Annotated in this window: 47 protein-coding genes and 1 tRNA gene (2 of these 48 cut by a window edge); 31 read left to right on the top strand and 17 right to left on the bottom strand. The window is 60.8% G+C overall.

The features are described 5' to 3' along the window. The 7 genes from apaG to ACTJK7_RS21705 all read left to right on the top strand — a co-directional run. Nucleotides 1-353: the 3' portion of a Co2+/Mg2+ efflux protein ApaG gene (gene apaG / locus ACTJK7_RS21735; protein WP_085654022.1), read on the top strand. Its footprint begins 28 nt before the window's first position; the window shows 353 of its 381 coding nt (coding positions 29-381); the start codon falls outside the window, past its left edge; it ends in the stop codon at nt 351-353. After that, nucleotides 353-1234, top strand: a complete 882-nt coding sequence (locus ACTJK7_RS21730) for a symmetrical bis(5'-nucleosyl)-tetraphosphatase (protein ID WP_064380339.1) — start codon at nt 353-355, stop codon at nt 1232-1234. The genes apaG and ACTJK7_RS21730 overlap by 1 nt, the downstream gene beginning before the upstream one ends. Nucleotides 1235-1267: 33 nt before the next feature. Then, a complete protein-coding gene (glpE, locus tag ACTJK7_RS21725) occupies nt 1268-1597 on the top strand; it encodes a thiosulfate sulfurtransferase GlpE (RefSeq protein ID WP_064380338.1) in 330 nt (109 codons plus the stop codon). A gap of 296 nt (nt 1598-1893) precedes the next feature. Continuing rightward, entirely contained in the window at nt 1894-3816 is a 1923-nt protein-coding gene (locus ACTJK7_RS21720; RefSeq protein ID WP_011336211.1) for a PrkA family serine protein kinase, read from the top strand. Nucleotides 3817-4021: 205 nt separating this feature from the next. Continuing rightward, the gene (locus tag ACTJK7_RS21715) at nt 4022-5293 is read left to right on the top strand and encodes a YeaH/YhbH family protein (RefSeq protein WP_440779565.1); all 1272 of its coding nucleotides are present in this window, start codon (nt 4022-4024) and stop codon (nt 5291-5293) included. Further along, entirely contained in the window at nt 5290-6861 is a 1572-nt protein-coding gene (locus ACTJK7_RS21710; RefSeq protein WP_011336213.1) for a SpoVR family protein, read from the top strand. Before ACTJK7_RS21715 ends, ACTJK7_RS21710 begins: the two co-directional genes overlap by 4 nt. 63 nt (nt 6862-6924) lie before the next feature. Continuing rightward, a complete protein-coding gene (locus tag ACTJK7_RS21705; protein WP_323150843.1) occupies nt 6925-8154 on the top strand; it encodes a multifunctional CCA addition/repair protein in 1230 nt (409 codons plus the stop codon). 39 nt (nt 8155-8193) lie between these two features. Here the strand turns inward: ACTJK7_RS21705 and folK are convergent, their stop codons facing one another. Both folK and folB read right to left on the bottom strand, forming a co-directional pair. Then, entirely contained in the window at nt 8194-8712 is a 519-nt protein-coding gene (folK, locus tag ACTJK7_RS21700; RefSeq protein WP_323150842.1) for a 2-amino-4-hydroxy-6-hydroxymethyldihydropteridine diphosphokinase, read from the bottom strand. Next, nucleotides 8703-9059 carry a dihydroneopterin aldolase gene (folB, locus tag ACTJK7_RS21695; protein WP_064380331.1) on the bottom strand — a complete coding sequence of 119 codons (357 nt, stop codon included), beginning with the start codon at nt 9057-9059 and terminating at the stop codon, nt 8703-8705. Before folB ends, folK begins: the two co-directional genes overlap by 10 nt. A gap of 74 nt (nt 9060-9133) precedes the next feature. Between folB and plsY the strand changes: the two genes are divergently transcribed. Beyond that, on the top strand, nt 9134-9703 hold the full coding sequence (gene plsY / locus ACTJK7_RS21690; protein WP_007959895.1) for a glycerol-3-phosphate 1-O-acyltransferase PlsY: 570 nt from the start codon (nt 9134-9136) through the stop codon (nt 9701-9703). 23 nt (nt 9704-9726) lie between these two features. On the opposite strand, the gene tsaD is transcribed toward plsY, so the two are convergent. Continuing rightward, nucleotides 9727-10752: a tRNA (adenosine(37)-N6)-threonylcarbamoyltransferase complex transferase subunit TsaD gene (gene tsaD, locus ACTJK7_RS21685; RefSeq protein WP_323150841.1), complete on the bottom strand. Its 1026-nt coding sequence runs from the start codon at nt 10750-10752 to the stop codon at nt 9727-9729. 199 nt (nt 10753-10951) lie between these two features. Here tsaD and rpsU point away from each other — a divergent pair, with 199 nt between their 5' ends. From rpsU to ACTJK7_RS21605, 16 genes are all read left to right on the top strand, one after another. Beyond that, complete coding sequence (gene rpsU / locus ACTJK7_RS21680) at nt 10952-11167, top strand: 30S ribosomal protein S21 (RefSeq protein ID WP_002551877.1); 216 nt, start codon at nt 10952-10954, stop codon at nt 11165-11167. Between the two features lie 480 nt (nt 11168-11647). Further along, complete coding sequence (gene dnaG / locus ACTJK7_RS21675) at nt 11648-13615, top strand: DNA primase (RefSeq protein ID WP_236195732.1); 1968 nt, start codon at nt 11648-11650, stop codon at nt 13613-13615. Between the two features lie 67 nt (nt 13616-13682). After that, nucleotides 13683-15530 (top strand): RNA polymerase sigma factor RpoD, encoded by a 1848-nt coding sequence (rpoD, locus tag ACTJK7_RS21670; RefSeq protein WP_039768067.1) that lies wholly within the window; start codon nt 13683-13685, stop codon nt 15528-15530. Nucleotides 15531-15656: 126 nt separating this feature from the next. Next, entirely contained in the window at nt 15657-19403 is a 3747-nt protein-coding gene (locus ACTJK7_RS21665) for a bifunctional diguanylate cyclase/phosphodiesterase (protein ID WP_108563395.1), read from the top strand. A gap of 15 nt (nt 19404-19418) precedes the next feature. After that, nucleotides 19419-19495, top strand: a tRNA-Ile gene (locus ACTJK7_RS21660). 203 nt (nt 19496-19698) lie between these two features. Beyond that, nucleotides 19699-20259 (top strand): PBECR2 nuclease fold domain-containing protein, encoded by a 561-nt coding sequence (locus tag ACTJK7_RS21655; RefSeq protein WP_108563396.1) that lies wholly within the window; start codon nt 19699-19701, stop codon nt 20257-20259. 309 nt (nt 20260-20568) lie between these two features. Further along, on the top strand, nt 20569-21030 hold the full coding sequence (locus ACTJK7_RS21650; RefSeq protein WP_007959884.1) for an Lrp/AsnC family transcriptional regulator: 462 nt from the start codon (nt 20569-20571) through the stop codon (nt 21028-21030). Between the two features lie 146 nt (nt 21031-21176). Beyond that, nucleotides 21177-22859, top strand: a complete 1683-nt coding sequence (locus ACTJK7_RS21645) for a flavin monoamine oxidase family protein (RefSeq protein WP_064380322.1) — start codon at nt 21177-21179, stop codon at nt 22857-22859. A gap of 12 nt (nt 22860-22871) precedes the next feature. Next, nucleotides 22872-23666, top strand: a complete 795-nt coding sequence (locus ACTJK7_RS21640) for a carbon-nitrogen hydrolase family protein (RefSeq protein WP_011336225.1) — start codon at nt 22872-22874, stop codon at nt 23664-23666. Nucleotides 23667-23704: 38 nt separating this feature from the next. Beyond that, a complete protein-coding gene (gene pqqF, locus ACTJK7_RS21635; protein WP_108563397.1) occupies nt 23705-26131 on the top strand; it encodes a pyrroloquinoline quinone biosynthesis protein PqqF in 2427 nt (808 codons plus the stop codon). Between the two features lie 159 nt (nt 26132-26290). Continuing rightward, nucleotides 26291-26365, top strand: a complete 75-nt coding sequence (pqqA, locus tag ACTJK7_RS21630; RefSeq protein WP_003444522.1) for a pyrroloquinoline quinone precursor peptide PqqA — start codon at nt 26291-26293, stop codon at nt 26363-26365. Between the two features lie 84 nt (nt 26366-26449). Continuing rightward, nucleotides 26450-27361 (top strand): pyrroloquinoline quinone biosynthesis protein PqqB, encoded by a 912-nt coding sequence (gene pqqB / locus ACTJK7_RS21625; protein WP_007959878.1) that lies wholly within the window; start codon nt 26450-26452, stop codon nt 27359-27361. A gap of 20 nt (nt 27362-27381) precedes the next feature. After that, nucleotides 27382-28134: a pyrroloquinoline-quinone synthase PqqC gene (pqqC, locus tag ACTJK7_RS21620; protein ID WP_064380316.1), complete on the top strand. Its 753-nt coding sequence runs from the start codon at nt 27382-27384 to the stop codon at nt 28132-28134. Beyond that, nucleotides 28131-28406 (top strand): pyrroloquinoline quinone biosynthesis peptide chaperone PqqD, encoded by a 276-nt coding sequence (gene pqqD / locus ACTJK7_RS21615; RefSeq protein ID WP_064380313.1) that lies wholly within the window; start codon nt 28131-28133, stop codon nt 28404-28406. The genes pqqC and pqqD overlap by 4 nt, the downstream gene beginning before the upstream one ends. Continuing rightward, the gene (gene pqqE / locus ACTJK7_RS21610; protein WP_169844049.1) at nt 28399-29538 is read left to right on the top strand and encodes a pyrroloquinoline quinone biosynthesis protein PqqE; all 1140 of its coding nucleotides are present in this window, start codon (nt 28399-28401) and stop codon (nt 29536-29538) included. The genes pqqD and pqqE overlap by 8 nt, the downstream gene beginning before the upstream one ends. After that, nucleotides 29504-31312, top strand: a complete 1809-nt coding sequence (locus ACTJK7_RS21605) for a S9 family peptidase (protein ID WP_108563398.1) — start codon at nt 29504-29506, stop codon at nt 31310-31312. Before pqqE ends, ACTJK7_RS21605 begins: the two co-directional genes overlap by 35 nt. 3 nt (nt 31313-31315) lie before the next feature. On the opposite strand, the gene ACTJK7_RS21600 is transcribed toward ACTJK7_RS21605, so the two are convergent. Both ACTJK7_RS21600 and ACTJK7_RS21595 read right to left on the bottom strand, forming a co-directional pair. Then, the gene (locus ACTJK7_RS21600) at nt 31316-31474 is read right to left on the bottom strand and encodes a YqaE/Pmp3 family membrane protein (protein WP_003228885.1); all 159 of its coding nucleotides are present in this window, start codon (nt 31472-31474) and stop codon (nt 31316-31318) included. 206 nt (nt 31475-31680) lie between these two features. Then, complete coding sequence (locus tag ACTJK7_RS21595) at nt 31681-32964, bottom strand: aspartate aminotransferase family protein (protein WP_108563399.1); 1284 nt, start codon at nt 32962-32964, stop codon at nt 31681-31683. Between the two features lie 169 nt (nt 32965-33133). Between ACTJK7_RS21595 and ACTJK7_RS21590 the strand changes: the two genes are divergently transcribed. Beyond that, nucleotides 33134-34063, top strand: a complete 930-nt coding sequence (locus ACTJK7_RS21590; protein ID WP_064380308.1) for a LysR family transcriptional regulator — start codon at nt 33134-33136, stop codon at nt 34061-34063. Between the two features lie 227 nt (nt 34064-34290). On the opposite strand, the gene ACTJK7_RS21585 is transcribed toward ACTJK7_RS21590, so the two are convergent. The 11 genes from ACTJK7_RS21585 to bioB all read right to left on the bottom strand — a co-directional run bounded on the left by ACTJK7_RS21585 (nt 34291) and on the right by bioB (nt 49105). Next, complete coding sequence (locus ACTJK7_RS21585) at nt 34291-36069, bottom strand: acyl-CoA dehydrogenase C-terminal domain-containing protein (RefSeq protein WP_108563400.1); 1779 nt, start codon at nt 36067-36069, stop codon at nt 34291-34293. Between the two features lie 184 nt (nt 36070-36253). Next, nucleotides 36254-38050, bottom strand: coding sequence for an acyl-CoA dehydrogenase C-terminal domain-containing protein (locus ACTJK7_RS21580; protein WP_440779563.1), 1797 nt, complete (start codon nt 38048-38050; stop codon nt 36254-36256). A 90-nt stretch (nt 38051-38140) separates the two neighbouring features. Continuing rightward, nucleotides 38141-39430: a GGDEF domain-containing protein gene (locus tag ACTJK7_RS21575; protein WP_064380305.1), complete on the bottom strand. Its 1290-nt coding sequence runs from the start codon at nt 39428-39430 to the stop codon at nt 38141-38143. A gap of 210 nt (nt 39431-39640) precedes the next feature. After that, nucleotides 39641-41755 carry a cytochrome-c peroxidase gene (locus ACTJK7_RS21570; RefSeq protein WP_440779561.1) on the bottom strand — a complete coding sequence of 705 codons (2115 nt, stop codon included), beginning with the start codon at nt 41753-41755 and terminating at the stop codon, nt 39641-39643. A 260-nt stretch (nt 41756-42015) separates the two neighbouring features. Then, entirely contained in the window at nt 42016-43821 is a 1806-nt protein-coding gene (locus tag ACTJK7_RS21565) for a phenylacyl-CoA dehydrogenase (RefSeq protein WP_011336238.1), read from the bottom strand. A 275-nt stretch (nt 43822-44096) separates the two neighbouring features. Beyond that, nucleotides 44097-44393 carry a pyrroloquinoline quinone biosynthesis protein PqqE gene (locus ACTJK7_RS21560; RefSeq protein ID WP_108563403.1) on the bottom strand — a complete coding sequence of 99 codons (297 nt, stop codon included), beginning with the start codon at nt 44391-44393 and terminating at the stop codon, nt 44097-44099. Between the two features lie 106 nt (nt 44394-44499). Beyond that, nucleotides 44500-45180 carry a dethiobiotin synthase gene (bioD, locus tag ACTJK7_RS21555; protein WP_011336240.1) on the bottom strand — a complete coding sequence of 227 codons (681 nt, stop codon included), beginning with the start codon at nt 45178-45180 and terminating at the stop codon, nt 44500-44502. Next, a complete protein-coding gene (gene bioC, locus ACTJK7_RS21550) occupies nt 45177-45983 on the bottom strand; it encodes a malonyl-ACP O-methyltransferase BioC (protein WP_108563404.1) in 807 nt (268 codons plus the stop codon). The genes bioD and bioC overlap by 4 nt, the downstream gene beginning before the upstream one ends. Beyond that, complete coding sequence (locus ACTJK7_RS21545) at nt 45976-46707, bottom strand: alpha/beta fold hydrolase (RefSeq protein ID WP_108563405.1); 732 nt, start codon at nt 46705-46707, stop codon at nt 45976-45978. The genes bioC and ACTJK7_RS21545 overlap by 8 nt, the downstream gene beginning before the upstream one ends. After that, nucleotides 46700-47878: an 8-amino-7-oxononanoate synthase gene (gene bioF, locus ACTJK7_RS21540; RefSeq protein ID WP_108563406.1), complete on the bottom strand. Its 1179-nt coding sequence runs from the start codon at nt 47876-47878 to the stop codon at nt 46700-46702. Before bioF ends, ACTJK7_RS21545 begins: the two co-directional genes overlap by 8 nt. 171 nt (nt 47879-48049) lie before the next feature. Next, nucleotides 48050-49105, bottom strand: a complete 1056-nt coding sequence (gene bioB, locus ACTJK7_RS21535; protein WP_011336244.1) for a biotin synthase BioB — start codon at nt 49103-49105, stop codon at nt 48050-48052. A 91-nt stretch (nt 49106-49196) separates the two neighbouring features. Here bioB and ACTJK7_RS21530 point away from each other — a divergent pair, with 91 nt between their 5' ends. The 5 genes from ACTJK7_RS21530 to rarD all read left to right on the top strand — a co-directional run bounded on the left by ACTJK7_RS21530 (nt 49197) and on the right by rarD (nt 54776). Beyond that, the gene (locus ACTJK7_RS21530; RefSeq protein WP_108563407.1) at nt 49197-49937 is read left to right on the top strand and encodes a ComF family protein; all 741 of its coding nucleotides are present in this window, start codon (nt 49197-49199) and stop codon (nt 49935-49937) included. Between the two features lie 58 nt (nt 49938-49995). Beyond that, the gene (locus tag ACTJK7_RS21525) at nt 49996-50760 is read left to right on the top strand and encodes a TOBE domain-containing protein (RefSeq protein ID WP_201817831.1); all 765 of its coding nucleotides are present in this window, start codon (nt 49996-49998) and stop codon (nt 50758-50760) included. A gap of 69 nt (nt 50761-50829) precedes the next feature. Continuing rightward, nucleotides 50830-52731, top strand: coding sequence for a PhoX family protein (locus ACTJK7_RS21520; RefSeq protein ID WP_108563409.1), 1902 nt, complete (start codon nt 50830-50832; stop codon nt 52729-52731). A 116-nt stretch (nt 52732-52847) separates the two neighbouring features. Then, entirely contained in the window at nt 52848-53822 is a 975-nt protein-coding gene (locus tag ACTJK7_RS21515; protein ID WP_440779559.1) for a serine/threonine protein kinase, read from the top strand. Between the two features lie 66 nt (nt 53823-53888). After that, nucleotides 53889-54776, top strand: coding sequence for an EamA family transporter RarD (gene rarD / locus ACTJK7_RS21510; protein ID WP_108563411.1), 888 nt, complete (start codon nt 53889-53891; stop codon nt 54774-54776). Between the two features lie 223 nt (nt 54777-54999). Here rarD and ACTJK7_RS21505 read toward each other — a convergent pair whose 3' ends face one another. Continuing rightward, entirely contained in the window at nt 55000-55518 is a 519-nt protein-coding gene (locus tag ACTJK7_RS21505) for a glycine cleavage system protein R (RefSeq protein ID WP_011336250.1), read from the bottom strand. Between the two features lie 454 nt (nt 55519-55972). On the opposite strand from ACTJK7_RS21505, the gene ACTJK7_RS21500 reads away from it, so the two are divergent. Continuing rightward, nucleotides 55973-57671: the 5' portion of a malate synthase G gene (locus ACTJK7_RS21500; RefSeq protein WP_085654017.1), read on the top strand. The gene runs 479 nt beyond the window's last position; the window shows 1699 of its 2178 coding nt (coding positions 1-1699); the start codon lies at nt 55973-55975; its stop codon lies beyond the right edge, outside the window.

The raw sequence follows: 57671 nt of genomic DNA, 5'->3' as shown, positions 1-57671 counted from the left end.
TCAGTGTCGTTACCCACTATCTGGCAGACCAATCGCAACCCGAGCACGAGCGCTTTGCCTTCGCCTACACCATCACCGTGCAGAACAATGGCGAGCAGCCGGCCCGCCTGATGTCGCGCCACTGGATCATCACCGATGGCGACGGGCATGTCGAAGAAGTGCGCGGCGCCGGCGTGGTCGGCCAGCAACCGTTGATCGGCGCTGGAAAAAGCCACACCTACAGCAGCGGCACGGTCATGACTACCAAGGTCGGCACCATGCAAGGCACTTACGAAATGGTCGCCGACGACGGCAAGCATTTCGATGCGATCATCAAGCCCTTCCGCCTCGCCGTTCCCGGAGCCCTGCACTGATGGCGACGTATGCCGTCGGCGACCTGCAAGGCTGCCTCGAACCGCTCAAGTGCCTGCTCAAGCAGGTCGCGTTCGACCCGACCCTGGATCGCCTGTGGCTGGTCGGCGATCTGGTCAACCGAGGCCCGCAGTCACTGGAAACCCTGCGCTTTCTTTATGGCATGCGCGACTCGCTGGTCTGCGTGCTCGGCAACCATGACCTGCACTTGCTGGCAGCGGCGAAGAACATCGAGCGCATGAAGAAGTCCGACACGCTGCGTGAAATTCTTGAAGCGCCCGACTGCGCCGAACTGATGGAGTGGCTGCGCCAGCAGAAACTCATGCACTACGACGAACAACGTGAAGTGGCCATGGTGCACGCGGGCATCCCGCCGCAATGGTCGCTGCGCAAAGCGCTCAAATACGCCGCCGAAGTCGAGGCCGCGTTGCGTGATGACAACCTGCTTCCACCCTTCCTCGACGGTATGTACGGCAACGAGCCGGCGAAATGGGACAGCGACCTCAAAGGCGTGACACGCCTGCGGGTAATCACCAATTATTTCACCCGCATGCGTTTCTGCACCGCCGAAGGCAAGCTCGACCTCAAGAGCAAGGAAGGCCTCGACACCGCGCCACCGGGCTACAAACCCTGGTTCCAGCACAAGGAACGCAAGACCCGTGGCCTGCGGATCATTTTCGGCCACTGGGCGGCACTGGAAGGCATCGTCCACGAGCCGGGTATTGCAGCCCTCGACACCGGTTGCGTCTGGGGCGGAAGCCTGACCCTGATGAATGTCGACAGCGGCGAACGACTTTCATGCAAATGCGACGAACATGGGGCCGTACTGCCCACCGTCGCACCACTGATCACCGAATCCTCTCCCGTCAGCGCCCCGCGCTAGACTGCGTTTTCAGCCGAGCCACAGGAGCCCGCCATGAGCGAATTCAAACGTATCCCCCCGGAACAGGCCCAGGCCCTGCGCGAGCAAGGCGCCGTGGTCGTCGACGTCCGTGACCCGGCAACATTTGCCGCACTGCACATCAGCGGCTCGAAGCATCTGGACAATCATTCCCTGCATGCTTTCATCCAGGGCGCCGACCTCGATGCCCCCACCGTCGTGGTCTGCTACCACGGCAACTCGAGCCAGGGTGCCGCCGCGTATCTCGTGAGCCAGGGCTTTTCCGACGTCTACAGCATGGACGGCGGCTTCGAACTGTGGCGTACGACTTTTCCTTCGGAAACCGCGCAAGGCACCGCCGAATAATTTTTTTGTAACGCGCAAGCCCCGGCTCCCGTGGGCTCGCGCGGTGGCAGACGAACGGTCTGCCACAACTAATTACGTATCTCGCCTTTACCTCCCGAATTCCCAACTATCCTTAAGCCCAGGCCATCCAAAACAGGGGAGAGCCGGTACACCGGCGCACGGGTCATCGGGAGTGACTTTCGCGATTGTCGATCGCGGAAGGGTTCTGGGGGGTAAACAACAGCTGCCATCGCGGCTGCTGCCAGCATCGACTGAGTGATCCGGCGTCGGCTCCACGTATCGAGCGAGGTGACGTCATGAGTATCTTTAGCCACTTCCAACAACGCTTCGAGTCCACACGCCAGGAAGAATTCTCCCTGCAGGAGTACCTGGAACTGTGCAAAAAGGATCGCAGTGCCTACGTTTCCGCCGCCGAGCGTCTGTTAATGGCCATCGGCGAACCGGAACTGCTCGACACCTCGACCAATTCGAGGCTGTCGCGCATCTTTTCCAACAAGGTGATCCGCCGCTATCCGGCCTTTGAAGACTTCCACGGGATGGAAGAATGCATCGACCAGATCGTGTCGTATTTCCGCCATGCCGCCCAAGGCCTGGAAGAAAAGAAACAGATCCTCTACTTGCTCGGCCCTGTCGGCGGCGGTAAATCGTCCCTGGCCGAGAAGCTGAAACAACTGATGGAAAAAGTGCCCTTCTATGCCATCAAGGGCTCGCCGGTATTCGAATCGCCACTGGGTCTGTTCAATGCCACCGAAGATGGCGCGATCCTCGAAGAAGACTTTGGCATTCCACGGCGCTACCTGAACACCATCATGTCGCCATGGGCCACCAAGCGCCTGGCCGAATTCGGCGGCGACATCAGCCAGTTCCGCGTGGTCAAGCTGTACCCGTCGATCCTCAACCAGATCGCTGTGGCCAAGACCGAACCGGGTGATGAAAACAACCAGGACATCTCCGCGCTGGTGGGCAAGGTCGATATCCGCAAACTCGAAGAGTTCCCGCAGAACGACGCCGACGCCTACAGCTACTCCGGTGCGCTGTGCCGGGCCAACCAGGGCCTGATGGAATTCGTCGAAATGTTCAAGGCACCGATCAAGGTGCTGCACCCATTGCTGACTGCGACCCAGGAAGGCAACTACAACAGTACCGAAGGCCTCGGTGCGATTCCGTTCACCGGGATTCTGCTGGCTCACTCCAACGAATCGGAGTGGCACACCTTCCGCAACAACAAGAACAACGAAGCCTTCATCGACCGGATCTACATCGTCAAGGTGCCGTACTGCCTGCGGGTCAGCGACGAGGTGAAGATCTACGACAAGTTGCTGTTCAACAGCTCCCTGGCCAAGGCGCATTGCGCGCCGGACACCCTGAAGATGCTGGCACAGTTCACCGTGCTGTCACGCCTGAAGGAGCCGGAAAACTCCAACATCTATTCGAAGATGCGCGTGTATGACGGCGAAAACCTCAAGGACACCGATCCGAAGGCCAAGTCGATCCAGGAATACCGCGACGCGGCGGGCGTCGACGAAGGCATGAACGGTCTGTCGACCCGGTTCGCTTTCAAGATTCTGTCCAAGGTCTTCAACTTCGATCCGCACGAAATTGCCGCCAACCCGGTACACCTGCTCTATGTGCTGGAACAGCAGATCGAACAGGAACAGTTCCAGGCCGAAACCCGCGAGCGCTATCTGCGTTACCTGAAAGAGTACCTGGCGCCGCGTTATATCGAATTCATCGGCAAGGAGATCCAGACCGCCTACCTCGAGTCTTACAGCGAGTACGGCCAGAACATCTTCGACCGCTACGTGCTGTATGCGGACTTCTGGATTCAGGATCAGGAATACCGCGATCCGGAAACCGGCGAGATCCTCAATCGCGTCGCCCTCAACGAGGAGCTGGAAAAGATCGAGAAACCGGCCGGCATCAGCAATCCGAAGGATTTCCGCAACGAAATCGTCAACTTCGTGTTGCGCGCCCGGGCCAACAACAACGGCAAGAACCCGACTTGGCTCAGCTACGAAAAACTGCGGGTGGTCATCGAGAAGAAAATGTTCTCGAACACCGAGGACCTGCTGCCAGTCATCAGCTTCAACGCCAAGGCCAGCAAAGAGGATCAGCAGAAACACAACGACTTCGTTACACGAATGGTCGAACGCGGCTATACCGACAAACAGGTACGACTGCTCTCCGAGTGGTATCTGCGGGTCAGAAAATCACAGTAAACCGCGACCGGTCAGACCGGTTGTCGTCAGCCCGAGGCCTGTGCACGCATTTTCTGCTACACAGGCCTCTGGAAGGTGTTCGAAAGGCGGTAGCGAGGTTCAGGCAGCACCCAAAGCGCTTGGGGGAGCGTGTACGTCCCTTGGCATTCGGTTCAATGCTGCATGACCGCTCGCCCCTTTGCAGGACAGCTTCTAAGGAGCAGTCATGAGCTATGTGATCGACCGACGTCTCAATGGCAAGAACAAGAGCACGGTGAACCGTCAGCGCTTCCTGCGGCGTTACCGTGACCACATCAAGAAGGCTGTCGAAGAGGCGGTCAGCCGGCGTTCCATCACCGATATGGAGCACGGCGAGCAGATCAGCATCCCCGGTCGCGATATCGACGAACCGGTGCTTCACCATGGTCGCGGCGGCAAGCAGACCGTGGTTCATCCCGGCAACAAGGAATTCACCGCTGGCGAACACATCGCGCGTCCGCCGGGAGGTGGCGGAGGCCGTGGGCCGGGCAAGGCCGGCAACTCCGGCGAAGGCATGGACGAATTCGTTTTCCAGATCACCCAGGAAGAATTCCTCGAATTCATGTTCGAGGACCTCGAACTGCCCAACCTGGTCAAGCGCAACCTGACCGGCACCGATACCTTCAAGACCGTGCGCGCCGGGATCAGCAACGAGGGCAATCCGTCGCGGATCAACATCATCCGCACCCTGCGTTCGGCTCATGCGCGACGCATTGCGTTATCGGGCAGCAGCCGCGCCAAATTGCGCGAGGTCAAAGAGAAGCTGGCGCGACTCAAACGCGAAGAACCGGACAACTTCGGCGATATTCAGGATCTTGAAGCAGAAATCGAGCGACTCAGTGCGCGTATCCATCGCGTGCCGTTTCTCGATACGTTCGATTTGAAATACAACCTGCTGGTCAAGCAACCCAATCCAAGCTCCAAAGCCGTGATGTTCTGCCTGATGGACGTTTCCGGCTCCATGACCCAGGCAACCAAGGACATCGCCAAGCGTTTCTTCATCCTGCTGTACCTGTTCCTCAAACGGAACTACGACAAGATCGATGTGGTGTTCATCCGCCACCACACCAGCGCCCGGGAAGTGGACGAAGAGGAGTTTTTCTATTCCCGCGAGACCGGCGGCACCATCGTTTCCAGTGCACTCAAGCTGATGCAGGAGATCATGGCCGAGCGCTACCCGAGCAATGAATGGAACATCTACGCCGCCCAGGCTTCCGACGGCGACAACTGGAACGACGACTCACCGATCTGCCGCGACATCCTGATCAACCAGATCATGCCGTTCGTGCAGTACTACACTTACGTGGAGATCACCCCGCGCGAACATCAGGCCTTGTGGTACGAGTACGAACGCATCGCCGAAGCTTTTTCCGACACTTTTGCCCAGCAACAACTGGTCTCGGCCGGGGATATCTATCCGGTCTTCCGTGAACTCTTCCAGCGCAGGTTAGTGACATGACCGCCAAGACCGCCAAAGAGCAGAAGCGCCAACCCATTTCCACCGGCTCGGAATGGACTTTCGAGCTGATCCAGACGTACGACCGTGAAATCGCCCGTATCGCGGCCCGTTATGCTTTGGATACCTACCCCAACCAGATCGAAGTGATTACCGCCGAGCAGATGATGGACGCCTACGCGTCGGTCGGCATGCCGCTGGGCTATCACCACTGGTCCTACGGCAAGCACTTCCTCAGCACCGAGAAATCCTACAGTCGCGGGCAGATGGGGCTGGCGTACGAGATCGTGATCAACTCGGATCCGTGCATCGCCTACCTGATGGAGGAAAACACCATCTGCATGCAGGCACTGGTGGTCGCGCATGCATGCTACGGCCACAACAGCTTCTTCAAGGGCAACTATCTGTTCCGCACCTGGACCGACGCCAGTTCGATCATCGATTACCTGGTATTCGCCAAGCAGTACATCATGCAGTGCGAGGAGCGCCACGGGATCGATGCCGTGGAGGATCTGCTCGATTCCTGCCACGCCCTGATGAACTACGGTGTCGACCGCTACAAACGTCCGTACCCGATTTCCGCCGAAGAGGAGCGGCGTCGGCAGAAGGATCGCGAAGAACACCTGCAGAAGCAGATCAACGACCTGTGGCGCACGATTCCCAAAGGCGCGGACAAGTACAGCGACAAGGACAACGCGCGCTTCCCGGCCGAGCCGCAGGAAAACATCCTGTATTTCATCGAGAAACACGCCCCGCTGCTGGAACCCTGGCAGCGCGAGATCGTGCGGATCGTGCGCAAGATCGCCCAGTATTTCTATCCGCAGCGCCAGACTCAGGTGATGAACGAAGGCTGGGCGACGTTCTGGCACTACACGCTGATGAACGACCTGTACGACGAAGGCCTGGTGACGGACGGCTTCATGATGGAGTTCCTGACGTCCCACACCAGCGTGGTGTTCCAGCCGGGGTTCGACAGCCCTTATTACAACGGTATCAACCCGTATGCGCTGGGGTTTGCGATGTATCGCGACATCCGCCGCATGTGCGAAGAGCCCACGGAAGAAGACCGCCGCTGGTTCCCGGAAATCGCCGGCAGCGACTGGCTGTCGACCATCAAGTTCGCCATGAGCAGCTTCAAGGATGAGAGCTTCATCCTGCAGTACCTGTCACCCAAGGTGATCCGTGACCTGAAGCTGTTCAGCATCCTCGATGACGATCAGAAGGACGATCTGCTGGTGCCCGCAATCCATGACGAGGGCGGTTACCGGATCATCCGCGAGACCCTGGCCGCGCAGTACAACCTGGGCAACCGCGAACCGAACGTGCAGATCTACAGCATCGACCGCCGCGGCGACCGCTCGCTGACCCTGCGCCACCAGCAACACGACCGCAAACCGCTGGGCGATTCCACCGAGGAGGTTCTTAAACACCTGCACCGGCTGTGGGGCTTCGACATTCATCTGGAAACCCTGCAGGGCGACCAGATCATGAAGACCCATCATGTTCCGCCCCGCAGCGAACACAGCGAGGGGGATTACGGTCGACTCGACCTGGCCGTCATTCATCTTTGATCCCGTTCAGGCCTCCGAAAGTCCGGCGCAAGGGTTATCCTGTCGGGCCAACGGAGGTTTTTTATGCAGATTTACAAGGTCGGCGGTGCGGTACGTGATCGCCTGCTGGGCAAACCGGTCACCGATATCGATTGGGTGGTGGTCGGCGCGACCACAGAAGAAATGCTCGCCAAGGGGTTTCGCCCGGTCGGCGCGGATTTCCCGGTATTTCTTCACCCGAAAAGTGGCGAGGAGTACGCCCTCGCCCGCACCGAGCGCAAGAGCGGTCGTGGTTATGGGGGTTTCACCTTTCACGCCAGCCCCGAGGTCACGCTTGAAGAAGACCTGATCCGCCGTGACCTTACGATCAACGCCATGGCCGAGGATGATCAGCAAAACCTGACCGATCCCTACCACGGCCAGCGCGATCTCGAAGAGCGGATTCTGCGCCACGTTTCCCCCGCGTTTGCCGAGGATCCGCTCCGGGTTCTGCGTGTTGCGCGCTTTGCCGCCCGCTACGCGGAGCTTGGTTTCAGGGTGGCGCCCGAGACCCTGGAGCTGATGCGTCAGCTCAGCGCATCGGGCGAACTGCAAGCCCTTACGGCCGAACGCAGCTGGAAAGAGATTTCCCGCGCACTGATGGAAGATCAGCCCCAAGTGTTCATTCAGGTGCTGCACGATTGCGGCGCCTTGAAGGTGCTGATGCCAGAGGTCGATGCCTTGTTCGGCGTACCGCAACCGGAAGCCCATCACCCGGAAATCGACAGCGGCCTTCACACCCTGAGCGTGCTTGAGCAGTCAGCCCTGCACAAACAACCGCTGACCGTGCGTTGGGCCTGCCTGCTGCACGACCTCGGCAAAGGCCTTACTCCAGAAGAGGAGTGGCCTCGACACATTGCCCATGAGCACAAAGGCCTGAAGTTGATCAAAGCGGTCAACGAGCGCTTCAAGGCACCGAAGGACTGTCAGGAGCTGGCCCTGCTGGTCGGCCAATATCACACCCACGGACATCGTGCTCTAGAACTGAAGGCTTCGACCTTGCTTGAGTTGCTGCAAAGCTTTGACGTTTACCGTCGGCCGCAGCGTTTCGAAGAATTCATCGTCGCGTGCGAGATGGACGCCCGAGGCCGCAAAGGGCTTGAGCAGCGCAGTTATCCACAGGCGGATTACCTGCGCGGCGCGGCCAATGTGGCCCGCAGTGTGGCCGTGCAGCCGTTGCTGGAGAAAGGATTCAAAGGCCCGGAACTGGGCGAGGCGCTCAAGCGCGAACGGCTCAAGGCGTTGAAGGCTTACAAGGAATCGGCGGTGCCTTGAAAACACCCGATCCGCCCTCGCAAGGGCGGATCAAACTGTTCAAGACAGTTCTGAAGGCGTGAGCTGAGTACCGCGCCACTCAAATCCGACCGGTGCCAGCACCTGATCGATCTGTGCTTCGGCCCACAATGTGGCAAAGCTTTTTCCTGCACCGGGATGCACCCGATCCGGCGCAATCAGCGACAGCGGCCACAATACAAAGGCATTCTTCAGGATCTCCGCGCGGGGCAGGATCAGTCCGTCGAAGTTGCCGGTCAGATCGCCATACAGCAACACGTCGATATCCAGCGGCAAGCCTTTGCGATCCGGCGCATAGCGGCCATTGTCCGCTTCAATGAACTTCAGGCGGCGATCCAGCTCGATCAACGGCAGATCCGTAAGAGCCGACACCACGAAGTTGAAGAACGGCCCGCTCTTGATCCCCACCGGCTGACTTTCGAATACAGGCGAACAGCGGATATCCACGAGAAACGTGGACAAGGCATCCAGACCGGCCTGCAAATGGGTTTCGCGCTCGATATTGCTGCCGAGCCCGAGATAGACCTGGGTCAGCGGCATCCGCGCTCGATCTCCACACCCACACCACCCTTGGCAGCCGGTACGGCACCTGGCTTGGTCAGCTTCAGGCGCACCCAGGTGATCTTGAATTCGCTCATCAGCACCTCAACCAGACGCTCGGCGAAGGTCTCGACCAGTTGATACCGGGATTGCTCCGCAAAGGCCTGGATCCGTGTGGACACACTGGCGTAATCGAGCGCCAGGGTCAGGTCGTCACCGGCAGCGGCCGGGCGATTGTCCCAGGCGAAGCTCAAATCAAGACGCAGGCACTGTCGGATGCCGCGCTCCCAGTCGTAGGCACCGATCACGGTGTCGACTTCCAGGCCCTCGATAAACACTCTGTCCAAGCACTTTTCTCCGCTGCACGACAAGGGCGCAATGCGCCGTTAGAATCAGGGCGTCCTCGCCCGGAATAGTTAGCATGTTTTGGTTACTGGCGATCCTCGCCTACCTGCTCGGCTCTCTGTCCTTCGCCATTTTGCTCAGCCGCCTGACCGGAAATCCGGATCCGCGAATGAGTGGCTCGGGTAATGCCGGCGCCACCAACATGCTGCGCCTGGCCGGACGCAAACTCGCGATCCTGACCCTGCTGGGTGATCTGTGCAAAGGCCTGCTGCCGGTGCTGATCGCTTCGGCAATGGGCCTTTCGCTACAGGATCAGGCGTGGATCGGCGTCTGCGCCGTGATCGGTCACCTGTTCCCTTTGTACTTTCGCTTTCGCGGTGGCAAGGGCGTCGCCACGGCGGCCGGCATGCTGCTGGGCCTGTATCCACCCGCTGCGCTGCTGGCCGTGTGCGCCTGGCTGCTGACGTTTTACCTGACCCGCACCAGTTCGCTGGCGGCGTTGATCGCCACTCCGCTGACCCTGCCGTTGCTGGCATGGCAGGAACCGGCGGCCCTGTTGCCGATGAGCACGCTGACACTGCTGATCGTCTGGCGCCACCGGGGCAATCTACGCGACCTGTTCGCCGGGCGCGAACGGCATTTTTAAATACCGCCCGTGAGCGCCGCTCATCACAGCGCCGACAATTGCTCCATCGGCCAGCGCGCCTGCACACTGATCGCCAGGCTCTCCTGCTGGCCGGCCTGCAACCGCTGGCAGCCGGCAAACGCGATCATTGCGCCGTTATCGGTGCAAAACTCGGGACGGGCATAAAACACATCGCCCTTCATGTCGCCGAGCATTTTCTCCAGCGAAACCCGCAGCGCCTTGTTGGCACTGACGCCGCCGGCGATTACCAGCCGCTTCATGTCCGCCTGTTTGAGGGCACGCTTGCACTTGATGGTCAAAGTCTCCACCACGGCCTGCTGGAACGCCAGCGCGATGTCGCAACGGGCTTGCTCGCTGTCGTCCCCGGCGCTGACGCACTGCTGCCAGGTGTTGAGAGCGAAGGTCTTCAAGCCGCTGAAGCTGAAATCCAGGCCCGGACGATCACACATCGGACGCGGGAAGGTGAAACGTCCTGCGACGCCCTTCTCTGCCAGCTTGGCGATTTCCGGACCGCCCGGATAATTCAGGCCCATCATTTTTGCAGTCTTGTCGAAGGCTTCGCCCGCGGCATCATCCAGCGTCTCGCCGAGCAGGCTGTATTGGCCGATGCCATCGACCTGAACCAGCTGCGTATGACCACCGGACACCAACAAAGCGACGAACGGAAATTCCGGCGGTTTTGGCTCCAGCATCGGCGCCAGCAAATGGCCTTCCATGTGGTGCACGCCGAGCGCCGGAATGCCCCAGGCAAACGCCAGCGCCTGGGCACACGAAGCACCCACCAGCAGCGCCCCGACCAGGCCGGGACCTGCGGTGTAGGCGATGGCGTCGATTTCGGTCGGCACGCAGTCGGCCTCGGCCAGCACCTGACGAATCAGGGGCAGCATGCGCTTTACGTGGTCGCGCGATGCGAGCTCCGGCACAACGCCGCCATAGACGCGGTGCAGGTCGATCTGACTGAACAGCGCGTCGGCCAGCAGTCCGCGCTCGCTGTCGTACAAAGCGACGCCGGTTTCGTCGCAGGAAGTTTCTAATCCCAGTACTAGCATGGGTTTGCGCCTTGTTTAGGCTGAATTCGAAGGCGCGCATAATAGTCGCCGCGTGATGCCCCGACCAGCGGTTTTCGATCAGAGGCTTTGCATTCCGAGCGATGAGGGGTTAACATCCGCAACCCTTAAAAACCGACGTCTTCAAGTGCTCTTTTGCCGCGAGGATGTTGACCCCGGTAATGAATGAAGGTAGCTCTGGATGCCAGCCGTCAAAGTTAAAGAGAACGAACCCTTCGACGTAGCTCTGCGTCGTTTCAAGCGCTCCTGCGAAAAAGCCGGTGTACTGGCTGAAGTTCGTAGCCGCGAATTTTACGAGAAGCCAACTTCTGAGCGTAAGCGCAAGGCAGCTGCTGCTGTTAAGCGTCACGCCAAGAAAGTTCAGCGCGAACAGCGCCGCGCCGTTCGTCTGTACTAATACACAGACGATCGTAGCAAGCTTCTGCCAAGCCCGGCCCTCAGCCGGGCTAATGGCATTTGCGTAAAACGCTTGATGCTTCACCGTCGAAGCCGCAGATGCGACCGAGACAAACCCGCTTCACCGCGTCAGGCCTGGCTCTTTTGCCAGCGGTGCACGTCTTTTCTGACGAGCCTTTCAAGGCTACTGACGAGCACACCCACTGATTCCTCTTACGACGATCAGCCCAAGGCACCTGCTTGCGTGCCCGCTTCATGAGCTATCCGAGGCCGATCGCCGGCCGTCAGCGGATTCAGCGCAACATTTTCGAATAGTCGAAGACTGATGAACACTAACGTCAGTGGATTTTCGGCAGATACACTTCCCGACAGCGATTACGCAAACGACACCGGTCGAGCCGCCCAATGTGCGCGCATCACTCAATGACCCGCGTCCGGCTGCCTTTCGCAACGGATCCCTTACAGCACAGACGAGAACGCCATGGCCGGGCTGATTCCCCAGAGCTTCATTGACGACCTTCTGAACCGCACCGACATCGTCGACGTGGTCAGCTCGCGCGTGCAACTGAAGAAGGCCGGCAAAAACTACACCGCCTGCTGCCCCTTTCATAAAGAGAAAACCCCGTCGTTCAGCGTCAGCCCCGACAAGCAGTTCTACTACTGCTTCGGCTGCGGCGCCGGTGGCAACGCCCTTGGCTTTCTCATGGATCACGACAACCTGGACTTCCCCCAGGCTGTCGAAGACCTGGCCAAAGCCGCCGGCATGGAAGTGCCGCGTGAAGAAGGCGGTCGTTCGAACAAACCGCGCCAGCCGACCGACTCACCGCTGTACCCGCTGCTCACCGCCGCCGCCGACTTTTATCGACAGGCGCTCAAAAGCCATCCGGCACGCAAGGCAGCGGTGGACTACCTCAAGGGTCGCGGCCTGACCGGCGAGATCGCCCGCGACTTCGGTCTCGGATTCGCACCACCGGGCTGGGACAACCTGCTCAAACACCTGAGCAGCGACACCTTGCAGCAGAAAGCCATGATCGAGGCCGGCCTGCTGATCGAAAACGCTGAAACCGGAAAACGCTACGACCGCTTCCGCGATCGCGTGATGTTCCCGATCCGCGACACCCGCGGACGGATCATCGCCTTCGGCGGCCGAGTACTCGGCGATGACAAGCCAAAGTACCTGAACTCGCCGGAAACTCCGGTGTTCCATAAAGGCCAGGAACTCTACGGCCTGTATGAGGCACGCAAGAACAATCGCAACCTCGACGAAATCATCGTCGTCGAGGGCTATATGGACGTCATTGCCCTGGCCCAGCAAGGCCTGCGCAATGCCGTCGCGACACTGGGCACCGCCACCAGCGAAGAACACCTCAAGCGCCTGTTTCGCGTCGTGCCGAGCGTGCTGTTCTGCTTCGACGGCGATCAGGCCGGCCGCAATGCTGCCTGGCGCGCACTGGAAGCAACACTGCCCAGCCTGCAGGACGGACGCCGTGCACGCTTTCTGTTTCTGCCCGAAGGCGAAGACCCGGACACATTGATTCGCGCCGAGGGCACTGACGCCTTCCGCGCCCGGATCAATCAGCACGCGCAGCCGCTGGCGGACTACTTCTTCCAGCAACTGACCGAAGAAGCCGACCCGCGCTCGCTGGAGGGCAAGGCCCACATGGCCACGCTCGCAGCACCGCTGATCGACAAGGTACCCGGCGCCAACCTGCGCATCCTGATGCGTCAGCGCCTGACCGAGATCACCGGCCTGAGCAGCGAGAGCGTCAGCCAGCTGGCCCAGAGCGCACCGCAGGAAGCGCCGCCGGCCTACGACCCGGGCATTGATTACGACGCCATGCCGGACTACAGCGACTACCATCAGCCGCAGGCACAGGAAATGTATGTGCCGCAGCAAGAGTGGACGCCGAAGAAACCCGGCACCGGCGGCAAGAAATGGGACAAGAAACCGTGGGACAAGAATGGCAAGCGCGGGGGTGATCGCGACCAACCACGTGCCCCACGCGTGCCGGCCGCCGTCGAACCACCAACCCTGGCCGCCCTGAGAACCTTGCTGCATCACCCGCAACTGGCGGAAAAAGTCGAGGACGCCGGGCACTTCGCGGACGAGAACCAGACCAACGCACAACTGCTCGTGGCACTGCTCGAAGCCGTACAGAAGAATCCCAAGCTAAACTCATTTCAGTTGATCGCGCGATGGCACGGAACCGAACAGGGCCGCCTGCTAAAGGCGTTGGCGGAAAAGGAATGGCTGATTGACGGAGACAACCTTGAACAACAGTTTTTCGACACCATTACTAGCTTGTCAGCCCGCCAACGCGAGCGAAATCTGGAACAACTGCTCAGGAAAGCGCGTCAAAGCGAACTGAGCGCCGAAGAGAAAAATCAACTGCGCGACCTTTTAAGTCGCAATGTTTCCGCATCAAACCCGACCTCAACTGGCGCGTGAGGTCATAGCTCAGGTATAATCCTCGGCTTGTTTTTTGCCCGCCAAGACCTTCAGTGGATAGGGTGTTATGTCCGGAAAAGCGCAACAGCAGTCTCGTATTATTGAGTTGATCAAACTGGGTCGTGAGCAGAAGTATCTGACTTACGCCGAGGTCAACGACCACCTGCCCGAGGATATTTCAGATCCGGAGCAGGTGGAAGACATCATCCGCATGATTAACGACATGGGGATCCCCGTACACGAGAGTGCTCCGGATGCGGACGCCCTTATGCTGGCCGACGCCGATACCGACGAGGCCGCTGCGGAAGAAGCAGCCGCTGCGTTGGCGGCGGTGGAGACCGATATCGGTCGCACCACTGACCCGGTGCGCATGTACATGCGTGAAATGGGTACGGTCGAGCTTCTGACTCGTGAAGGCGAAATCGAAATCGCCAAACGTATCGAAGAAGGCATCCGTGAAGTGATGAGCGCCATCGCGCACTTCCCCGGCACGGTTGACCATATTCTCTCCGAGTACACTCGCGTCACTACCGAGGGCGGTCGCCTGTCCGACGTTCTGAGCGGTTACATCGACCCGGACGACGGCATTGCGCCGCCTGCCGCCGAAGTGCCGCCGCCGATCGACGCGAAAGCGGCGAAAGCCGAAGAATCCGACGACGATGACGACGCCGAAGCTTCCGATGACGAAGAAGAAGCCGAAAGCGGTCCGGATCCGGTCATTGCCGCACAGCGCTTCGGTGCTGTCGCCGACCAGATGGAAATCACCCGCAAGGCCCTGAAAAAGCACGGTCGTCACAACAAGGCGGCAATTGCCGAACTGTTGGCCCTGGCCGAGCTGTTCATGCCGATCAAACTGGTGCCGAAGCAATTCGAAGCCCTGGTCGAGCGTGTTCGCAGCGCCCTGGATCGTCTGCGTCAGCAAGAGCGCGCGATCATGCAACTCTGCGTACGTGATGCACGTATGCCTCGCGCCGACTTCCTGCGCCAGTTCCCGGGCAACGAAGTCGACGAAAGCTGGTCCGACGCCCTGGCCAAAGGCAAGAGCAAGTACGCCGAAGCCATCGCCCGCGTGCAACCGGACATCATCCGTTGCCAGCAGAAGCTGACTGCGCTGGAAACCGAGACCGGTTTGACCATCGCCGAGATCAAGGACATCAACCGTCGCATGTCGATCGGTGAGGCGAAAGCCCGCCGTGCGAAGAAAGAGATGGTTGAAGCAAACTTGCGTCTGGTGATCTCCATCGCCAAGAAGTACACCAACCGTGGCCTGCAATTCCTCGACCTGATCCAGGAAGGCAACATCGGTCTGATGAAAGCGGTGGACAAGTTCGAATACCGTCGTGGTTACAAGTTCTCGACTTATGCCACCTGGTGGATCCGTCAGGCGATCACTCGCTCGATCGCCGACCAGGCCCGCACCATCCGTATTCCGGTGCACATGATCGAGACGATCAACAAGCTCAACCGTATTTCCCGGCAGATGCTGCAGGAAATGGGTCGCGAACCGACCCCGGAAGAGCTGGGTGAACGCATGGAAATGCCTGAGGACAAGATCCGCAAGGTATTGAAGATCGCCAAAGAGCCGATCTCCATGGAAACCCCGATCGGTGATGACGAAGACTCTCATCTGGGTGACTTCATCGAAGACTCGACCATGCAGTCGCCAATCGATGTCGCCACTGTCGAGAGCCTGAAAGAAGCGACCCGCGAAGTGCTGTCCGGCCTTACTGCCCGTGAAGCCAAGGTACTGCGCATGCGTTTCGGTATCGACATGAACACCGACCATACGCTCGAAGAAGTCGGCAAACAGTTTGACGTGACCCGTGAGCGGATCCGTCAGATCGAAGCCAAGGCGCTGCGCAAGCTGCGCCACCCGACGCGAAGCGAGCATCTGCGCTCCTTCCTCGACGAGTGATACCAGAACCCCCGGCCCAGGCCGGGGGTTTTGTTTTTACGGCAGATTAAATACCCAGCTCCGCCCTCCCCCTGCGCACAGCCCGTCTACACTCGAAACATTCCCCCGAGCCATAACGAGACCGTTATGCCCAGACTGGCGTCCGTGCTTTTTTTGCTGTCACTGATGATCTGGACCGCAACGGCTGACGCGCTGACTCTGACCGATGAAGAACGTAGCTGGCTGGCGGCTCACCCGGACTTGCGCCTGGGTGTCGATGCGTCGTGGCCACCCTTCGAGTTCCGCGACGATCAGAGCCGCTATCAGGGCCTGGCTGCGGACTATATCGATGTGATTCGCCAACGCTTGGCGATCAAACTCACGCCCATCGAGCCGGTGAGCTGGACGGTCGTGCTCGAACAGGCGAAAAACGGCACGATCGACCTGCTGCCGGGGATCATGTCTACCCCGGAACGCCAAAGCTACCTCTCATTTACCCGCCCTTACCTCGACTTTCCGATCGTCATCCTCGCCCACGTCGGCGGCCCGCAACCGCGCAAGCTCGAGGAGCTTTACGGTCTGAAAATCGCCGTAGTGGAAAACTACGCCCCCCATGAGCTGCTGCGCACCCATCACCCCGACCTGAACCTGGTGGCGATGCCCAATGTCAGCTCCGCGTTACAGGCTCTGGCCACCGATGAAGTGGACGCAGTGGTTGGCGACCTGGCCTCCAGTGTCTGGAGCCTGCGCCAGCTCAAACTGGATGGTTTGTATGTCAGTGGCGAAACCCCTTATCGCTACCAACTGGCGATGGGCGTTCCTCGGGACAACAAAATGCTGGTGGGGATTCTGGACAAGGTGCTGGCCGACATGTCCCCGGAAGAAATCAGCAGCATTCAGGAGCATTGGGTCGGCAACGTCCTCGATCACCGGACATTCTGGTCGGATCTGCTGATTTACGGGTTACCGGGCCTCTCGCTTCTGGTCATCGTGCTGGCGGTGGTGATCCGCATCAACCGTCGTCTGAGCTCGGAAATTGCCCGACGCATCGACCTCGAACAGGAGCTGCGCAGCAGCGAATACCATTATCGCGGACTGGTGGAGAGTCTTTCGGCCATCGCCTGGGAAGCGCGGATCAGCGATTTCACCTACAGCTATGTGTCACCCCACGCCGAAGACCTGCTCGGCTATCCGCTGTCTCATTGGCTGATTCCGGGCTTCTGGCGCAACATCATTCACCCGGCCGATCTGACCCGCGCCCAGAGTTTCTGCGATCACGAAGTCTTGGCTGGACGCGACCACAGCCTCGATTACCGGGTGATCACCGCTGACGGCCGCTGCCTGTGGGTGCGCGACATCGTCAGCCTGATCGAACATGGCCATGAACCGGTGATGCGCGGTCTGATGATCGACATCAGCGAAACCAAGCGCACTGAAGAGGCGTTGCGCCTGTCGGAACAGAAGTTCGCGTCGGTATTCCAGCAATGCCCGGACATCCTGGTCATCGCCCGGCTCTCGGACGGCTGCCTGCTGGAGGTTAACGAGGCTTTTGAGGAACAGATCGGGCTCAAGGCCGAAGAGGTGATTGGCCAGACCGCCACCGAACTCAACATCTGGGGCATTCCCGGAGTCGGCCCGGGCCTCCTTCAGCGCCTGCAAGCCGGCAGCATTCGCAACCTGGAGATGCCCTTTCGCCGCAACAATGGTCAGGTGTTCACCGGGCTGATTTCCGCCGAACCCTTCGAGCTCGACACCACGCCGGCGCTGGTCGTGGTGGTGCGCGACATTACCCAGCTCAAGGAAACCCAGCAGCAACTGCAAACCTCCGAAGAGAAGTTCGCCAAGGCCTTCCACGCCTCGCCTGACGGTCTGCTGCTGTCGCGCCAGAGCGATGGTCTGCTGCTGGAGGTCAACGAAGGTTTCAGTCGTATCACCGGTTTCAACAGCGCCATGTCGGTGGATCGCTCGGCGCTGGACCTGGGCATCTGGGTCAATCTCAACGAACGCAAGCAAATGCTCGATCTGCTGCACCGCGACGGGTTCGTTCGCGACTTCAGCTGCCACATCCGCCGCAGCGACGGGCAGATCCGCCTTTGCGAAGTGTCCAGCCGTCCACTGCCGATCGGCGACGAAGACTGCATGCTGACCATCGCCCGGGACATCACCGAACGCCACCTGATGCAGGAAAAACTGCAACAGGCCGCAACCGTGTTCGAAAGTACCGCCGAAGGCGTGTTGATCACCGACACCCAGCAACACATCAGTGCCGTAAACCGGGCGTTCACCGAAATCACCGGTTACAGCGAAAGTGAAGCGCTCGGTCACACTCCGCGCCTGCTTGCATCCGGTCTACACGACAGCGCGTTCTATGCGGCGATGTGGCATCAATTGACCGACGAAGGCCATTGGCAGGGCGAAATCTCCAACCGGCGCAAGAACGGCGAACTGTACCCGAGCTGGCTGACCATCAGCGCCGTCCGCAACCGCGACAAGTTCATCACCCACTTCGTTGCGGTGTTTGCAGATATCTCCAGCCTCAAGCACGCCCAGGCCAAACTCGACTACCAGGCGCATCACGACCCGCTCACTGGCCTGCCAAACCGCACGCTGTTCGAAAGCCGTCTGTTGATGGCACTCAACAGCCAGCAGGAAAACGGCGGCCAGGGCGCGGTGCTGTTCCTCGATCTCGACCGCTTCAAGCACATCAATGACAGCCTCGGTCACCCGGTCGGTGATTTGCTGCTCAAGGGCATCGCCGTGCGCCTCAAGGAACAACTGCGTGATATCGACACCGTGGCGCGGCTGGGGGGCGACGAGTTCATTATTCTGCTGCCCGGCCTGCAACAACCCGGCGATGCCGACAACATCGCCACCAAATTGCTGAACTGCTTTGGCGCGCCATTCCAGGCCGGCGAGCATGAGTTTTTCATCAGCGCCAGCATCGGCACCAGCCTTTACCCACGCGACGGCTGCGATGTCGCGACCCTGATCAAAAATGCGGACGCGGCGATGTACCGCTCCAAGGCCAAGGGCCGCAACCGGGTCGAAAGCTACACCCGCGATCTCACCGCCCAGGCCAGCGAACGCGTGGCACTGGAGCACGAACTTCGCCGGGCCATCGAGCGCGAAGAGCTGTACCTCTATTACCAACCGAAAATCAGCCTCGACGATCACAGCCTGGTCGGCGCCGAAGCCCTGATCCGCTGGCGCCACCCGAACTTCGGCGATGTGCCACCGGAGCACTTCATCCCGCTGGCGGAAGAGAACGGCATGATTCTGCAAATCGGCGACTGGGTGCTGGAAACCGCCTGCCGGCAGATGTTCGAGTGGGGCCAGATCTATGAATCCCTCGGCCCGCTGTCGGTGAACCTCGCCGGCGCACAACTGCGCCAGCCGAACCTGCTGGGACGCATCGAGCAACTGCTCAAGGACAACCGCCTGCAACCGGAATTACTGCAACTGGAAATTACCGAAAACTTCATCATGAGCCAGGCTGAAGAAGCCCTGGCGGTGCTGCACCAGCTCAAACACCTGGGCGTGCAACTGGCCATCGACGACTTCGGCACCGGTTATTCCTCGCTGAGTTATCTCAAACGCCTGCCACTGGACATCCTCAAGATCGACCAGTCTTTCGTCCGCGGACTGCCCGACGACCCGCACGACGCGGCGATTGTCCGCGCCATCATCGCCCTGGGCCGCAGCATGCAATTCACCGTGATCGCCGAAGGCGTGGAAACCCAGGCCCAGCAACAATTCCTCGCCGCCGAAGGCTGTGAACAGATCCAGGGCTACATCGTCAGCCTGCCGCTGCCGCCCGAGGAATTCGCCGCGACGTTTCTTCGCATATCCGTATCGGATTTTTCGGATAGCACAGCCGAGAAACCGTCGCTATAATCCGCGGCCTACTGAGGGCCTATAGCTCAGTTGGTTAGAGCAGAGGACTCATAATCCTTTGGTCCACGGTTCAAGTCCGTGTGGGCCCACCAAACATGAAAAAGCCGCGCTTATGTGCGGCTTTTTTTCGCCTGTCGTTTGGCGATTACGGTCGTTACAAGCGCCATACTCGGAAGACTACCGCGAGGTCTGTAGGTTATTTCCCAAGCTGTGTTTTCACTCAGTTTTCGGCCTTGTTGGCCTTTTCTCCGAACGAGTAATCTCCGGGCGCCGCTGTTCGCCAGGGATTACTTTCATGCTCGTGAATGCTGCGCCACTTATAAAAGAATCAGGTGGCCAACAAACATGGATCGACTTAGCTTTGCCCGACCTGCGAACACTGGCCAGGGAGCTTCGCTCGGCCGCAATTGATGAAGTGAAAAGGGCAGACGATGCGCAAGGAGCCCTCAGAATTCTCCTGACTCATTTCGGATTCATCGATGAGGCATTACTCGCAGTCACTATCCTCACACCGATCGGAAACGTTGCGGTCATGAGGGACAAACTCGCCCACATCGTCGAAAAACGCGCTGACTCACGAGAGCGCTACGTTCGGCATGCGATTGACACGCTGACGGGGCCGTTTGAAATATGGAGAGTGCTGTACGACAACGGCGGATACCGCATGGCTTTCATCAACGCCTATGAGGCAAAAAATGACATGCTCGTCGTGGTAGATGTCAGGCACGGACACGTCCTGTGGAACTTCATGCATGCTCCGGCAAGAGCGATGAACAAGCACCGTCAGGGCGAACTTCTCTACAAGAGATACATTCTTCAGGACAAACAAAAAGAGGAGCCTGTTGGCTCCCCTTGAATATTTGAATCCTGATATTGGCATCCTCAGGAAATGGGATGAAGAGGTCTCACCTTACACCGATGTTGCAGCATCGCTGAGGTACCTACGTCTGCTGAGGCCCTGCAAGGCAGCAGATTTCGCGCTCTTGAGGCCATTTTTGATAAAGGCAGCAGGCAAGTCAAATCATTTGTCTGTTCTTTTGTTTCAGTTAAATCCCCCGATCCGGCGGCTGCCTGATCCCCCGCCGCTCAATCAGCGCTCACAAGCGCCTCGCCGTACGAGCCTGTAACATGCAGCCACATTGATCCGTACCGCTGGAGCCTGCCCTTGCCCGACATCCGCCCACCCGTGCTCGATGAAATCGACCGCCAGCTGATCGCTGCCTTGCAAATCAACGCCCGTGAAAGCGTGGCGATGCTGGCCCGACAATTGGGGATCGCCCGCACGACCGTGACTTCACGACTGGCGCGGCTGGAAAAGGCCAAAGTCATCACCGGCTACGGCGTGCGTCTGGGCCAGCGCGTGGTGGACGGCGGATTGCAGGCTTACGTCGGGATCAAGGTGCAGCCACGCTCCGGCAAAGAGGTGTTGCGCCGTTTGAGCGCAATGGCTCAGGTGCAGCAATTGTGCGCGGTGAGTGGCGAATTCGATTATGTGGCGTGGCTGCGGACCGATTCGCCGGAGCAGCTTGATCAACTTCTGGATCAGATCGGCAGCGTAGACGGTGTGGAGAAAACCACGACCTCGATCATTCTCAGCAGCAAGATTGATCGCGGCCATCCAGTCTGACCAATAAAATCGTCAGATTGCAGCACATGCACTCAAAACGACGACACATTGCGTCTTATTAACGTGTTCTACGCTCCCTAGAATGGCTGGCATCTTTTCCTATACTCAGACGCGCCTCCAGCGTCGGGTCGCCAGCAAGGTCAGCCATGAACAAGAACAATCGCCATCCTGCAGACGGTAAGAAACCGATCACCATTTTCGGTCCGGACTTTCCTTTCGCCTTCGACGACTGGATCGAACACCCGGCCGGCCTGGGCAGCATTCCCGAGCACAACCACGGTGCCGAAGTAGCTATTGTCGGTGCCGGCATCGCGGGTCTGGTGGCGGCGTATGAGCTGATGAAACTCGGCTTGAAGCCGGTCGTTTATGAGGCCTCGAAGCTTGGCGGTCGTCTGCGTTCGCAAGCGTTCAACGGTACCGACGGCATCGTCGCCGAGCTCGGCGGCATGCGTTTCCCGGTGTCGTCTACCGCGTTCTATCACTACGTCGACAAACTCGGCCTCGAAACCAAGCCCTTCCCCAACCCGCTGACCCCGGCCTCCGGCAGCACCGTGATCGACCTGGAAGGAAAAACCCATTACGCACAGAGCCTGAAGGATCTTCCTGCACTGTTCCAGGAAGTGGCTGACGCCTGGGCTGACGCTCTGGAGGCTGGCTCACAGTTCGCCGATATCCAGCAGGCGATCCGCGACCGTGACGTGCCGCGCCTGAAAGAGCTGTGGAACACACTGGTACCGCTGTGGGACGACCGCACCTTCTACGACTTCGTCGCCACGTCGAAAGCCTTCGCCAAACTGTCGTTCCATCACCGCGAAGTGTTCGGCCAGGTTGGTTTCGGTACCGGCGGCTGGGACTCGGACTTCCCCAACTCGATGCTGGAAATCTTCCGCGTGGTGATGACCAACTGCGACGATCACCAGCACCTGGTGGTCGGCGGTGTGGAACAAGTACCGCAAGGCATCTGGCGTCATGCGCCGGAGCGCTGCGTACACTGGCCGGCAGGCACCAGCCTGAAATCGCTGCATCACGGTGCCCCGCGCTCCGGGGTAAAGAAAATCGCCCACGCGCCTGACGGACGTTTCGCGGTCACCGACAACAATGGCGACACCCGCGAATACGCCGCTGTACTGACCACCTGCCAGAGCTGGCTGCTGACCACCCAGATCGAATGCGACGAAACCCTGTTCTCGCAAAAGATGTGGATGGCACTGGACCGCACGCGCTACATGCAATCATCGAAGACCTTCGTGATGGTCGACCGCCCGTTCTGGAAGGACAAGGACCCGGAAACCGGCCGCGACCTGATGAGCATGACCCTCACCGATCGCCTGACCCGCGGCACCTATCTGTTCGACAACGGCGACGACAAACCCGGTGTGATCTGCCTTTCGTACTCGTGGATGAGCGATGCGCTGAAGATGCTCCCGCACCCGGTGGAAAAACGCGTGAAACTGGCGCTGGATGCGTTGAAGAAGATCTACCCGAAAGTCGACATCGCCGCGCGGATCATCGGCGATCCGATCACCGTGTCGTGGGAAGCCGACCCGCACTTCCTCGGTGCGTTCAAGGGCGCCCTGCCCGGCCACTATCGCTACAACCAGCGCATGTACGCGCACTTCATGCAGGACGACATGCCGCCGGAGCAGCGCGGCATTTTCATCGCCGGCGACGACGTATCGTGGACGCCGGCCTGGGTGGAAGGCGCGGTGCAGACGTCGCTTAACGCGGTGTGGGGAATCATGAAGCACTTCGGCGGGTCCACACATAAAGAGAACCCTGGCCCGGGTGATGTGTTCAACGACATCGGCCCGATCGCCCTGCCCGAGTAAGAGGAATCTTCAATGCGTGTAGCCCTTTACCAATGTCCACCGCTGCCACTGGAACCCGCCGCCAACCTTCAGCGCCTGCACCAACTGGCGATGGAGGCCAAAGGCGCCGACCTGCTGGTGGTGCCGGAGATGTTCCTGACCGGCTACAACATCGGCAAGGAGGCGGTCGCGACATTGGCCGAGGTCTACAACGGTGAGTGGGCCCAGCAAGTCGGACGGATCGCCAAGGCTGCCGGCCTGGCGATTCTTTATGGCTACCCGGAGCGCACCGCCGAAGGACAGATCTACAACGCTGTGCAGTTGATCGACTCAAGCGGCGAGCGCCTGTGCAATTACCGCAAGACGCATCTGTTCGGCGATCTGGATCGTTCGATGTTCAGTCCCGGCGATGGTGAGTTCCCCATCGTCGAGCTCAACGGCTGGAAGCTCGGTTTCCTGATCTGCTACGACCTGGAGTTCCCGGAAAACGCCCGGCGCCTGGCCCTTGAAGGCGCCGAGCTGATTCTGGTGCCGACAGCCAACATGATTCCTTTCGATTTCATTGCCGATGTTTCCGTGCGCTCTCGCGCCTTTGAAAACCAGTGCTACGTGGCGTACGCCAACTATTGCGGCCACGAAGGCGACATCCATTACTGCGGGCAAAGCAGCATCGCCGCGCCGGATGGCAGCCGCATTGCTCAGGCCGGGCTGGATGAAGCCTTGATCGTCGGCGAGCTGGATCGCCAGTTGATGGTCGACTCGCGCAGCGCCAACCGCTACTTCAACGACCGCCGCCCCGAACTTTACGACGCGCTCAACAAGCGCTAATCCGCTAGCATTGGCACTTCACTGTTCTGGAAGTGCCCATGCCTGCGCCGACTCATCCCCGTCCCCACACCGAAACCCTGGCCAACGGCTTGCGCGTGACCCTGCGTCACGTGCCCGGCCTGAAGCGCAGCGCCGCCGCGTTGCGGGTGGCTGCCGGCAGTCATGACGTGCCGTTGGCGTGGCCGGGGCTGGCGCACTTCCTTGAGCATTTACTGTTCCTAGGCACCGAGCGTTTTCCCGCACAGCAAGGGCTGATGGCCTACGTGCAAGGTCACGGCGGTCAGGTGAATGCCAGCACCCGCGAGCGCACCACCGATTTCTTCTTTGAGTTGCCGCCGGCGTCCTTCAGTGGTGGGCTGGAGCGTCTATCAGACATGCTCGCCCGACCGCTTATGAATCCGGACGATCAGGTGCGGGAACGGGAAGTGTTACAGGCGGAGTTTGTCGCGTGGTCGCAGGATGCTGCGGCTCAGCAGAAAGAGGCGCTGTTCGAGGGATTGTCGGCAGCGCATCCTTTGCGCGGCTTTCATGCCGGAAACCGCGACAGCCTGCCGGTTGAACAAGCGGATTTTCAGCAGGCGTTGAGAGATTTCCATCAGCAGTTTTACCGCACCGGGCAGATGATCCTGAGTCTGGTCGGGCCGCAGAGCGTGGAAGAACTGCGAGCGCTGGCGGAGCAGTTTGCCGCCGCGCTGACGGCTGGGGATAAAACTTCACAGGCAGCCCCCGTTCGCTTGATGGACACTCCACAGGCAAGTTATCAACAGGTCGGCGAACGGAACGGCAATCTGCTGTTTGCGTTGGAGGACTTGCCGGAGTCGTCGGCCGAAGCACTGGCATTTCTCTGTCACTGGTTGAACAGCGCCAAACCCGGTGGGCTGCTCGCTCACTTGCAACAGCAGGGATTCGCGGAAGGCTTACAGGCCTGTGTGCCCTATCAATTTGCTGAGCAGGCAGTTCTGCATCTTCAGTTCACTGGGGCATCCGGGTCACTCGACGCTCTCCGCGCACAGTTTCTCGACTGGTTGAGCTTCTTCGCAGCGCAGCAGGACTGGCCGGCGTTGCGTCAGGAGTATGCAATGCTGCTTGAACGGCAGCAGCAGGTCAGCGGCGCGTTGCAGCTGGCGCGAATCGACAGCGAACGACTTGAAAACGGCCTCTGCGATTCGGCCGTTGCGGCGCTGAAAGTGATTCTCGGCAAAATCGGCACTGTGGATAACTTCAGCAGCCACTGGCATCTACCCGCTGCCAATCCGTTCCTGCGCGCAGCCGAACCGCTGGCCAACGCCGGCCTGATCCGCGGCCAGACCAGCGCCCACCGAGGTCTGCGCACGTTCGCTCAGGATCGCTCGCGCAGCCGTCGCGAACGCTCGCCAATGCAATTCAGCCAGGCGCTGCCGGATAACGGTGACGAAGGTGCGGTATATGTTCGCTGGCAGACGGAAGCAGCGGCCACGGCCGAGCTGCAAGCGAAACTGCAACGCAGTCTGCGGGAGGTTTCTGACGACGCGCGTCAGGCCGGGGTCGAATTGTCCTTCAACGCCACGGGTAATCAGTGGCTGCTGAATCTCACCGGCCTGCAGGACACGCTGCCCGTTGTGCTGGAGCACGCGCTGAAATCTCTGACACAAGTGGGCGCCGACTCCGCGAAAGGCGAGCCGCAACCTGCGCTGATACCGATCCGCCAACTGCTCAAGGCATTGCCCGAAAAGTGCCTGACAGCGGTAGGCGAATCCGATGACGCCGCGCACCTGTGGACAACTTCCCGCTGGGACGGTCTGGCTTTGGGGCTAAACCAACAAACCCAGTCAGCCATGGGTCTGGCCCTGAGTCGCATCCCCGGCATCCCGGACAATCAAATTCCCGCACCTTCTGTCATGAAGGCTGAGCTCCAGTGGAGTCAGATCGACAGCGACTCCAGCGAACACGCCTTGTTGCTGTTCTGCCCGACCGCCAGCCACCAAATCGCTGACGAAGCCGCGTGGCGCCTGCTCGCGCACCTGTGCCAGACACCGTTCTACCAACGCCTGCGCGTCGAACTGCAACTGGGTTATGCGGTGTTCAGCGGGTTGCGCCAGATTCATGGCCAGAGCGGATTGCTGTTCGGTGTGCAATCGCCCACGGCCACCGCCGCGCAATTGCTCGACCACATTCAGCAGTTTCTCGATGGCCTGCCAGCCCTTGTCGAACAGCTGGATGCCGCCAGCCTCACTCAGCAACGCCAGACGCTTGCCGATCAGTTCGATGACAACGTCCTGTCCGGCAAAGATGCGGCCGAACTCCTGTGGCAGGCCCGCCTCGCCGGCCACTCGTCGGATTATCTGCTGCAATTACGCAGAGCAATCGCTCAACTGGATCGCCCGGCGTTGCTGGCCGCCGCACAACGTCTGATCCGCGCCGAGGGCGGCTGGCACGGTCTGGCCAACCGCCCTTCGCCGGGCGCGCCCTGGCACGCGGCTAAATGATCATTACCGGGGCTGCAAGGAGCTTTCTCAAAGATTCACGGGCAAAGCCCCTGAAATTTTGAGTAACATAGCCACCTAACTATTTGGAACATCCCCGCGCTGCCGTGGACTATACCTATGGATAGCGCTATCTCACCCACCTGAAAAAGGAGTCACCCGATGGCTTGGACCAAACCTGCTTACACCGACCTGCGCATCGGCTTCGAAGTCACCATGTACTTCGCCAGCCGCTGAGTCCTGCCTCAAGCAGAACACTGCAGTGCAACGCCTCGGCTCGCCGGGGCGTTTTATTTTCAGCGTTGAAATGATGGAGCGTTCATGTTCGTTCAGATTCTGGGTTCGGCCGCCGGTGGCGGTTTTCCGCAGTGGAACTGCAACTGCGTCAATTGCGCCGGTTTTCGCGACGGCAGCCTGAATGCCCAGGCCCGTACCCAATCGTCCATTGCCATCTCCGATGACGGCGTGAACTGGGTGCTGTGCAACGCCTCCCCGGACATCCGCGCGCAGCTTCAGAGCTTCGCCCCGATGCAACCGGGCCGCGCCCTGCGTGACACCGGCATCAGCGCGATCATCCTGATGGACAGCCAGATCGACCACACCACCGGCCTGCTCAGCCTGCGCGAAGGTTGCCCGCATCAGGTCTGGTGCACGGACATGGTCCACGAAGACCTGAGCACCGGTTTCCCGCTGTTCACCATGCTCAAGCACTGGAACGGCGGGCTGGACTGGAACCGCATCGAACTCGACCAGAGCTTCACCGTCGCTGCGTGCCCGAACCTGCGCTTCACCCCGCTGCCGTTGCGCAGCGCCGCGCCGCCCTACTCGCCGCACCGCTTCGACCCGCACCCGGGCGACAACATCGGCCTGATCGTCGAAGACCTCAGCACCGGCGGCAAACTGTTCTACGCCCCGGGCCTGGGCAAGGTCGACGCGCCGCTGCTGGAAATCATGGCCGGCAGCGACTGCGTGCTGGTGGACGGGACGATGTGGGACGACGATGAAATGCAGCGCCGTGGCGTCGGCACCCGCACCGGCCGCGAAATGGGCCATCTGGCGCAGAATGGCCCTGGCGGCATGCTCGAAGTGCTGGAACAGCTTCCCGAGCAGCGCAAGGTGCTTATCCACATCAACAACACCAACCCGATTCTCGACGAAGACTCGCCGGAGCGCGCGGAACTGGTTCGGCGCAATGTTGAAGTGGCGTATGACGGCATGAGCATCGTCCTGTAACGAATGCCCGGAGAACTGCAATGACCGACACCCCGCTTTCCCCCACCGAATTCGAGGCGGCCCTGCGCGCCAAGGGCGCCTATTACCACATTCATCACCCGTATCACGTGGCGATGTATGAAGGCCGGGCCACCCGCGAGCAGATCCAGGGCTGGGTCGCCAACCGCTTCTACTATCAGGTGAACATCCCCCTGAAAGACGCGGCGATCCTCGCCAACTGCCCGGATCGCGAGATCCGCCGCGAGTGGATTCAGCGCCTGCTCGACCACGACGGCGCCCCCGGTGAAGATGGCGGCATCGAAGCCTGGCTGCGCCTCGGCCAGGCCGTCGGTCTCGATCCGGATCAATTGCGCTCCCAGGAACTGGTGCTGCCCGGCGTGCGTTTCGCCGTCGACGCTTACGTCAACTTCGCCCGCCGCGCCAGTTGGCAGGAGGCCGCCAGCAGCTCGCTGACCGAGCTGTTCGCGCCCCAGATCCACCAGTCGCGCCTCGACAGCTGGCCGCAGCATTACCCGTGGATCGACCCGGCCGGCTACGAATATTTCCGCACCCGTCTCGGCCAGGCCCGGCGCGATGTCGAGCATGGTCTGGCGATCACGCTGGAGCACTACAAGACTCGCGAAGGTCAGGAGCGCATGCTGGAAATTCTCCAGTTCAAACTGGACATTCTTTGGAGCATGCTCGATGCCATGAGCATGGCCTACGAACTGAACCGCCCGCCGTATCACAGCGTCACCGATCAACGGGTCTGGCATAAAGGAATCGCCTTATGAGTTTCGACCGCAGCAAGACCCCGACCTGGCGTCCCGGCTACCGTTTTCAGTACGAACCGGCACAGAAAGGCCATGTGCTGCTGTACCCGGAAGGCATGATCAAACTCAATGAAAGTGCCGCATTGATCGGCGGCCTGATCGACGGTGAGCGGGATGTCGCGGCGATCATTGCCGAACTCGACAGACAGTTCCCCGGCGTGCCCGAGCTCGGTGACGACATCGAGCAATTCATGGAGGTTGCCCGTGCGCAGCACTGGATCACCCTTGACTGATCTGCCGCCCAAGCCTGAGGTCGGTCTGCCGCTGTGGCTGCTCGCCGAGCTGACTTACCGCTGCCCGCTGCAATGCCCGTACTGCTCCAATCCGCTGGATTTCGCCGAGCAGGGCAAAGAGCTGAGCACCGAGCAGTGGATCAAGGTGTTCCGCGAGGCGCGGGAGATGGGCGCGGCGCAACTGGGATTCTCCGGGGGCGAGCCGCTGGTGCGCCAGGACCTCGCCGAGCTGATCCGTGAAGCGCGCCAGTTGGGTTTCTACACCAACCTGATCACCTCCGGCATCGGCCTGACCGAGCAGAAGATCAGCGACTTCAAGAAGGCCGGGCTCGATCACATCCAGATCAGCTTCCAGGCCAGCGACGAGCAAGTGAACAACCTGCTCGCCGGCTCGAAAAAAGCCTTCGCGCAGAAACTGGAAATGGCCCGCGCCGTGAAGGCCCACGGCTATCCGATGGTGCTGAACTTCGTCACTCATCGGCACAACATCGACAAGATCGACCGCATCATCGAACTGTGCATTGCGCTGGAGGCCGACTTTGTCGAACTCGCCACCTGCCAGTTCTACGGCTGGGCGCAGCTCAATCGTGTCGGCCTGTTGCCGACCAAGGAACAACTGGTTCGCGCCGAACGCATCACCAACGAATACCGCGCAAAACTGGAAGCCGAAGGGCATCCGTGCAAGCTGATTTTCGTCACCCCGGACTACTACGAAGAGCGCCCGAAAGCCTGCATGAACGGCTGGGGCAGTCTGTTTCTGACAGTCACACCGGACGGCACCGCCCTGCCCTGTCATGGCGCCCGACAGCTGCCGGTACAATTTCCCAATGTGCGCGACCACAGCATGCAGCACATCTGGTACGACTCGTTCGGCTTCAACCGCTTTCGCGGCTATGACTGGATGCCCGAGCCGTGCCGCTCCTGTGACGAAAAGGAACAGGATTTCGGCGGCTGCCGCTGCCAGGCCTTCATGCTCACCGGCGACGCGAGCAATGCCGACCCGGTGTGCAGCAAGTCCGAACATCACGGCGTGATCCTCAAGGCCCGCGAAGAAGCCGAGCACGCCACCCAGACCATCGAACAACTGGCCTTTCGCAATGAACGAAACTCGCGACTCATCGCCAAAGGCTGAGCCTTTCAGCGCCACCGCTGCGGTTGCCGCCGGCGTGGACTTCGCCGAATTGCAGCTCGGCGCCCGTGGTTTGTTCTGGAATGAATATCGCCCGACAGACGCCGCGTGCCGGATCTGGCACTGGCGCGATGGTGTGGCGAAATGTCTGACGCCTACGGGTTTCAGCGTGCGCAGCCGGGTGTACGAATATGGCGGTGGGGCGTTTTGCCTGACGCCTGACGGGCTGGTTTTCGTCAACGAGGCGGATCAACAGCTGTATCGCCAAACGCTGGACGGCGAGCCCGTGGCATTGACGTCTGGCGAGTGTCGTTATGGCGATCTGAACTACGCCGACGGGCAGGTGCTGGCCGTTGAAGAGAACGGTGATCGCCATCGGCTGGTGGCTATCGATCTGGCGAATGGCGAGCGTCATAGGCTGATTGAAGGCTCGGATTTTTATGCATCGCCGATCATCAGCCCTGATGGGCAGCGCCTGGCGTGGATCGAGTGGAGCCGTCCGCATCAGCCGTGGACATCCACACGACTGATGCTCGCCGAGCGCTCGGATAGCGGGTTTTCCGTCCCACGCTGTGTGGCGGGTGAAACCCTTGAAGAGTCGATCCAGCAACCGCGTTTCGATGCCAATGGCCGACTGGGCTGTCTGACCGATCGTGGTGGTTATTGGCAACCGTGGGTCGAGTCGGCAAACGGTTTGCAACCGTTAGCTAGCGCCGAAGCCGATCACGCTCCAGCCCCATGGCAACTTGGCGGCTGCACCTGGCTGCCCACCGGCGAAAGCTTTCTGGCGAGCTGGAGCGAAGGCGGTTTCGGTCGTCTGGCGCTCAACGGCGAAGACTTCACCGGCGACTACAGTCGCTTCCGGCATCTGGCTGTCGATGATCAATTTGTCTACTGCATTGCCGCCTCACCGATCAGCCCTTCAGCGGTGATCGCCATCGATCGCGACTCGGGCGAAGTGAACGTCCTGGCCGGCGGTGTTGCACCGCTGCCAGCCGAGCGCATCAGCCGACCGCAAACCCTGCGCTACCCCAGTGATTCGGGTGAAGCACACGGTTTCTTTTACCCGGCCACGAATGGCGATGCGAAACCGCCGCTGGTGGTGTTCATCCACGGCGGCCCGACATCAGCCTGCTACCCGATGCTCGACCCGCGCATTCAGTACTGGACACAACGAGGCTTCGCCGTCGCCGATCTCAACTACCGAGGCAGCAGCGGTTATGGCCGGGAGTATCGGCAGGCGCTGCATCTGAGTTGGGGCGCGGTGGACGTCGAGGATGCGTGTGCGGTCGTGGCCTACCTTAATGATCGCGGCATGATCGACGGCGAACGTGCATTCATCCGTGGCGGCAGCGCCGGTGGTTACACGACGCTATGTGCCCTGGCGTTCCATCAGGTATTTCGCGCCGGCGCCAGCCTGTACGGCGTCAGCGACCCGGTGGCCCTGGCCCGCGCAACACACAAGTTCGAAGGCGATTACCTGGACTGGCTGATCGGCGACCCAGAGAAGGACGCCGAACGCTACGCCGCCCGCACGCCGTTACTGCACGCAGGCAACATCCGCGTACCGGTGATTTTCTTTCAGGGTGAACTGGACGCCGTCGTCGTGCCGCAACAGACCCGCGACATGGTCGCGGCTCTGGAGCAAAACGGCATTGAGGTCGAGGCGCATTACTACGCCGACGAACGCCACGGCTTCCGCCGGGCCGCCAACCAGGCCCATGCGCTGGAGCAGGAATGGCGGTTCTACCGGCGAGTGATGGGTTTGACGGACTGAGACTCAGCGTTTGGCGATGATGTACACCGCATGCACGATCCCCGGGATGTAACCGCACAACGTCAGCAGAATGTTCAGCCAGAACGCGCCGCCGAACCCGACCTGCAGAAATACACCCAGTGGCGGCAACAGAATGGCAATGATGATGCGGATAAAGTCCATGGGGCAGCTCCTGATTGGGGGTTGGCTCACCTGAGCCATACAAGCTAATCGACCTGTGCCGTTTGTCAGGGTTCAGTGCAAACCGCAATCTCGCCATCTGATTGCCATTACCCGGCCACAAAAAAACGCCCCACGCCAAAAGAATCAGGCGTGGGGCGTGCGTTATACCGCGAGACGGTTCTTGAATTCGGGTGGGAAACCTCAGCTCAGACGGCAATCCCTTTGCGGCATTGCAGTTGCGCGGTGCGTACCCGGGAGAAGGCACGGGCCAGGCGCAAAAGCATTTCGTCGATGTTGGCCTTGCTGACAGTGAGCGCCGGGGTGAAGCGCAGGCAGTTGGCTTGTGGGGCGTTGAGCAGCAAGCCTTCGTGAAGCGCGGCTTTAACGACGGCCTCGGCGGAGTCTTCCGACAGGGTCAGTCCCCAGAACAGCCCTTGCCCGCGCAACTCGCCATGTTCATAACGATGGGCCAGACGGGCGAGCCCTTCGCGCAGATGCTGGCCGTTGTCCCGGATCTGTTCGAGAAAGGCGCGATCCTGCACGCTGTCGAGCACCACCAGGCCTGCGGCGGTCATCAGCGCGTTGCCATGATGCGTACCGCCCAATTCCCCAGGATCGAAACAGCAAGCCTTGCCTCGCGCCAGCAGCGCCGCCAGAGGCACGCCACCGCCGAGACCTTTGCCGAGCACGACGATATCGGCGCGCACCCCATAGGACTGTTCGGCGAGCAAGGTGCCACAGCGGCCGATGCCAGTCTGAACCTCGTCGAGAATCAGCAGAATCCCCAACTCCCGGCACAAACGTTCGACACCCTTGAGGTAATGCTCGGTCGCCGGGATCACCCCGGCATCGCTCTGGATCGGCTCGAGCATGATGGCCACGGTCTGCGCATCCACCGCCGCATGCAGTGCCGGCAGGTCATTGAACGGCACCAGATCGAAACCCGGCAGCAACGGTGCGAAGCGGTTGTGCAGGTTGCAACTGTCCGACGCCGAAATCGTCGCCAGACTACGTCCGTGACAGCCTTGTCTGGCGACAATGATCCGCGAGGCGCCGCCGCGATGCAGCTGGCCCCATTTGCGCGCCAGTTTGATCGCCGCCTCACAGGCTTCGCTACCGCTGTTGAGCAGATAGGCCTGATCACTGCCAGTGCTCGCACAAAGACGTTCGGCAAGGCTGAGCATGCCGCGGTTGTACAAATTGAAACCGGGATTGATCAGGGCCTGGGCCTGGCTGGCGATAGCCTTGACCAGCGCCGAAGGACTGTGGCCGAGGCTGTTGGCACCGCCGGCCTGGGAAAAGTCCAGGTAGGCGCGGTCATTGCTGTCCCACAGCCAGGAACCCTGGCCGCGAACGAATACCTGCTGCGGACGCTCGACGCTGGGCATCAGGCGCTCGGCATTCAAGCCATCAGCGGCATCCGATTCACGGGTTTCAAAAGCCAGGTCATCGAGGCTCGGCGTGTGGCGCCGCAAACTGAACAGATTCATTGAAAAAAACCTCGATCGAGGTTTTTTGAACTGCCTATGCAAACACTTTCAAAACAAACGCTGGTCATTGCGCTTTCCGGCCCTGTAAGCCTTGTGAATGCGGTTAGACTAGGCCGGTTCACGGCGTCGAGCCATTTCGATTTCCCAGCATTTTCGATAAGTGTTACTTATGGATTTCAAACAACTGCGTTATTTCGTCGCGGTCTACGAAGAAGGTCATGTCGGACGCGCCGCCGAGCGTCTGTCGATCTCTCAACCCGCGCTGTCCCAGCAGATTCGCCACCTGGAACAAAACCTCGACGTCACCCTGTTCGAACGCAGCAGTAAACGCCTGTTACCGACCCTCGCCGCCCACACCTTGTACAACCACGCCTTGCCACTGCTCGACGGCATGCAGCGTGCGCGAGAAGCGCTGGGCAACTTCAAGGGTCAGGCGCTGCGCACATTGGCGATCGGCGTGCTGCAAACCGTGCACACCAGCCTGGTGCCGCAAATGCTGGAGAGAGTGCGCAAGGCCCAGCCGCATCTGGTGGTGCAGATTTATGAACTGACGGGGCTTGAGATCGAACGGCGGTTGCTCAACGGCTCGCTGGACATCGGCATCAGCTATCTACCGCCACGCCAGCCGGGGCTGCACGGCGTGATGTTGTACGAAGATGAACTGACACTGGTCATCCCGGCGGATCATCCGCTGCGGGAATTCAAGAAAGTCTCGATGAGCCAAGCTGCCGAATTGCCGATGCTCCTACTGGGCGAAGAATTTCAGATCCGTCAGATCTGGCAGGCCCAACTGGCCAGCCTCGGACGTCGCCCGCAAGTGCAGGCCGAGCTGAACAACATGGTGGGGATTCTCGACAGCCTGCCGCATACCCGTCTGGCGACGGTGCTGCCCGGTCGTTCGCAAAAGGAGTACGACGATCAGGATCTGCTGTGGAAACCGTTAAGTGAGCCACGTGTACCGTTGAAGGTCGGGCTGGTGTGTCGCGATGTGCAACGCCAGCAGGCGCCATTGGCCTTGCTGCGAACGTTGCTGGAAGAGGTGATGCAGCGTGAGGACAAACCGCTGAAAGGTGCGCCGCCGCTGGACGCGCTGAGCTGAAAACTTTTCTGCGGGCATAAGAAAACCCCGCCGAAGCGGGGCTTTGCAGACTGTTTCCCTGACATCCATTTCACTCCGCCACCCTGGCAGAATCCTACGTGTCCGTGTTGTTGCTTTGCGCTTCCTGCGCGACGTCCATGGAAAGTAGATTAGCTCTGGATCCAATCCCCGCCTATGGGAGAACAGCAGCACGTCATGTAAGCGATCGCTTACATGACGTTACATCATCAGAACTGCGCAGCGTCCAGCAGGAACAGCGACTCGCTTCCAGCCTTGACCGACGCGCTCAACGAGTGAATCCGCGGCAGCAGACGGGCGAAATAGAACCGCGCCGTGCCGAGTTTGCTCGCGTAGAAATCGTCCTGCGCTTCTTTGCCCAGCGACGCCTTGGCCATCAGCGCCCACATGTACGCGTAAGCGGTGTAGCCGAATACTTGCAGGTACTCGACCGACGCCGCGCCGATTTCGTTCGGGTTGGTTTTCGCCCGGTCCAGCAGCCACGAAGTCAGCTCGTCGAGGGTCTCGACAGCATCATTCAGCGGCTTGGTGAACTCGCCCAGATCGGCACTGGCGGTCGCAGTGAAATGGCGGATCTCGTCGGCGAACAGCTTGTAGAACGCGCCGCCGCTGCCGACGATCTTGCGCCCCACCAGGTCCAGCGCCTGAATGCCGTTGGTGCCTTCGTAGATCTGGGTGATGCGCACGTCACGCACCAGTTGCTCCTGGCCCCACTCACGGATGTAGCCGTGGCCGCCGAAGATCTGCTGACCGTGGACGGTGGTTTCCAGACCCAGATCGGTCAGGAACGCCTTGGCCACTGGCGTCAGCAAGGCCACCAGATCCTCTGCACGCTTGCGGGTGGCGGCGTCTTCACTGAATTTAGCGGTGTCGAGCTGCATCGCCACGTAGGTGGAGAACGCACGGCCGCCTTCGTTCGAGGCTTTCATGGTCAGCAGCATGCGACGCACGTCCGGGTGAACGATGATCGGGTCAGCGACCTTGTCCTTGTTCTGCGCGCCGGTCGGCGAACGGCTTTGCAGGCGGTCGCGGGCGTATTCGATGGCGTTCTGGTACGAGCGCTCGCCGGTGGCCAGGCCCTGGATGCCGACCCCCAGACGCTCGTAGTTCATCATGGTGAACATCGCGGCCAGGCCCTTGTTTGGCTCGCCGACCAGGTAACCCACTGCTTCGTCGAAGTTCATCACGCACGTGGCCGAAGCCTGGATGCCCATCTTGTGTTCGATCGAACCGCAGTTCGCCGGGTTGCGCGCGCCCAGGCTGCCATCGGCATTGACCATGAACTTCGGCACCAGGAACAGTGAAATGCCTTTCGGCCCCGCTGGTGCGTCCGGCAGTTTGGCCAGTACCAGGTGGATGATGTTTTCGGTCAGGTCGTGCTCACCGCCGGTGATGAAGATCTTGGTGCCGCTGACCTTGTAGGAACCGTCGGCCTGAGGTTCGGCCTTGGTGCGAATGATGCCCAGGTCGGTGCCGGCGTGTGGCTCGGTCAGGCACATGGAACCGGCCCAGACACCGGCGTACATGTTCGGCAGGTAAGCGGCTTTCAGCTCTTCGCTGGCGTGGGCGTTGATCGACAGGCAAGCGCCGGCGGTCAGCATCGGGTACAGACCGAAGGACAGGCTGGCGGAGTTGACCATCTCTTCGACCTGGGCCGAGACGGCTTTTGGCATGCCCATGCCGCCGTAGGCCGGATCACCGCCAACACCGACCCAGCCGCCTTCGGCATACGTCTGATAAGCCTGTGGGAAACCGGCCGGCGTAGTGACGGCACCGTCGGCCCAGTGGCAACCTTCTTCATCGGCGGCACGGCTCAGGGGCGCAATGCTTTTGCTGGTGACCTTGCCGGCCTCTTCGAGAATGGCCTCAACGGTTTCCGCGTCCACCGTCTCGGCCAGGGCCGGCAGTTCGGCCCAGAGTTTGGCGACTTCGAACACTTCATTGAGGACGAAGCGCATATCGCGCAGCGGCGCTTTGTAGTCAGCCATGGCAAACCTCGCAAAGATCTAAACAGGTGATTCGTGGAAGGGTGTTTTCGTTGAGCTGGAGTGTAACCCAACAACTTTTGCGACACATAGGGTCAGGCGGTGACTGATTTGTTATTTTTAGTCACCAGCAATCAACCATAAAGAAGCCCGCAATCAGCGGGCTCTTTTGTTTAACAGTGGCGTGTTACAGCGAAAACAACTGCGCCGGCAGTTTCATCAGGCAATCGCTACCCGCCTCGATCGCCGCACGATGCGCAGCGGTGCGCGGGAGCAACCGCTTGAAGTAAAACTCGCACGTCGCCAGTTTGCCCTGACAGAAATCGCCATCACCCTCCCCCGACTCCAGCTGAGTCTGAGCGACCAGCGCCATGCGCAGCCACAGGTAGCCGAGAACGATGTAACCGCTGTACATCAGGTAATCCACCGAAGCCGCGCCGACTTCATCCGGGTTCTTCATCGCGGCCATACCGACCTTCATGGTCAGCTCGCCCCATTGCTGATTGAGGTCATCGAGTTGCGCGACAAACCCGCCCAGTTGCGCATGACCGGCATTGGCAGCACAGAACTTGTGAACGATTTTGGTGAAGTTGCGCAGCAGTTTGCCCTGGCTGCCGAGCACTTTGCGCCCGAGCAGATCCAGCGCCTGAATGCCGTTGGTGCCTTCGTAGATCGGTGCAATGCGGCAATCGCGAACCAGTTGCTCCATACCCCACTCGCGGATAAATCCATGGCCGCCGAACACTTGCATGCCGAGGTTGGTCACCTCCAGGCCGGTGTCGGTCATGAACGCCTTGCAGATCGGAGTCAGGAACGCCAACAGGTCTTCGGCCTCCTGACGCGCCTCGGCGTCCGGGCTCAGGTGCGCGACATCGAGCATCTGCGCGGTGAAATAGGTCAGCGCACGGTTGCCTTCGTTGAAGGCTTTCATGGTCAGCAGCATGCGTCGCACGTCCGGGTGGACGATGATCGGATCCGCCGGTTTTTCCGGTGCTTTGGCGCCGGTCAGGGCGCGCATCTGCAGGCGGTCGTTGGCGTATTTGATTGCGCCCTGGAAACTCGCTTCGCCCAGACACAGGCCCTGCATCCCGGTGCCGAGACGCGCGTGGTTCATCATGGTGAACATGCAATTCAGGCCCTTGTTCGGCTCGCCGATCAGGAAGCCTTTGGCTTCGTCGAAGTTCAGCACGCAGGTGGCCGAGGCCTTGATGCCCATTTTGTGCTCGATCGAGCCGCAGGAAACACCGTTGCGCTTACCCGCCTCCCCGGAGGCGTCCGGGAGAAATTTCGGCACGATAAACAGCGAAATGCCCTTGGTCCCCGCCGGTGCGTCCGGCAGTTTGGCCAGCACCAGATGAATGATGTTGTCGCTCATGTCGTGCTCGCCGGCGGAGATGAAAATCTTGCTGCCGGTCACTTCATAACTGCCGTCGGCCTGAGGCACCGCGCGGGTCTTGATGATGCCCAGATCGGTGCCGCAATGGGCTTCGGTCAGGCACATGGTGCCGGTCCACTGACCCGCAGTGAGTTTGCGCAGATAGGTGTTTTTCTGCTCGTCGGTGCCGTGGGCGTGGATCGCCGACATGGCGCCATGGGTCAGGCCCGGGTACATGCCCCACGAGGTGTTGCTGGAGGCGACCATTTCGCTGATCACCAGCCCTAGCGAACTCGGCAGGCCCTGGCCGCCGTAAGCCGGATCTGCCGCCAGACCGTGCCAGCCGCCTTCCACGTATTGTGCGAAGGCTTGCTTGAAGCCTGTAGGCGTTGTCACCACGCCATTGTCGAAATGGCAGCCCTCTTCATCGCCGCTGCGATTGAGCGGTGCCAGAACGTTCTCACAGAACTTCGCGCCTTCGTCGAGGATCGCGTTGATCATGTCCGGGCTGGCGTCGTGGGCGCCGAGGGCCGCGTACTGAGTGTGGAAGTCAAAGACGTGGTCGATCAGAAAGCGCATATCGCGCAACGGAGCTTTGTACTCGGGCATGGTGGCTTCTCCTTCAGCAGATTGCTTCAACCTACTGCCGGCCACCCTGCCCCACAATCACTGTCCAGACGCTGAATGCGCCGTCATCACTCAACCTGCGGCGCTGTCCATGCGCACCGCGCCACGGCGGTTCTGACCGAACGCCATCACGCAGTTTCGGCCTGCGCCCTTGGCGCTGTAGAGCGCCTGGTCAGCGGATTTCAGCACCTCTTCCGGAGTACGTTGTTCCAGGCGTTCGGCCACGCCGATGCTGACCGTGACCGACACGCTGGACGCCCCCGAACCCGAGCGGCGCTGACGGCCCTGCTGATCATCCTGCGGGCGACTTTCCTGATTGCGCAGCTGAATGTTGTAGGACGCAATCGACTCGCGGATGACTTCCAGGTGCGGCATGCACTCTTCGAGGGTCTTGCCCGCAAACACCAGGGCGAATTCCTCGCCACCGTAGCGATACGCCCTACCACCGCCGCTGATTTTGGACAGCTTGCTGGCGACCAGACGCAACACCTGATCCCCCACGTCGTGGCCGTGGGTGTCGTTGAATTTCTTGAAATGATCGACGTCGCTCATCGCCAGCACATAGTTGCGACCCAGACGCTGCATGCGCTCGTTGAGTGCGCGGCGGCCCGGCAAACCGGTAAGTTCGTCGCGAAAGGCCATTTGATACGCCTCGTGCGCTACCGCTGCCGCAATCATCAGCATGACCTGGCTGCACATGATGTTCAGGGTGAACGGCAGGATGAAGGTTTTCGGCAGCATCCAGAACACCCCGAGCAACCCCACCAGTTGCGCCGCATGCAGCGGACGCGGGTTGCGCCAGTATTGCCAGGCCAGGAGCAGGAACGCCGAGATGAACACCGGATACGACAACTGGATCAGGCTCATCCATGCGCCATGCAGCGCCGGCCAGCGGATCTCGGAAAGCCACATCAGCAACGCCTGCGGGTAACTTTGCTCAAGTCCCAGCGCCACGCTGCCAAACGCCAGCAGCACGGCGAAGCGCGCGACCATGTCCTGAAACAGATGCGTGCGTTCCTGCCATGCGGCGAACAGACCGAACAGCAACGGCAGCAACAGACAGACCAAGTGGAACACCACGGCCGCATCTTCGCGCACCTTGCCGTTGTCGCGGTAATAGTCCGTCTGGGTGTCGAGCAGGAAGTAGGCGATGTACACCGTGACCATCAGGAACAGCTCGCGCTGGCGTCGGTAAACCGCACAGTACGAGCCGCCCAACAGCAACACCAAGGTCGGCAGCACGTTAAACAGTGAGGTGAAGAATACGTTGAGGTCTTTGACGTACGCAGCCGCCAACCCCGCGAGCAACAACAGCAGTGAAGGTAGAAAATGACTGAAACGTACAGCGGAAGAACGCGGCAAGGGAAAAAGCTCCGACCCGTCATAGCAAAGAGATGGCATTGTGCCTGCAATGTGGCCAGTTAAGCACACACAATGTGATCCAGATCACAGGCTGTCTCTTTAACGGCCGAAATCGGCAGTTGCTGAGTAATTCAGTAAGGTTTTTTGCGCAATGGCCGCTAGACGGCCACCATGGCCATCATTCTTGATGGCCATGGTGTGTTTTTATGCTCAGAGATCGTTGTAGAACGGCTGCAATGGCCCCTCTGCTGCCGGCCGGCCTTCAGCACCGTAAGGCTTGAGATTGAGCGATGCGTCCATCGCCTGGCGAGTCGTGACCTTCGGACTGGCCGGGCGTTGAGTCACGGTATTCTCATCGCCGATGTGGCCCTGCGGGATCACCAGCGACGGATGATCGAACGGCGCGCGCTCCCAGGCCACGCGCGGATCGGTCAGGCCGACCTCCATGAATTTCACCAGCGCGTCGATTTCATCGGGCGTCAGGTTCAGCGCCGTCATGTCCGGGTCGAGGTTGGAGCTGTTGTGCTGGTTCACCGCCGGATGCTCGAAGCCGCTGGTGTTGTTGGCGTCTTCACCGCGCCGGTCACCGCCACGGTTGTAGAACTCCATCACCTGCTTGAGCGTCGAGCGGCTGCCGTTGTGGAAGTATGGCCCGGTCAGAGCGATGTTGCGCAGGGTCGGAGTCTTGAACGCGCCGTCGACCGAATCGCGGAAGCCGACATTCGGTTTGAGCGTGGCATCGCACGGAATCGCCGCACTCAACGGTGCCTCGAACGTGCAGACATCGACGTCCAGCGGATCCACCGACCGGCCGCCCTGCAACACACTGTTGTACTGCCGGGTGAACGACCATGGATTGCCCCAGGCATCCGCGCCGCCGAGGGCCAGGTCTTCCGAGGTCGGGCGCACACCGGTGTTGTAGAAGCCGTTGTCGTAAAGAGTGGTCAGGTTGTCGGCCATCACCATGCGCTCGATGCGTTCACGCGGATGCATCAGCAGGCGGCTGGCGGCGTTGGTCAGCTCCGGACCGCCGTGGCAATTGACGCATTTGCCCTTGCCGAGAAACAGGTTCATGCCCTCCACCTGTTGCGCGTTCATTGCCGTGTGATCGCCCTGCAGGTAAGCATCGATCGGCGCCTGATCGGACACCAGCGTCGCCTCATACATCTGGATCGCCAGGCCGAAAAACAGCGGGAAGTTGGCCTCCATCTGGGTGTACGGCACGCCGCCCACCAGAACGTTTTGCGTGGCGTTCCACAGCCGGGGCTGGAAGGCGTTCTTGATCAGTTCGCGATAGGTCGGCCGCCGTGCGCCGGACACCGGAGCCAGGACTGAATCCGTGGACGAGATCCGCTGCTGCTTGAGCATCAACGTGTCGAGCATCCTGCGACCAATGTCGGCAAAAGTGCGGCCACCGCAGGACATTTCCACCGGGCTGCCGGGCGGGCCGACGGCTTGCGAGGCGGCAGACGCATCGTTGAGCGCCAGCCGCACTTTGGTCGCAACCGTGCTGCGTTCGCTGGTCACGTAGATCCCGGCATCCGGGTCGCGATTGCCGAACGGCGAGAAGCCGTTGAACACATTGTTGGCCCGGCCGTCCCAGAAGTTGCGCACGTTGAACGCGGCGTTGATCACCGACGGCGCATTGCGCCCCGTGCTGCGGCGAACGTTGATGCCGCCGACCTGGAAAATACCGTCCGGCTGCTGAGTACATTTGTCGAAACGCGCCTGATTGGGTTTGACGAAGTTGGCGTCGAACACGCCTTGCGAGCCGACCACATCGTCCGTCGAGTACACGATGGGCGAGTTGCGCTCCAGCGGATTGCTCAGCACGTGGGTCGGGAAGTCGGTTTTCTTCAGCGTGTAGTTCGGGCCACCCTTGCCGCCGGACAATGTCGCGTAGGACGCCACGTCACCGGGAATGTCCGAGGCTACGAACGGTTTGTTGAAGATCGACGCGACGTTGGCGTTGGTATGCGCCTGGCCGGGGTTGAGCTGGTTGGTGATGCGGTGGTCGACGCCGGCGTGGTAGTGGCAGGACGCGCAGGCCGTGGACCCATCGCTGCCGATCTCCATGTCCCAGAACAGCGCCTTGCCCAGCAGGATCGCAGCCTGGCGATTGAGCACGTAGTCGGTCATCAGGTCGACCTTACGCCCGCCTTCGGTTCCGGACGGATCGGGGGGCACCATCCCGCGCAACGATTGCAGCGAAGGCACCTCCGGCACGGGAGGATCGACCACGGCGGGGTCGGCGGCCCAGGCGCTGTGGACTGACAGCGCGATGGGTAACCAGAAGGTCAAACGAGCGAGTCGACTGATGTTCATAGGCTTCACCCTGACTGTTGTTGTTAAGTGCCGGGCGTCTTGCTTCTTTGAGCAGGCAGTTCTGGTTAGCACCGGTAAATCGGGCAGTGCAATTAATTGGCCACTCTTCTGGAAACATTTTGAATCAATAACCGCAAGGGGTCGGCTGAGCAGCGCCCTCATCAATGCTGGGGAATCAGCCCCGGAATTGGGGAAATCCGGGCACAAAAAAACCGCTGCCCCCGAAGGAGCAGCGGTTTTTCAAAAGACTGCGTTGAGGCTTAGTAGCCCAGTGCGAAGTCTTCTTCTTTCATGTCCATCAGGTTGTTCGCGCCCGACAGCATGGTGGCCACGTGCGTACGGGTACGCGGCAGGATGCGCTGGAAGTAGAAGCGCGCGGTTTGCAGCTTGGCGGTGTAGAACGCCTCATCGGTGGTGCCGGCAGCCAGTTTTTCGGCAGCCAGACGCGCCATGTCAGCCCAGAAGTAGGCCAGGCAGGCGTAACCGGAGTACATCAGGTAGTCCACCGAGGCCGCGCCGACTTCTTCGCGATCTTTCATGGCAGCCATACCGACCTTCATGGTCAGCTCGCCCCACTCTTTGTTCAGTGCAGCCAACGGTGCGACGAACTCTTTAACGGCTTCGTTGCCTTCGTTGTTCTGGCAGAACTTGTGGACGATCTTGGTGAAGCCTTTCAGAGCCTCGCCCTGAGTCATCAGCACTTTACGGCCCAGCAGGTCGAGTGCCTGGATGCCGGTGGTGCCTTCGTACAGCATCGAGATGCGGCTGTCGCGAACGTTCTGCTCCATGCCCCACTCGGCGATGAAGCCGTGGCCACCGTAGATCTGCACGCCGTGGTTGGCGGATTCGAAACCGACTTCGGTCATGAACGCTTTAGCGATCGGAGTCATGAAGGCCAGCAGTGCGTCGGCTTTCTTTTTCTCTTCTTCGTCCACGCCGTATTTGACGATGTCGACCTGCTTGGCGGTGAAGTACACCATCGCACGGTTGCCTTCGGCGAATGCTTTCATGGTCAACAGCATGCGGCGTACGTCCGGGTGAACGATGATCGGGTCAGCGGCCTTGTCCGGCGCTTTCGGGCCAGTCAGGGAACGCATTTGCAGGCGATCGCGAGCGTACTTCAGGCCGCCCTGGAAACCGATTTCGGCGTGGGCCAGACCTTGCAGCGCGGTACCCAGACGTGCGGTGTTCATGAAGGTGAACATGCAGTTCAGGCCTTTGTTCGCCGGGCCGATCAGGAAACCGGTCGCGCCGTCGAAGTTCATCACGCAGGTCGCGTTGCCGTGGATGCCCATCTTGTGTTCGATCGAACCGCAGGTCACGGCGTTACGCGTACCGACGGTGCCGTCGGCGTTCGGCAGGAACTTCGGAACGATGAACAGGGAAATGCCTTTGGTGCCGGCCGGTGCGTCCGGCAGGCGGGCCAGTACGATGTGGACGATGTTGTCGGCCATGTCGTGTTCACCGGCCGAGATGAAGATCTTGGTGCCGGAAACTTTGTAGGAACCGTCGGCCTGAGGTTCGGCCTTGGTACGCAGCATGCCCAGGTCGGTGCCGCAGTGCGGCTCGGTCAGGCACATGGTGCCGGTCCATTCGCCGGAGACCAGTTTGGTCAGATAGGCTTCCTGCTGCTCTGGGGTGCCGTGTTCGGAGATGGTGTTCATCGCGCCGTGCGACAGGCCCGGGTACATGCCCCACGACCAGTTGGCTTCGCCGACCATCTCGCTGACAGCCAGACCCAGCGACTCAGGCAGACCCTGACCGCCGTGCTCGACGTCATGGGCCAGACTTGGCCAGCCGCCTTCGACGAATTGCTTGTAGGCCTCTTTGAAGCCGGTCGGGGTTTTCACGCCGGACTCGCTCCAGGTGCAGCCTTCGGTGTCACCCACGCGGTTCAGCGGTGCCAGCACTTGCTCACAAAACTTGGCGCCCTCTTCGAGAATGGCGTCAACCATGTCCGGCGTTGCCTCTGCGCACGCTGGAAGGCTCTGATAGTGCGCTTCGTAGCCGAGCAGTTCGTCACGAACGAAGCGAATATCACGCAAGGGGGCCTTGTAGTCAGGCATAGCGATAAACCTCTGCTGATGTAACCGGGAATGAACGACCGCATTGATTTGTTGTGACGGTCAAACAGTTGTTTGAAACATACGTTTACGCCGAAATCTTGTCAAGCGTCGTTCTTTTGCCATTCGTCATCACATTTTCCGAACGCCGGACACAGCAGCGCGACATGCACCCGACCGGGCCATGTGCACTGAAAAAAGATTAGTTGAGGGAGAAGGACTTACAACGAAAAACGCCGCGAACAGTCGCGGCGTCTGGCAAAGCGCGGATCAAAAAATCAGGCGAACGTATCGATGATCGTACCGAGCATTTCATCGGAAGCCTTCGCGACTTTCGTGCCCAGCTCCACTTGAAACTTGCCTTGGGCCATCTCGGCCATGGCGCTGCCCGGATCCATTTGCTGGCTGCGATCCACACTGCGCAGGCGATCGATCTGGGCTTCGGAAGACTGGCTGGTAACCGAACGCTCGATGGTGTTGTTGGCGATCTGGCTAGCGGCCTGATCGACGCGGTTCTGCCCGGTCTGAATGGTGCTCAGACCTGCATAAAAAGCTGTGTTTCCAGAGATTTCCATGGGAGCTCTCATCCTTGGGAAGGATCAATGGGTGCCATTGAACCAGAGGCGTCAGAAAAACACCCGTCAAAAACACTAATGGCACAGTGCCTTGTCATAGCCAAAATCAGTCGAGCAGATCCAGTTGCAAGTGATCGGCGACCGCTTCGGCGCTGACGGCCTTGAGTTTCGGCACCCGCCCCAGGCAGGGTGCCGGAATCCGCTCGGCCAGTGTCGCGAGGTTTTCTTCGAGCCGCGACGTCTTCGGATCAATGATGTTCGCCACCCATCCGGCCAATTGCAGCCCGTCTCGGGCAATCGCCTCGGCGGTCAACAGCGCGTGGCTGATGCAACCCAGACGCACACCGACCACCAAAATCACCGGCAGCTTCAGCGCAATCGCCAGATCCGACAGATTGTCCTGATCCGCCAGCGGCACCCGCCAGCCACCCGCGCCTTCGATCAGCGTGAAGTCGGCGTTCATGGCCAGAATCTCGCGCATCGGTCCCAGCAACGATTGCACGGTCAGCGCCACACCCGCCTCACGCGCTGCCAGATGCGGCGCGATCGCTGGCTCGAACGCCACCGGATTGACCTGTTGATACGTCAGCGGCAACGAGCATTCGGCCTGCAACGCCAGCGCATCGGAATTGCGTAAACCTCTGGGCGTCACTACGCAACCGGACGCTACCGGTTTGCCCGCCGCCGTACTCAGCCCCGCCGACCGCGCAGCGTGCAGCAACCCGGCGGCGACGGTGGTCTTGCCAACGTCAGTGTCGGTTCCGGTGATGAAATAGGCTGCGCTCATAAGGGTTTCTCCAACACGGCGTAGACCACCTGATAAGTCGCCGGCAAGCCCTGCGGCTGACGGAACTGCTCGTAGGCTTCGACCAGCCCCAGAATCCGCGCCCGTCCGGTCAACCCACCCGGCCGGCCAGGGTTCAGGTTATGCGCGCCCAAGGCCTTGAGTTCATGGGTCAGGCTGCGCACATCCGGGTAATGCAGCACATGCGGCCGGTTCTCCAGACAAACACTGCGCAAACCACTGGCCGCGCACAATTGCTCGTAGCGGGCGAATTCGCGGAAGCGGTTGACGTGCACCAGACCATCGACCTGACGCCAGCTGTCGCGCAACTCGTACAGCGTCCCTGCACAAAGACTAGCAAACGCGAAAATCCCCCCCGGTTTCAGCACCCGAAACGCTTCGCCGAGCACCGCTTCGAAGTCCGCGCACCACTGCACGGCGAGGCTGGAGAAGATCAGATCACACGTCGAATCCTGCAACGGTAAACGTTCGGCATCGCCAGCAATAAAGTGCATGGCCCCACCCAACGGCCGCGCGTGATGGAGCATGCCCTCAGCGATATCCAGTGCCAGCCCCTCACCAAATCGCTCGGCCAGCGCCCGGGTGAAATAGCCGGTGCCACAGCCCAGATCCAGCCAGCGTGCCGGCCGAAAATCCACCGGCAAGCGATTCATCAACTGCGTACCGACATCGCGCTGCAACTCGGCGACGCTGTCATAGCTGGCCGCTGCGCGAGAAAAAGAAGCCGCGACCTGGCGCTTGTCAGGCAAGCCGCCGGGCAACGCCGCAACAGACAAATCAGTCATCACCGCACTCACTCAAAAACGCCTGGATCGCACCCGCCACACCGTGGGGGTCTTCCAGAAGAAACGCATGGCTGGCCTGCTCGATCAGGCCGACCTCGACATCCGCCAGCAACGCGAACAACTCGCCCGCGGCTTCCGCCGGCACCAGCCCGTCCATCCCGCCAAACAGATGCAATTGCGGGCCACGAAACGCCTGCAAGGCTTCGCGTGTATCGATCTGCGCCAACAATTCCAGACCGGCCATCAACGCGGCTGGCGAGGTATTCGGCGCGCCGCCGAGCAACAGCCGCGACAAGCCGCGCGCGTCTTGCGCGCCCTGGGCACACAGCAGAGAGAATCGCTTGAGGGTCGTGCGCGGGTCGGCGCTGCAGCTGGCCAGAAACCCATCGAAGGTCTCGCCGGGCATCGCGCTCGGCCACTGTTCATGAGCGACAAACGAAGGATTGCTCGCCAGGGTCAACAAGCCGCAGCAATGTTCGCCACGCCGTGCCGCCAGCTCGGAAGCGAGCATGCCGCCCAGCGACCAGCCGCCAAGCCAGGCATCTTCGGGGATGCGCTCATCGAGCTCGTCGAGCCAATCGTGCAGATCGCTGGAGTCCAGTTCCGGCAACGGCTCGATGTCGACCTGCAGGTGTTCGTCGAGTCCGCGTAACGCAGCGGCCAGCGGCTCCAGTGGCGAAACGCCGAGCCCCCAACCCGGCAGCAGAATCAGGCGATCACGCATGGCTTGGCTCCGACTTGAGTTGCGCAAAGCAATCGGCCAGTCCTTCTAACAATAGCTGCACCTGTGCCTCGCTGTGGGCGGCGGTCAGCGTCACCCGCAACCGCGCGCTGCCGGCAGGCACGGTCGGCGGACGGATCGCGGTGACCATCAGTCCACGCTCGCGCAGCATCTGCGACAGACGCACGGCGCGACCGGCATCGCCGATCAGGATCGGCTGGATCGGCGTGAAGCTGTCCATCAGTTCCAGACCGATCTGTTCGGCGCCATGGCGGAACTGGCGGATCAGCGTCTGCAAATGCTCGCGACGCCAGTGTTCGCTGCGCAGCAACTCCAGACTCTTCAAGGTTGCGCAGGCCAGCGCCGGTGGCTGGCTGGTGGTGTAGATGTACGGGCGGGCGAACTGGATCAGGCTTTCGATCAGTTCTTCACTGCCTGCCACGAACGCACCCGCCGTGCCGAACGCTTTGCCGAGCGTGCCGACCAGCACCGGCACATCTTCCTGGCTCAAACCGAAATGCTCGACGATCCCGCCACCGTTTGCCCCCAGCGGGCCGAAACCGTGGGCGTCATCGACCATCAGCCAAGCGCCTTTGGCCCTGGTTTCCCGGGCCAGCGCCGGCAGATCGGCGAGATCGCCGTCCATGCTGAACACGCCGTCAGTGACCACCAGCGTATTGCCGGTGGCTTTCTCCAGACGCTTGGCGAGGCTGTCAGCGTCGTTGTGCAGATAACGATTGAAGCGCGCGCCGGACAACAATCCGGCATCCAGCAACGAGGCATGGTTGAGCCGATCTTCCAGCACCGTATCGCCCTGCCCGACCAATGCGGTGACCGCGCCGAGGTTGGCCATGTAACCGGTGGTGAACAACAGCGCACGCGGCCGTCCGGTGAGGTCTGCCAGGGCTTCTTCCAATTCGTGATGCGGGCCGCTGTGGCCGATCACCAGATGCGAGGCACCGCCGCCGACGCCCCACTTCGAGGCACCGGCGCGCCAGGCTTCGATCACTTGCGGATGATTGGCCAGGCCCAGGTAATCGTTGTTGCAGAACGCCAGCAGCGGCTGACCGTCGACCACCACCTGCGGCCCTTGTGGGCTTTCAAGCAGCGGTCGCTGGCGATAGAGATTGTCGGCACGACGGGCAGCAAGGCGTGCGGCGAGATCGAAAGACATGCAAGCCTCGAACAGTCAAATCACATGAATCAGGATGGACACCGATCCTGTGGGAGCTGGCTTGCCAGCGATGGCGGCGCCACATTCAACATCAGTGTCGACTGTCAGTCCGCTATCGCTGGCAAGCCAGCTCCCACAGGGGAGTGTTCCTTCAGCAAATCGGGGCGAGTTTCAGACCGCCGCGTTGTAGAACTGCTCGCTGCTCTTCTGCTCCACCAGCGCCTGCTCGATGGCAGCCTGATGCACTTCGTCGGCGTGCTCTTCGCGGGCTTCCGGCTGAATGCCCAGACGTGCGAACAACTGCATGTCCTTGTCGGCCTGCGGGTTGGCGGTGGTCAGCAGTTTGTCGCCGTAGAAGATCGAGTTGGCGCCGGCGAAGAACGCCAGGGCCTGCATCTGCTCGTTCATCGCTTCACGGCCGGCGGACAGGCGCACGTGGGATTGCGGCATCAGGATCCGCGCCACGGCGAGCATGCGGATGAAGTCGAACGGATCGACGTCGTCAGCGTTTTCCAGCGGCGTGCCGGCGACTTTCACCAGCATGTTGATCGGCACCGATTCCGGGTGCTCCGGCAGGTTGGCCAACTGGATCAGCAGGTTCGCGCGGTCATCGAGGGACTCGCCCATACCGAGGATGCCGCCGGAGCAGATCTTCATCCCCGCATCGCGCACATAGGCCAGGGTCTGCAGACGCTCGGCATAGGTGCGGGTGGTGATGATGCTGCCGTAGAACTCCGGCGAGGTGTCGAGGTTGTGGTTGTAGTAGTCGAGCCCGGCCTTGGCCAGTGCTTCGGTCTGATCCTGATCGAGACGACCGAGGGTCATGCAGGTTTCCAGGCCCATGGCCTTCACGCCTTCGACCATCTTCAGCACATAGGGCATGTCCTTGGCCGACGGGTGCTTCCACGCCGCGCCCATGCAGAAACGGGTCGAACCGATGGCCTTGGCGCGTGCAGCCTCTTCGAGGACTTTCTGCACTTCCATCAGCTTCTCTTTTTCCAGCCCGGTGTTGTAGTGACCGGACTGCGGACAATATTTGCAATCTTCCGGGCAGGCACCGGTCTTGATCGACAGCAGGGTGGAAACCTGGACGCGGTTGGCGTCGAAATGCGCGCGGTGCACCGTCTGCGCCTGGAACAGCAAGTCGTTGAATGGCTGAACGAACAGTGCTTTGACTTCAGCCAAAGTCCAGTCGTGACGCAGGGTGGCAGTGGTGCTGGCGCTCATGGGCGTTTCCTTGGTTATGCTTGGCTTGCGCCTGGGGAAACGGAATACCCACAGGCACGACACGGATGTTCGGCATATTTAAGGAAGAGTCATGCGCTGTCAACCAGACCACGAGAGACCGGTTTACATCTGGTTAAAAAACAAACAACACTGCTTGTTGTGTGACGAACCGGCAGAGGCGCAAATCCCGATCTGTAGCGCTTGTGAAACCGATTTGCCGTGGCTGGGCGATCAATGCCTGACCTGCGCCCTGCCCTTGCCCGCCTACGGCCTGACCTGTGGCGGCTGCCTGCAGGAACCGCCGGCCTTTGAAACGGTGGCCGTGCCCTGGACTTACAGCTTTCCGGTGGACACGCTGATCACTCGTTTCAAGCACAACGGCAAATGGCCGCTTGGCCACTTGCTCGCCGACGTTCTTGGCCAATTCCTGCAACATCGCTTCGAAGAAGACCTGCCGCGCCCGGACGCCCTGGTGCCGGTGCCGCTTGCACCCAAACGCCTGCGCCAGCGCGGCTTCAATCAAGCGGCGATGCTGGCGCAGTGGCTGGGCAAGTCACTCGACCTGCCTTGCGAGGAGCACAGCCTTTTGCGCGTGCAGGATACCGACGCCCAGCAGGCCCTCAACGCCAAGGCGCGTAAACGCAATCTGCGTCACGCCTTCGCCTTGAGCCCCGATGCCCTGGTGCAAGGCCGGCACCTGGCCCTGGTCGACGACGTGCTGACCACCGGCGCCACCGCTCAGGCACTGGCCCGTTTGCTGATGGACGCCGGCGCCGCGCGGGTGGATGTGTACTGCCTGGCCCGCACGCCAAAACCCGGCGACGCGGCTTGACGGATACGCTTCGAGCCGCCAACGTCCTCCCTCAACCCTTCAGCACAAAGCGTCCGCCATGGCCCTGCCCTCTTTGTTGTCCCAGCACATCGTCCGCCGTCCACAGCGCATCGCCTTGCTGCAACACATCGCCGAACAGGGTTCGATCACCCGCGCCGCAAAAAGCGCCGGCCTGAGTTACAAGGCGGCGTGGGATGCCATCGATGAGCTGAACAACCTTGCGCAAAAGCCTCTGGTCGAGCGCGCGGTCGGCGGCAAGGGCGGCGGTGGCGCCAGACTCTCGAGCGAGGGCGAGCGAGTGCTGCGCCTGTATCAAAAGCTGCAAGCCTTGCAGGCTCAAGTACTGGAAGCAGCCGAGGACGCCAGCGATCTGGACCTGCTCGGTCGGCTGATGCTCAGGACCAGCGCGCGCAATCAACTGCACGGCAAAGTCGTGCTGATCGAAGGCCAGGGCCGCAACGACCTGATCCGCCTCGAACTGGCCGAAGGCCTGTCGATCGACGCGCAGATCACCCACGACAGCACCGTTCACCTGGAGCTGCAACCGGGCACCGAAGTGGTGGCACTGATCAAGGCCGGCTGGCTCGAACTGCTCGCTCCACAGGCCACACCTGCCGTTGGCCAGAATCTTTTGAGCGGCCGGATCGAGGCGATTCTCGACGCCGAAGACGGCCCGAGCGAAGTGCGCATCGCCCTGCCCAACGGCCAGACCCTGTGCGCGCTGGCCGAACCGCTGGACTTGCGCACCCGAGGCCTGACGGTCGAGCAAGCGGTGCAGGTGCAGTTTTCCCCGTCCAATGTGCTGCTCGGAACACCGCTCTAAACAGCGCTGCAACGAAAGCGTCATCGACCCGCATTAAGGTGGCTGCCAAAACCATGCAGGGAGCCTGATGTGAGCCTATTAGAAGAAAACCAATCCACAGACCTGGAAAAAATGGTCGGCCTGAGCCGTCGCGGTTTCATCAGCGCCGGCGCGCTGTGCGGCGCGGCGATGTTCCTCGGCGGCAACCTGCTGAGCCGCAGCGTGCTGGCCGCCAGTGTCAGCGCCGGCAACAGCCGTCTGCTCGGCTTCGACAGCATTCCGGCGGCCACCACCGACACCATCAGCCTGCCCAAGGGCTACAAGTCGTCGGTGCTGATCAGCTGGGGTCAACCGCTGCACAAGAACGGCCCGGCCTTCGACCCGAGCGGCAACGGCACCGCGGCCGCACAGGAAGTGCAGTTCGGCGACAACAACGACGGCATGAGCCTGTTTGAATTCCCGGGCGAGAAAAACCGCGCGTTGATGGCGATCAACAACGAATACACCAACTACCGCTACCTCTACCCGCACGGCGGCATGCCGCAATCGGCCGAGGACGTGCGCAAGGCCCTGGCCTGCGAAGGCGTGTCGGTGATCGAAGTGCAGCGCAAGAACGGCCAGTGGCAGTTCGTCCAGGGCTCGCGCTACAACCGGCGCATCCACGGTAACTCGCCGCTGCGTATCAGCGGCCCGGCCGCCGGTCACGAGCTGATGAAAACCAGCGCCGACAAGCACGGCAAGAAAGTCCTTGGCACCTTCCAGAACTGCGCCAACGGCAAGACGCCGTGGGGCACTTATCTGACCTGCGAAGAGAACTTCACCGACTGCTTCGGCAGCAGCAACGCCCAGCAACAGTTCGACCCGGCGCAGAAACGCTACGGTGTGTCGGCCGCCAGCCGCGAGATCAACTGGCATCCATTCGATCCGCGCTTCGACATGGCGAAGAACCCCAACGAGCTCAACCGCCATGGCTGGGTCGTGGAGATCGACCCGTTCGACCCGCAATCGACCCCGGTCAAACGCACCGCACTGGGCCGCTTCAAACATGAAAACGCCGCACTGGCCGAGACCGACGACGGTCGCGCCGTGGTGTACATGGGTGACGACGAACGCGGCGAGTTCATCTACAAATTCGTCAGCCGCGACAAGATCAATCACCGCAACGCCAAAGCCAACCGCGACATCCTCGATCACGGCACGCTGTACGTCGCCAGGTTCGATGCCGGCGACGGCAATCCGGATCACCCGAAAGGCCAGGGCCAGTGGATCGAACTGACCCACGGCAAGAACGGCATCGACGCCAGCAGTGGTTTCGCCGATCAGGCCGAAGTGCTGATTCACGCACGTCTCGCCGCCAGTGTGGTCGGCGCCACGCGCATGGACCGTCCGGAATGGATCGTGGTCAGCCCGAAAGACGGCCAGGTTTATTGCACCCTGACCAACAACGCCAAACGCGGCGAAGACGGGCAACCGGTGGGCGGGCCGAACCCCCGCGAGAAGAACGTCTACGGGCAGATCCTGCGCTGGCGCACCGACCGCGACGATCACGCGTCGAAGACCTTCGCCTGGGATTTGTTCGTGGTCGCCGGCAACCCGAGCGTCCACGCCGGTACGCCGAAAGGCGGCTCTTCGAATATCACCTCGCAGAACATGTTCAACAGCCCCGACGGCCTCGGCTTCGACAAGGCCGGACGGTTGTGGATTCTCACCGACGGAGATTCGAGCAACGCCGGTGATTTCGCCGGGATGGGCAACAACCAGATGCTCTGCGCCGATCCTGCGACCGGTGAGATTCGCCGGTTCATGGTCGGGCCGATCGGGTGTGAAGTCACCGGGATCAGCTTCTCGCCGGATCAGAAAACCCTGTTCGTCGGGATTCAGCATCCGGGCGAGAACGGCGGTTCGACCTTCCCCGAGCACCTGCCGAACGGCAAGCCACGCTCATCGGTGATGGCGATTACCCGTGAAGATGGCGGGATCGTCGGCGCCTGATCGGGCGACGCTCTGATCGTTCCCGTGCGCTGCGCGGGAACGATCCCACTCAAGACCGCCCGTCTGCGCTACCATGCTGAGCCGGACGCGGCAGCCTGCTGCGCGCAGGAGTCAGCATGGCCCACCCGTTTGAAACCCTCACCCCAGACCTCGTGCTCGATGCCGTCGAAAGCATCGGCTTCCTGAGCGACGCGCGCATTCTGGCGCTCAACAGTTACGAAAACCGCGTCTATCAGGTCGGCATCGAAGACTTGGAACCGCTGATCGCCAAGTTCTATCGCCCGCAGCGCTGGACCAACGAAGCCATTCTCGAAGAACACCAGTTCACCTTCGAACTGGCCGACGTCGAGATCCCGGTGGTGGCGCCATTGATCCACAACGGCGAAACCCTGCACGAACACGCCGGGTTTCGTTTCACTCTGTTTCCCCGTCGCGGTGGCCGGGCGCCGGAACCGGGCAATCTCGACCAGTTGTATCGCCTCGGCCAGTTGCTCGGGCGCATGCACGCGGTCGGCGGGACCAAACCGTTCGAGCACCGCGAAGCGCTGGCGGTGAAGAACTTTGGCCATGACTCGCTGACCACTTTACTGGAAGGCGACTTCATTCCCAGGAGCCTGCTGCCGGCCTACGAGTCTGTCGCCCGCGACCTGCTCAAGCGTGTGGAAGATGTCTACGCCAACACCCCGCACCAGAACATCCGCATGCATGGCGACTGCCACCCCGGCAACATGATGTGCCGCGACGAGATGTTCCACATCGTCGACCTCGACGACTGCCGCATGGGCCCGGCGGTGCAGGACATCTGGATGATGCTCGCCGGCGATCGTCAGGATTGTCTCGGGCAGCTGTCGGAATTGATGGACGGCTACAACGAATTCCATGACTTCGACCCGCGCGAACTGGCGCTGATCGAACCGCTACGCGCCTTGCGCCTGATGCATTACAGCGCCTGGCTGGCCCGACGCTGGGACGATCCGGCGTTCCCCCGCAGCTTTCCGTGGTTCGGCAGCGAGCGGTATTGGGGCGATCAGGTGCTGGCGTTGCGCGAGCAACTGTCGGCGTTGAACGAAGAGCCGTTGAAGCTTTTCTGACACGACACGTCTATACAACTGCCCGTACAATCGCTGCTTTGTTAGCTGCCTAAGCAAGGATTCTGCATGCAAGCCGCCAACCCGCGTCGCGGGTACATTCTGGGCCTGAGTGCCTACATCATCTGGGGACTGTTCCCGCTCTACTTCAAAGCCATCGCCGAAGTGCCGGCGGTGGAAATCATCATTCATCGAGTGCTGTGGTCGGCGCTGTTCGGCGCGCTGCTGTTGATGGTGTGGAAGCATCCCGGCTGGTGGCAGGAACTGCGCGACAACCCGAAACGCCTGGCGATTCTTGCGCTCAGCGGCACCTTGATCGCGGCCAACTGGCTGACTTACGTGTGGTCGGTGAACAACGGCCGGATGCTGGAGGCGAGCCTCGGTTATTACATCAACCCGCTGGTGAACGTGCTGCTGGGCATGCTGATCCTTGGCGAACGCTTGCGCCGCATGCAGTGGCTGGCGGTCGGTCTGGCGGCTATCGGTGTGGCGCAGCAGGTGTGGCAGGTCGGCAGCCTGCCGTGGGTGTCGCTGGTGCTGGCGCTGACCTTCGGTTTCTACGGGCTGATCCGCAAGCAAGCGCCGGTCAAGGCACTGCCGGGGCTGGTGGTGGAAACCTGGATGCTGGTGCCGATCGCTCTCTCGTGGCTGCTGTTCAATCCGACCGCGACCAGTGCCCAGGCCGAGTTCTGGACCACTTCCGAAGCCTGGTGGCTGGTGGCAGCCGGTCCGGTGACGCTGGTGCCGCTGGTCTGCTTCAACGCGGCGGCACGGCATCTGCCTTACACCACCCTCGGCTTCCTGCAATACCTGGCGCCGACGCTGGTGCTGCTGCAAGCCGTGCTGCTGTTCGGCGAGCACTTGTCATCCAGCACGCTGATCGCCTTCATGTTTATCTGGGCCGGTCTGGCGGTGTACAGCGTCGATGCATGGATGAGTCTGCGTCGGCGCAGCTGATCAAAAAACGCACAAACCTCCACAGGCCACGATTCTCGTGGCCTGTATCGTTCCTTCCCAAGGTTATCCACAGCGTGATCCCCGTCGTTTGTGCGCAAGTCACTGAATGCTGGCGGTTTTTTGATCAATCTTCGGCAAGCCACGGCGGACGTGGCCTGGCGCTCAGTCTCTACAGGTTATCCACAGGCAGGTGCACGTTTAAACTGGATAACCCGATCCGTCTTCACAGGTCGGTGCGCAGCACCAGTTCCACCATCAAGTCATCGGCCAGGGTTTCCAGGCGCGATTGCAGCACGTCCAGCGACAAAGTCAGCGGCACGGCGAGAATCGCTTCGGCGTGGAACAGCGGTTCACTGCTCATCGGTGCCGGGCGCACTTCGGTCACCAGCCGTTCGAGGTTCACGCCCTGCTCGCTCAGCAGCCGGGTGATGTCACGCACGATCCCCGGACGATCATTGCCCACCAGTTCCATGGCGATCGGTTTCCAGGTGCAGGCCTGTTCGATACCGCTTTCGGCCACCAGCACGCGAATGCCCTGTGCCGACAGTGCTTGTAAGGCATCGACTAATTCGTCGTAAGCCTCCGCCGGCACGCCCACCCGCAGGATCCCGGCGAACTGCCCGGCCATCCGTGACATGCGGCTTTCCAGCCAGTTGCCGCCGTGTTCGGCGATGCATTGGGCGATGCGCTCGACCTGCCCGGGCTTGTCCGGTGCGAAGACGGTGAGTACGAGGTGATCCATGGCGCAGCCCTCTTGTCATGACTTTTGTTATAGAAGAGCAAGTATAGGCAAGCGTTCCACAGACGCCTCAGACGCTCGAAGTCACAAATCGTGTACAACTTTTTATATTTAACTGGAACAATCCATTGGTTTTTTGAGAACATCCCGTTCCGCGCCGTGACCGCAATGCGTCATGGGGTCGCAGAACGACGTAATTAGTCTGATTTTCACAACCGCAACTCATCATGTAGTATGCCGCAGCGCGCACTACATAACGCTGGATCGATGTCTGCCCAAGGCACGTTCGCAACCCTGAAAGCCCCGTCAGCAAGGCCCCCGAGCCGTTGATTGGTCCCAGCCCAGCCGCCAGCGATGGCATGTACTGGTCGAGGGGTTTGTGGTTTAAATGGCCAGAGGCTTCATTGTTAAATTGAAGAGCTGAAAAGCGAAATAGCTGAGCAGAGTGAGGCAAGCAATGACTGAACACGTTCAAGTCGGTGGCCTGCAGGTCGCCAAAGTCCTGTTCGACTTCGTGAACAACGAAGCCATTCCCGGTACCGGCCTCACCGCCGACAAATTCTGGGAAGGTGCCGACAAGGTCATTCACGACCTGGCGCCAAAGAACAAAGCCCTACTCGCCAAACGCGATGACTTCCAGGCTCGTATCGATGGCTGGCACCAGAGCCGTGCCGGTCAGCCGCACGACGCCGTGGCCTATAAAGCCTTCCTGCAAGAGATCGGTTATCTGCTGCCAGAAGCGGCTGATTTCCAGGCAACGACGCAAAACGTCGATGACGAAATCGCCCGTACCGCCGGCCCGCAACTCGTGGTCCCGGTGATGAACGCCCGCTTCGCCCTCAACGCCTCGAACGCCCGCTGGGGCTCGCTGTACGACGCCCTGTATGGCACCGACGCCATCAGCGAAGCCGGCGGCGCGGAAAAAGGCAAAGGCTACAACAAGGTGCGTGGCGACAAAGTCATCGCCTTCGCCCGTGCGTTCCTCGACGAAGCCGCGCCATTGGCGACCGGCTCCCACGTCGATTCCACCGGCTACAAGATCGCTGACGGCAAACTGGTCGTCACCCTCAAGGGCGGCAGCACCAGCGGCCTGCGCAAAGACGCACAGCTGATCGGCTTCCAGGGCGATGCCAATGCGCCGATTGCGATCCTGCTGAAAAACAACGGCCTGCATTTCGAAATCCAGATCGACGCCAGCACCCCGGTCGGCCAGACCGATGCCGCCGGCGTCAAAGACATCCTGATGGAAGCAGCGCTGACCACCATCATGGACTGCGAAGACTCCGTGGCGGCTGTCGATGCCGACGACAAGGTGGTGATCTACCGCAACTGGCTCGGCCTGATGAAGGGCGACCTGGCGGAATCCGTGTCCAAGGGCGGCCAGACCTTCACCCGTACCATGAACCCGGATCGCACCTACACCAAGGTCGACGGCAGCGAATTGACCCTGCACGGCCGCTCGCTGTTGTTCGTGCGTAACGTCGGTCACCTGATGACCATCGACGCGATCCTCGACAAGCACGGCAACGAAGTGCCGGAAGGTATCCTCGACGGTCTGGTGACTTGCCTCGCAGCGATGCACAACCTGAACGGCAACACTTCACGCAAGAACACCCGCACCGGTTCGGTCTACATCGTTAAACCGAAGATGCACGGCCCGGAAGAAGCGGCGTTCACCAACGAGCTGTTCGGTCGCATCGAAGACGTGCTGGGCCTTGCGCGCAACACCCTGAAAGTCGGGATCATGGACGAGGAACGCCGTACCACAGTCAACCTCAAGGCCTGCATCCAGGCGGCCAGCGAGCGCGTGGTGTTCATCAACACCGGTTTCCTCGACCGCACCGGCGACGAAATCCACACCTCCATGGAAGCCGGCCCGATGGTGCGCAAGGCTGACATGAAGGCCGAGAAATGGATCGGCGCCTACGAGAACTGGAACGTCGATATCGGTCTGAGCACCGGCCTGCAAGGTCGTGCGCAAATCGGTAAAGGCATGTGGGCGATGCCCGACCTGATGGCAGCGATGCTCGAACAGAAAATCGCTCACCCGCTGGCCGGCGCCAACACTGCCTGGGTTCCGTCGCCGACCGCCGCTGCGCTGCACGCGCTGCACTATCACAAGGTCGACGTGTTTGCCCGTCAGGCCGAGCTGGCCA

This window comes from Pseudomonas sp. 22085, from assembly GCF_052045815.1.
Lineage (GTDB): Bacteria > Pseudomonadota > Gammaproteobacteria > Pseudomonadales > Pseudomonadaceae > Aquipseudomonas > Aquipseudomonas glycinae.
This window is presented reverse-complemented; position numbering and strand designations above follow the sequence as displayed.

Bases quoted from the DNA above. Each gene is read 5' to 3' on its own strand.
- ACTJK7_RS21730 (WP_064380339.1), top strand. From the start codon at position 353: ATGGCGACGTATGCCGTCGGCGACCTGCAAGGCTGCCTCGAACCGCTC.
- glpE (WP_064380338.1), top strand. From the start codon at position 1,268: ATGAGCGAATTCAAACGTATCCCCCCGGAACAGGCCCAGGCCCTGCGC.
- ACTJK7_RS21720 (WP_011336211.1), top strand. From the start codon at position 1,894: ATGAGTATCTTTAGCCACTTCCAACAACGCTTCGAGTCCACACGCCAG.
- ACTJK7_RS21715 (WP_440779565.1), top strand. From the start codon at position 4,022: ATGAGCTATGTGATCGACCGACGTCTCAATGGCAAGAACAAGAGCACG.
- ACTJK7_RS21710 (WP_011336213.1), top strand. From the start codon at position 5,290: ATGACCGCCAAGACCGCCAAAGAGCAGAAGCGCCAACCCATTTCCACC.
- ACTJK7_RS21705 (WP_323150843.1), top strand. From the start codon at position 6,925: ATGCAGATTTACAAGGTCGGCGGTGCGGTACGTGATCGCCTGCTGGGC.
- folK (WP_323150842.1), bottom strand. From the start codon at position 8,712: ATGCCGCTGACCCAGGTCTATCTCGGGCTCGGCAGCAATATCGAGCGC.
- plsY (WP_007959895.1), top strand. From the start codon at position 9,134: ATGTTTTGGTTACTGGCGATCCTCGCCTACCTGCTCGGCTCTCTGTCC.
- tsaD (WP_323150841.1), bottom strand. From the start codon at position 10,752: ATGCTAGTACTGGGATTAGAAACTTCCTGCGACGAAACCGGCGTCGCT.
- rpsU (WP_002551877.1), top strand. From the start codon at position 10,952: ATGCCAGCCGTCAAAGTTAAAGAGAACGAACCCTTCGACGTAGCTCTG.
- dnaG (WP_236195732.1), top strand. From the start codon at position 11,648: ATGGCCGGGCTGATTCCCCAGAGCTTCATTGACGACCTTCTGAACCGC.
- rpoD (WP_039768067.1), top strand. From the start codon at position 13,683: ATGTCCGGAAAAGCGCAACAGCAGTCTCGTATTATTGAGTTGATCAAA.
- ACTJK7_RS21665 (WP_108563395.1), top strand. From the start codon at position 15,657: ATGCCCAGACTGGCGTCCGTGCTTTTTTTGCTGTCACTGATGATCTGG.
- ACTJK7_RS21655 (WP_108563396.1), top strand. From the start codon at position 19,699: ATGCTCGTGAATGCTGCGCCACTTATAAAAGAATCAGGTGGCCAACAA.
- ACTJK7_RS21645 (WP_064380322.1), top strand. From the start codon at position 21,177: ATGAACAAGAACAATCGCCATCCTGCAGACGGTAAGAAACCGATCACC.
- ACTJK7_RS21640 (WP_011336225.1), top strand. From the start codon at position 22,872: ATGCGTGTAGCCCTTTACCAATGTCCACCGCTGCCACTGGAACCCGCC.
- pqqF (WP_108563397.1), top strand. From the start codon at position 23,705: ATGCCTGCGCCGACTCATCCCCGTCCCCACACCGAAACCCTGGCCAAC.
- pqqB (WP_007959878.1), top strand. From the start codon at position 26,450: ATGTTCGTTCAGATTCTGGGTTCGGCCGCCGGTGGCGGTTTTCCGCAG.
- pqqC (WP_064380316.1), top strand. From the start codon at position 27,382: ATGACCGACACCCCGCTTTCCCCCACCGAATTCGAGGCGGCCCTGCGC.
- pqqD (WP_064380313.1), top strand. From the start codon at position 28,131: ATGAGTTTCGACCGCAGCAAGACCCCGACCTGGCGTCCCGGCTACCGT.
- ACTJK7_RS21605 (WP_108563398.1), top strand. From the start codon at position 29,504: ATGAACGAAACTCGCGACTCATCGCCAAAGGCTGAGCCTTTCAGCGCC.
- ACTJK7_RS21600 (WP_003228885.1), bottom strand. From the start codon at position 31,474: ATGGACTTTATCCGCATCATCATTGCCATTCTGTTGCCGCCACTGGGT.
- ACTJK7_RS21595 (WP_108563399.1), bottom strand. From the start codon at position 32,964: ATGAATCTGTTCAGTTTGCGGCGCCACACGCCGAGCCTCGATGACCTG.
- ACTJK7_RS21590 (WP_064380308.1), top strand. From the start codon at position 33,134: ATGGATTTCAAACAACTGCGTTATTTCGTCGCGGTCTACGAAGAAGGT.
- ACTJK7_RS21585 (WP_108563400.1), bottom strand. From the start codon at position 36,069: ATGGCTGACTACAAAGCGCCGCTGCGCGATATGCGCTTCGTCCTCAAT.
- ACTJK7_RS21580 (WP_440779563.1), bottom strand. From the start codon at position 38,050: ATGCCCGAGTACAAAGCTCCGTTGCGCGATATGCGCTTTCTGATCGAC.
- ACTJK7_RS21570 (WP_440779561.1), bottom strand. From the start codon at position 41,755: ATGAACATCAGTCGACTCGCTCGTTTGACCTTCTGGTTACCCATCGCG.
- ACTJK7_RS21565 (WP_011336238.1), bottom strand. From the start codon at position 43,821: ATGCCTGACTACAAGGCCCCCTTGCGTGATATTCGCTTCGTTCGTGAC.
- ACTJK7_RS21560 (WP_108563403.1), bottom strand. From the start codon at position 44,393: ATGGAAATCTCTGGAAACACAGCTTTTTATGCAGGTCTGAGCACCATT.
- bioD (WP_011336240.1), bottom strand. From the start codon at position 45,180: ATGAGCGCAGCCTATTTCATCACCGGAACCGACACTGACGTTGGCAAG.
- bioC (WP_108563404.1), bottom strand. From the start codon at position 45,983: ATGACTGATTTGTCTGTTGCGGCGTTGCCCGGCGGCTTGCCTGACAAG.
- ACTJK7_RS21545 (WP_108563405.1), bottom strand. From the start codon at position 46,707: ATGCGTGATCGCCTGATTCTGCTGCCGGGTTGGGGGCTCGGCGTTTCG.
- bioF (WP_108563406.1), bottom strand. From the start codon at position 47,878: ATGTCTTTCGATCTCGCCGCACGCCTTGCTGCCCGTCGTGCCGACAAT.
- bioB (WP_011336244.1), bottom strand. From the start codon at position 49,105: ATGAGCGCCAGCACCACTGCCACCCTGCGTCACGACTGGACTTTGGCT.
- ACTJK7_RS21530 (WP_108563407.1), top strand. From the start codon at position 49,197: ATGCGCTGTCAACCAGACCACGAGAGACCGGTTTACATCTGGTTAAAA.
- ACTJK7_RS21525 (WP_201817831.1), top strand. From the start codon at position 49,996: ATGGCCCTGCCCTCTTTGTTGTCCCAGCACATCGTCCGCCGTCCACAG.
- ACTJK7_RS21515 (WP_440779559.1), top strand. From the start codon at position 52,848: ATGGCCCACCCGTTTGAAACCCTCACCCCAGACCTCGTGCTCGATGCC.
- rarD (WP_108563411.1), top strand. From the start codon at position 53,889: ATGCAAGCCGCCAACCCGCGTCGCGGGTACATTCTGGGCCTGAGTGCC.
- ACTJK7_RS21505 (WP_011336250.1), bottom strand. From the start codon at position 55,518: ATGGATCACCTCGTACTCACCGTCTTCGCACCGGACAAGCCCGGGCAG.